51 protein-coding genes (2 of these 51 cut by a window edge) are annotated in these 55,211 nt (G+C 72.2%); 22 read left to right on the forward strand and 29 right to left on the reverse strand.

Features of this window, described 5'->3' with window-relative positions; all coding sequences use genetic code 11:
* The 6 genes in view from ACYUD3_RS08585 to ACYUD3_RS08610 are tightly spaced (at most 19 nt apart) and all read left to right on the forward strand, a layout consistent with a single transcriptional unit that may run on beyond the window.
* Positions 1-4,638 carry the 3' portion of a beta-ketoacyl synthase N-terminal-like domain-containing protein gene (locus ACYUD3_RS08585; RefSeq protein ID WP_470966211.1) on the forward strand. 3,204 nt of this gene lie to the left of the window's left edge, so 4,638 of the gene's 7,842 nt are visible here — the last part of the coding sequence; the start codon falls outside the window, past its left edge; its stop codon occupies positions 4,636-4,638.
* A gap of 19 nt (positions 4,639-4,657) precedes the next feature.
* A complete protein-coding gene (locus ACYUD3_RS08590) occupies positions 4,658-6,316 on the forward strand; it encodes a PfaD family polyunsaturated fatty acid/polyketide biosynthesis protein (RefSeq protein ID WP_470966213.1) in 1,659 nt (552 codons plus the stop codon).
* A complete protein-coding gene (locus ACYUD3_RS08595) occupies positions 6,313-7,917 on the forward strand; it encodes an acyl-CoA dehydrogenase (RefSeq protein WP_470966216.1) in 1,605 nt (534 codons plus the stop codon). Before ACYUD3_RS08590 ends, ACYUD3_RS08595 begins: the two co-directional genes overlap by 4 nt.
* Positions 7,917-9,716 carry an acyl-CoA dehydrogenase family protein gene (locus tag ACYUD3_RS08600; RefSeq protein WP_470966219.1) on the forward strand — a complete coding sequence of 600 codons (1,800 nt, stop codon included), beginning with the start codon at positions 7,917-7,919 and terminating at the stop codon, positions 9,714-9,716. Before ACYUD3_RS08595 ends, ACYUD3_RS08600 begins: the two co-directional genes overlap by 1 nt.
* The gene (locus ACYUD3_RS08605; protein ID WP_470966222.1) at positions 9,716-10,477 is read left to right on the forward strand and encodes a 4'-phosphopantetheinyl transferase family protein; all 762 of its coding nucleotides are present in this window, start codon (positions 9,716-9,718) and stop codon (positions 10,475-10,477) included. Before ACYUD3_RS08600 ends, ACYUD3_RS08605 begins: the two co-directional genes overlap by 1 nt.
* Entirely contained in the window at positions 10,456-11,760 is a 1,305-nt protein-coding gene (locus ACYUD3_RS08610) for an NAD(P)/FAD-dependent oxidoreductase (protein ID WP_470966224.1), read from the forward strand. Before ACYUD3_RS08605 ends, ACYUD3_RS08610 begins: the two co-directional genes overlap by 22 nt.
* Here ACYUD3_RS08610 and ACYUD3_RS08615 read toward each other — a convergent pair.
* The gene (locus ACYUD3_RS08615; RefSeq protein ID WP_470966227.1) at positions 11,757-12,383 is read right to left on the reverse strand and encodes a MerR family transcriptional regulator; all 627 of its coding nucleotides are present in this window, start codon (positions 12,381-12,383) and stop codon (positions 11,757-11,759) included. The two genes, ACYUD3_RS08610 and ACYUD3_RS08615, sit on opposite strands and share 4 nt — an antisense overlap.
* 129 nt (positions 12,384-12,512) lie before the next feature.
* Here ACYUD3_RS08615 and ACYUD3_RS08620 point away from each other — a divergent pair, with 129 nt between their 5' ends.
* The 3 genes from ACYUD3_RS08620 (at position 12,513) to ACYUD3_RS08630 (ending at position 15,978) form a co-directional block, all read left to right on the forward strand.
* Entirely contained in the window at positions 12,513-12,917 is a 405-nt protein-coding gene (locus ACYUD3_RS08620; RefSeq protein ID WP_470966229.1) for a DUF3291 domain-containing protein, read from the forward strand.
* Between the two features lie 37 nt (positions 12,918-12,954).
* Complete coding sequence (locus ACYUD3_RS08625; protein WP_470966231.1) at positions 12,955-14,394, forward strand: MFS transporter; 1,440 nt, start codon at positions 12,955-12,957, stop codon at positions 14,392-14,394.
* A 138-nt stretch (positions 14,395-14,532) separates the two neighbouring features.
* Positions 14,533-15,978, forward strand: a complete 1,446-nt coding sequence (locus tag ACYUD3_RS08630) for a glyceraldehyde-3-phosphate dehydrogenase (protein ID WP_470966234.1) — start codon at positions 14,533-14,535, stop codon at positions 15,976-15,978.
* A gap of 44 nt (positions 15,979-16,022) precedes the next feature.
* Here the strand turns inward: ACYUD3_RS08630 and ACYUD3_RS08635 are convergent, their stop codons facing one another.
* From ACYUD3_RS08635 to ACYUD3_RS08650, 4 genes are all read right to left on the reverse strand, one after another.
* Positions 16,023-16,532, reverse strand: coding sequence for an NUDIX hydrolase (locus tag ACYUD3_RS08635; RefSeq protein ID WP_470966237.1), 510 nt, complete (start codon positions 16,530-16,532; stop codon positions 16,023-16,025).
* A gap of 183 nt (positions 16,533-16,715) precedes the next feature.
* Entirely contained in the window at positions 16,716-17,048 is a 333-nt protein-coding gene (locus ACYUD3_RS08640) for a hypothetical protein (RefSeq protein WP_470966240.1), read from the reverse strand.
* A gap of 70 nt (positions 17,049-17,118) precedes the next feature.
* Positions 17,119-17,742 carry a TetR/AcrR family transcriptional regulator gene (locus ACYUD3_RS08645; RefSeq protein ID WP_470966243.1) on the reverse strand — a complete coding sequence of 208 codons (624 nt, stop codon included), beginning with the start codon at positions 17,740-17,742 and terminating at the stop codon, positions 17,119-17,121.
* A 51-nt stretch (positions 17,743-17,793) separates the two neighbouring features.
* On the reverse strand, positions 17,794-18,984 hold the full coding sequence (locus ACYUD3_RS08650) for a CaiB/BaiF CoA transferase family protein (protein WP_470966246.1): 1,191 nt from the start codon (positions 18,982-18,984) through the stop codon (positions 17,794-17,796).
* A gap of 313 nt (positions 18,985-19,297) precedes the next feature.
* On the opposite strand from ACYUD3_RS08650, the gene ACYUD3_RS08655 reads away from it, so the two are divergent.
* Positions 19,298-20,113 carry an SAM-dependent methyltransferase gene (locus tag ACYUD3_RS08655; protein ID WP_470966249.1) on the forward strand — a complete coding sequence of 272 codons (816 nt, stop codon included), beginning with the start codon at positions 19,298-19,300 and terminating at the stop codon, positions 20,111-20,113.
* 52 nt (positions 20,114-20,165) lie between these two features.
* On the opposite strand, the gene ACYUD3_RS08660 is transcribed toward ACYUD3_RS08655, so the two are convergent.
* From ACYUD3_RS08660 to ACYUD3_RS08675, 4 genes are read right to left on the reverse strand one after another with little or no spacing between them, the layout of a single operon-like run.
* A complete protein-coding gene (locus ACYUD3_RS08660) occupies positions 20,166-21,329 on the reverse strand; it encodes an RCC1 domain-containing protein (RefSeq protein WP_470966251.1) in 1,164 nt (387 codons plus the stop codon).
* 16 nt (positions 21,330-21,345) lie between these two features.
* Entirely contained in the window at positions 21,346-22,503 is a 1,158-nt protein-coding gene (locus tag ACYUD3_RS08665) for an RCC1 domain-containing protein (protein ID WP_470966254.1), read from the reverse strand.
* Positions 22,493-23,158, reverse strand: coding sequence for an RCC1 domain-containing protein (locus ACYUD3_RS08670; RefSeq protein WP_470967405.1), 666 nt, complete (start codon positions 23,156-23,158; stop codon positions 22,493-22,495). The genes ACYUD3_RS08665 and ACYUD3_RS08670 overlap by 11 nt, the downstream gene beginning before the upstream one ends.
* The gene (locus tag ACYUD3_RS08675) at positions 23,159-23,689 is read right to left on the reverse strand and encodes an RCC1 domain-containing protein (RefSeq protein WP_470966256.1); all 531 of its coding nucleotides are present in this window, start codon (positions 23,687-23,689) and stop codon (positions 23,159-23,161) included.
* 172 nt (positions 23,690-23,861) lie between these two features.
* On the opposite strand from ACYUD3_RS08675, the gene ACYUD3_RS08680 reads away from it, so the two are divergent.
* From ACYUD3_RS08680 to ACYUD3_RS08690, 3 genes are read left to right on the forward strand one after another with little or no spacing between them, the layout of a single operon-like run.
* On the forward strand, positions 23,862-24,365 hold the full coding sequence (locus ACYUD3_RS08680; protein WP_470966258.1) for a hypothetical protein: 504 nt from the start codon (positions 23,862-23,864) through the stop codon (positions 24,363-24,365).
* Positions 24,366-24,384: 19 nt separating this feature from the next.
* Positions 24,385-25,224 (forward strand): hypothetical protein, encoded by an 840-nt coding sequence (locus ACYUD3_RS08685; RefSeq protein WP_470966260.1) that lies wholly within the window; start codon positions 24,385-24,387, stop codon positions 25,222-25,224.
* Between the two features lie 14 nt (positions 25,225-25,238).
* A complete protein-coding gene (locus tag ACYUD3_RS08690) occupies positions 25,239-26,603 on the forward strand; it encodes a carbohydrate binding domain-containing protein (RefSeq protein WP_470966263.1) in 1,365 nt (454 codons plus the stop codon).
* 230 nt (positions 26,604-26,833) lie between these two features.
* Here ACYUD3_RS08690 and ACYUD3_RS08695 read toward each other — a convergent pair whose 3' ends face one another.
* The 6 genes from ACYUD3_RS08695 to ACYUD3_RS08720 form a co-directional block, all read right to left on the reverse strand.
* The gene (locus ACYUD3_RS08695; protein ID WP_470966265.1) at positions 26,834-28,132 is read right to left on the reverse strand and encodes an amidohydrolase family protein; all 1,299 of its coding nucleotides are present in this window, start codon (positions 28,130-28,132) and stop codon (positions 26,834-26,836) included.
* 135 nt (positions 28,133-28,267) lie between these two features.
* The gene (locus tag ACYUD3_RS08700; RefSeq protein ID WP_470966268.1) at positions 28,268-28,567 is read right to left on the reverse strand and encodes a hypothetical protein; all 300 of its coding nucleotides are present in this window, start codon (positions 28,565-28,567) and stop codon (positions 28,268-28,270) included.
* Positions 28,551-29,288 (reverse strand): hypothetical protein, encoded by a 738-nt coding sequence (locus ACYUD3_RS08705; protein ID WP_470966270.1) that lies wholly within the window; start codon positions 29,286-29,288, stop codon positions 28,551-28,553. The genes ACYUD3_RS08700 and ACYUD3_RS08705 overlap by 17 nt, the downstream gene beginning before the upstream one ends.
* Positions 29,285-29,998 carry an ABC transporter ATP-binding protein gene (locus tag ACYUD3_RS08710; protein WP_470966272.1) on the reverse strand — a complete coding sequence of 238 codons (714 nt, stop codon included), beginning with the start codon at positions 29,996-29,998 and terminating at the stop codon, positions 29,285-29,287. The genes ACYUD3_RS08705 and ACYUD3_RS08710 overlap by 4 nt, the downstream gene beginning before the upstream one ends.
* Positions 29,995-30,723: an ABC transporter ATP-binding protein gene (locus tag ACYUD3_RS08715; RefSeq protein WP_470966275.1), complete on the reverse strand. Its 729-nt coding sequence runs from the start codon at positions 30,721-30,723 to the stop codon at positions 29,995-29,997. Before ACYUD3_RS08715 ends, ACYUD3_RS08710 begins: the two co-directional genes overlap by 4 nt.
* Positions 30,710-32,794: a branched-chain amino acid ABC transporter permease gene (locus tag ACYUD3_RS08720; RefSeq protein ID WP_470966277.1), complete on the reverse strand. Its 2,085-nt coding sequence runs from the start codon at positions 32,792-32,794 to the stop codon at positions 30,710-30,712. The genes ACYUD3_RS08715 and ACYUD3_RS08720 overlap by 14 nt, the downstream gene beginning before the upstream one ends.
* Before the next feature lie 91 nt (positions 32,795-32,885).
* Between ACYUD3_RS08720 and ACYUD3_RS08725 the strand changes: the two genes are divergently transcribed.
* The 4 genes from ACYUD3_RS08725 to ACYUD3_RS08740 are packed head-to-tail and all read left to right on the forward strand — an operon-like array spanning position 32,886 to position 35,942.
* Positions 32,886-33,296 carry a nuclear transport factor 2 family protein gene (locus tag ACYUD3_RS08725; RefSeq protein ID WP_470966279.1) on the forward strand — a complete coding sequence of 137 codons (411 nt, stop codon included), beginning with the start codon at positions 32,886-32,888 and terminating at the stop codon, positions 33,294-33,296.
* Complete coding sequence (locus ACYUD3_RS08730; protein WP_470966282.1) at positions 33,293-34,384, forward strand: acyl-CoA dehydrogenase family protein; 1,092 nt, start codon at positions 33,293-33,295, stop codon at positions 34,382-34,384. The genes ACYUD3_RS08725 and ACYUD3_RS08730 overlap by 4 nt, the downstream gene beginning before the upstream one ends.
* A gap of 5 nt (positions 34,385-34,389) precedes the next feature.
* Positions 34,390-35,145 carry an acyl-CoA dehydrogenase family protein gene (locus ACYUD3_RS08735; protein ID WP_470966284.1) on the forward strand — a complete coding sequence of 252 codons (756 nt, stop codon included), beginning with the start codon at positions 34,390-34,392 and terminating at the stop codon, positions 35,143-35,145.
* An 8-nt stretch (positions 35,146-35,153) separates the two neighbouring features.
* Positions 35,154-35,942, forward strand: coding sequence for an acyl-CoA thioesterase (locus ACYUD3_RS08740; RefSeq protein WP_470966287.1), 789 nt, complete (start codon positions 35,154-35,156; stop codon positions 35,940-35,942).
* Between the two features lie 69 nt (positions 35,943-36,011).
* Here the strand turns inward: ACYUD3_RS08740 and ACYUD3_RS08745 are convergent, their stop codons facing one another.
* Positions 36,012-37,127: a thiolase family protein gene (locus tag ACYUD3_RS08745; protein WP_470966290.1), complete on the reverse strand. Its 1,116-nt coding sequence runs from the start codon at positions 37,125-37,127 to the stop codon at positions 36,012-36,014.
* Positions 37,120-38,568: a class I adenylate-forming enzyme family protein gene (locus ACYUD3_RS08750; RefSeq protein ID WP_470966292.1), complete on the reverse strand. Its 1,449-nt coding sequence runs from the start codon at positions 38,566-38,568 to the stop codon at positions 37,120-37,122. Before ACYUD3_RS08750 ends, ACYUD3_RS08745 begins: the two co-directional genes overlap by 8 nt.
* A gap of 54 nt (positions 38,569-38,622) precedes the next feature.
* Here ACYUD3_RS08750 and ACYUD3_RS08755 point away from each other — a divergent pair, with 54 nt between their 5' ends.
* The gene (locus ACYUD3_RS08755; protein ID WP_470966295.1) at positions 38,623-39,390 is read left to right on the forward strand and encodes an SDR family oxidoreductase; all 768 of its coding nucleotides are present in this window, start codon (positions 38,623-38,625) and stop codon (positions 39,388-39,390) included.
* A gap of 10 nt (positions 39,391-39,400) precedes the next feature.
* Here the strand turns inward: ACYUD3_RS08755 and ACYUD3_RS08760 are convergent, their stop codons facing one another.
* Both ACYUD3_RS08760 and ACYUD3_RS08765 read right to left on the reverse strand, forming a co-directional pair.
* Complete coding sequence (locus ACYUD3_RS08760; protein WP_470966298.1) at positions 39,401-40,435, reverse strand: phosphotransferase family protein; 1,035 nt, start codon at positions 40,433-40,435, stop codon at positions 39,401-39,403.
* Positions 40,432-41,757: an acyl-CoA dehydrogenase family protein gene (locus ACYUD3_RS08765; RefSeq protein WP_470966300.1), complete on the reverse strand. Its 1,326-nt coding sequence runs from the start codon at positions 41,755-41,757 to the stop codon at positions 40,432-40,434. The genes ACYUD3_RS08760 and ACYUD3_RS08765 overlap by 4 nt, the downstream gene beginning before the upstream one ends.
* Positions 41,758-41,849: 92 nt before the next feature.
* Between ACYUD3_RS08765 and ACYUD3_RS08770 the strand changes: the two genes are divergently transcribed.
* Entirely contained in the window at positions 41,850-42,617 is a 768-nt protein-coding gene (locus tag ACYUD3_RS08770) for an SDR family NAD(P)-dependent oxidoreductase (protein WP_470966302.1), read from the forward strand.
* 23 nt (positions 42,618-42,640) lie between these two features.
* On the opposite strand, the gene ACYUD3_RS08775 is transcribed toward ACYUD3_RS08770, so the two are convergent.
* The 7 genes from ACYUD3_RS08775 to ACYUD3_RS08805 are packed head-to-tail and all read right to left on the reverse strand — an operon-like array spanning position 42,641 to position 50,899.
* Positions 42,641-43,735: a CaiB/BaiF CoA transferase family protein gene (locus ACYUD3_RS08775; RefSeq protein WP_470966304.1), complete on the reverse strand. Its 1,095-nt coding sequence runs from the start codon at positions 43,733-43,735 to the stop codon at positions 42,641-42,643.
* On the reverse strand, positions 43,732-44,688 hold the full coding sequence (locus tag ACYUD3_RS08780) for a TIGR03564 family F420-dependent LLM class oxidoreductase (RefSeq protein ID WP_470966307.1): 957 nt from the start codon (positions 44,686-44,688) through the stop codon (positions 43,732-43,734). The genes ACYUD3_RS08775 and ACYUD3_RS08780 overlap by 4 nt, the downstream gene beginning before the upstream one ends.
* Complete coding sequence (locus tag ACYUD3_RS08785; RefSeq protein ID WP_470966310.1) at positions 44,673-45,113, reverse strand: cobalamin B12-binding domain-containing protein; 441 nt, start codon at positions 45,111-45,113, stop codon at positions 44,673-44,675. The genes ACYUD3_RS08780 and ACYUD3_RS08785 overlap by 16 nt, the downstream gene beginning before the upstream one ends.
* A gap of 14 nt (positions 45,114-45,127) precedes the next feature.
* Entirely contained in the window at positions 45,128-46,696 is a 1,569-nt protein-coding gene (locus ACYUD3_RS08790) for a methylmalonyl-CoA mutase family protein (protein ID WP_470966312.1), read from the reverse strand.
* Entirely contained in the window at positions 46,693-48,126 is a 1,434-nt protein-coding gene (locus ACYUD3_RS08795; protein ID WP_470966315.1) for a FadD3 family acyl-CoA ligase, read from the reverse strand. Before ACYUD3_RS08795 ends, ACYUD3_RS08790 begins: the two co-directional genes overlap by 4 nt.
* Entirely contained in the window at positions 48,123-49,301 is a 1,179-nt protein-coding gene (locus tag ACYUD3_RS08800) for an amidohydrolase family protein (protein ID WP_470966318.1), read from the reverse strand. The genes ACYUD3_RS08795 and ACYUD3_RS08800 overlap by 4 nt, the downstream gene beginning before the upstream one ends.
* A gap of 35 nt (positions 49,302-49,336) precedes the next feature.
* Entirely contained in the window at positions 49,337-50,899 is a 1,563-nt protein-coding gene (locus ACYUD3_RS08805) for an AMP-binding protein (RefSeq protein WP_470966320.1), read from the reverse strand.
* A gap of 58 nt (positions 50,900-50,957) precedes the next feature.
* Between ACYUD3_RS08805 and ACYUD3_RS08810 the strand changes: the two genes are divergently transcribed.
* From ACYUD3_RS08810 to ACYUD3_RS08820, 3 genes are read left to right on the forward strand one after another with little or no spacing between them, the layout of a single operon-like run.
* A complete protein-coding gene (locus ACYUD3_RS08810) occupies positions 50,958-52,019 on the forward strand; it encodes a 2Fe-2S iron-sulfur cluster-binding protein (RefSeq protein ID WP_470966323.1) in 1,062 nt (353 codons plus the stop codon).
* Between the two features lie 13 nt (positions 52,020-52,032).
* The gene (locus ACYUD3_RS08815; protein WP_470966326.1) at positions 52,033-52,776 is read left to right on the forward strand and encodes an enoyl-CoA hydratase/isomerase family protein; all 744 of its coding nucleotides are present in this window, start codon (positions 52,033-52,035) and stop codon (positions 52,774-52,776) included.
* The gene (locus ACYUD3_RS08820; protein WP_470966329.1) at positions 52,766-53,494 is read left to right on the forward strand and encodes an alpha/beta hydrolase fold domain-containing protein; all 729 of its coding nucleotides are present in this window, start codon (positions 52,766-52,768) and stop codon (positions 53,492-53,494) included. The genes ACYUD3_RS08815 and ACYUD3_RS08820 overlap by 11 nt, the downstream gene beginning before the upstream one ends.
* 97 nt (positions 53,495-53,591) lie before the next feature.
* Here ACYUD3_RS08820 and ACYUD3_RS08825 read toward each other — a convergent pair whose 3' ends face one another.
* The 3 genes in view from ACYUD3_RS08825 to ACYUD3_RS08835 are tightly spaced (at most 14 nt apart) and all read right to left on the reverse strand, a layout consistent with a single transcriptional unit that may run on beyond the window.
* The gene (locus ACYUD3_RS08825) at positions 53,592-54,863 is read right to left on the reverse strand and encodes a metal-dependent hydrolase family protein (RefSeq protein WP_470966331.1); all 1,272 of its coding nucleotides are present in this window, start codon (positions 54,861-54,863) and stop codon (positions 53,592-53,594) included.
* Positions 54,863-55,192: a hypothetical protein gene (locus tag ACYUD3_RS08830; protein WP_470966334.1), complete on the reverse strand. Its 330-nt coding sequence runs from the start codon at positions 55,190-55,192 to the stop codon at positions 54,863-54,865. Before ACYUD3_RS08830 ends, ACYUD3_RS08825 begins: the two co-directional genes overlap by 1 nt.
* A gap of 14 nt (positions 55,193-55,206) precedes the next feature.
* On the reverse strand, positions 55,207-55,211 hold the 3' portion of the coding sequence (locus tag ACYUD3_RS08835) for an aromatic ring-hydroxylating oxygenase subunit alpha (RefSeq protein WP_470966336.1). It continues 1,273 nt past the right edge of the window; only the last 5 of its 1,278 coding nucleotides appear in the window; its start codon lies off the right edge, out of view; its stop codon occupies positions 55,207-55,209.

The following is a 55,211-nucleotide window of genomic DNA, read 5'->3' on the forward strand; positions in this document are numbered from 1 at the left end:
ACCCTGCTGAAGCAGCTGGAGTTGGCGGTCCGGGATCTGCCGGGGGCGCTGGCGGAGGGCAAGGAGTGGGCGACGCCCGCCGGTTCCTTCTTCACGCCCCGGCCGATCGGGGCCGGCGGGAAGGTCGCGCTGGTCTACCCGGGCGCGTTCAACAGCTACCCGGGCCTGGGCGCCGACCTGTTCCGCGCGTTCCCCGGTCTGCTGGACCGCTTCGAGGAGCAGGCCGCCGAACCGGCGCGGCTGCTGCGCTCGGCGCTGCTGTACCCCCGCATCCGCGAGGCGCTGGACCGGCGCGCGCTGATGGAGCTGGAGGAGCGGCTGGGCGGCGACGTGCCGTTCATGCTGGCGACGGGGACGAGCTTCTCGATCCTCTACACCGCGCTCGTCAGGGACGTCCTCAAGGTCGGGGTGCACGGCGGCTTCGGCTACAGCCTCGGCGAGTCGAGCATGCTGTTCTCGACCGGCGGCTGGGACGCGTCCGGCCGCAGCGACGCGCTGATCAGCGACAGCCCCGTCTTCCAGGACCGGCTGTGCGGCCCCCGCCGTACGGTGCGCGAGGCGTGGGGGCTCGCCGAGGACACCCCGGACCAGAAGGTGTGGTCCTCCCATGTCCTGCTGTCCCCGGACGCCCCGGTCCGCGAGGCCCTGGCCCGCTACGACCGCGTCCACCTCACCCACGTCAACACGCCGCGCGAACTCGTCATCGCGGGTGATCCCGAGCAGTGCAGGGCGCTGATCGCGGAACTCGGCTGCCCGGCCGCGCGTTCACCTGTCAACGTAGTGATGCACTGCCCGGTCGTCGATCCCGAGCTGGACGGCCTGGCCCGGATGAACGACTACCCGATCGGCGACTTCGGCGACCTGGAGCTGTTCAGCGCGTACGACTACCTGCCCCTGCCCGCCGCGAAACTCCCCGAGTCGCCGCGCCGCATCGCCCACACGCTGCGCTCGGAGATCGACTTCCCGCGCCTGGTCCACGCGGCCTACGACCAGGGGTACCGCTACTTCATCGAGGTCGGTCCCGGCGCGACCTGCTCCCGCTGGATCAAGGACACCCTCGGCGACCTGCCGCACGTCGCCGCCTGCGTCGACCGCAGAGGCGTCCCGGCGGCCACTCCGCTGGCCCACCTCGCGGCCCGCCTGGTCGCCCACGGCCTCCCGGTCGACCTCACGGCCCTCCTGGGCACCGCCCCCGCCGAGTCCGCACCCCGGCGACTGCCGAAGGTACGGGTCGGCCAGGGCGAGCCGATCCCGGACCGCATCGCCCGGGAGGCGGCACCGCTGCTGACTGCGGCGGGGGCCGCGACGGGGGCGAACGGGAACGCGGCGCACGCCGTGCCGCGCGCGAGCGCCGGCGTCGTATCCGGCGGCCCGGCGCACCAGGCTCCGGCTCACCCCGACGTCACCACCTCCGCGAGCCCGACGCACGCCGGTACCGGCGTCACGACCACCGTCCCCGCGAGCCCGGCACACGCCGGTCCCGGCGTCACGACCACCGTCCCCGCAAGCCCGGCACACGCCGGTCCCACCGTCACGACCACCGTCCCCGCAAGCCCGGCACACGCCGGTCCCACCATCACCACCACCGTCCCCGCAAGCCCGGCACATCCCGGTCCCGCCATCACCGCCCCGGTGGCACGCCCCTCCGCGGAGCGCCCCACCCCCATGAGCGCGACGCCCCCCGCTCCCCTCCCCACCCCCACCCTGTCCACCTCGCCGGAGGAGCCCGCCGACATGCCCGCCGATCCGACTCTGGAGCTCTCCGAGGTGATCACCTTCGACGGTGATCCGGTCATGGCCCTGCCCTGGGTCAGCCCGCCGCCGACGAACGCCGCCCAGCCCCCGGCCGCCCTCCCCTCAGCCACCGCGTTCCCGGCCGCCGGCCTCCCGGCCGCCGTGCCCCCGCCGTCCCCCCAGCCCCGGCCCGCCCAGCAGCCGGCCTCGGCCACCACCCCAGCCACCCCGGCCACCCCCGCCACACGCACCGGCACCGGCACCGCCCCCGCCCCCCGCGCCGCCGACCTCGTCCGCGACCTCCGCCGCGAGATGCTCTCCGCCCACAGCGTGGTCATGGAGACCCACCGAGTCCTCCAGCAGGCCACCCTGGAGCGAGCGGAGTCACTGCTCGACGGCACCCGCCCCACGCCACTCGCACCCCCTGCCACCAAGACCCCCGCCATCGCACCACCCCCCACCCCCCGCCCGGCGCTCGAGCCGACCGCCGTCATCCCGGCCCCGCCGGCCCCCCGCGACAAGAACGTCATCTGGGACGAACAAGACCTCCTGGAGTTCGCCACCGGCTCCGTAGCCACCCTCTTCGGCCCCGACTTCGCCGTCATCGACAGCTACAAAACCCGCGTCCGCCTCCCCGCACCCCCCTACCACTTCGTCACCCGAGTCACCGAACTCGACGCGGAGCCCGGGGTGTTGAGGCCCTCGAAGATCACCACCGAGTACGTCGTCCCGGAGGACGCCTGGTACGCGGTGGACGGCGGGGTCCCCCCGGCGGTGACCGTCGAGTCGGGACAGTGCGACCTCCTCCTGGTCAGCTACCTGGGCATCGACTTCCGCAACAAGGGCGAGCGCGTCTACCGGCTCCTCGACAGCTCGCTCATCTTCCAGGGCGGCCTGCCGACGGTCGGCCAGACGCTGCGCTACGAGATCTCGATCGACCGTTTCGTCCACCAGGGCGACACCACGATCTTCTTCTTCAGCTACGACTGCTTCGCCGACGGCGAGCTGATCCTCCAACTCCGCGACGCCTGCGCCGGGTTCTTCAGCCAGCGGGAGCTGGAGACGCCGCTCGGCGTGGTCTTCTCCGACAAGGACCGGGCCCGCCGCGCGGCGCTGCCGAAGGGCACGTTCAAGCCGCTGGCCTACGCCCGCAAGCACGAACTCGACGCCCGCGACCTGGAGTTGCTGGCGCAGGGCAGGCCGGGCGAGGTGTTCGGGCCCGACCACGCGCAGGACGAGGGCATCAACCCGGCGCTGCGGCTGCCCGATGCGCGGCTGCGGATGATCGACGAGGTAGCGATCGACCGCAAGGGCGGCCCCTGCGAACTGGGCCTGATCACGGCGGTGAAGCGGCTCCAGCCCGACGCCTGGTACTTCACCTGCCACTTCCCGGACGACCCGGTCCTGGCCGGCTCGCTGATCGCCGAGGGCGCCGTACAGCTGCTCCAGGTCTATCTGATGCATCAGGGCATGCATCTGACGTTGCCGGACGCGCGGTTCCAGACGGTCACCGGGCGCAAGATCGACGTACAGGTGCGCGGCCAGGTCACGCCGAAGGACGCCGAGATCCGGTACGAGCTGGAGGTCACCGAGCTGACGCTGCTGCCCCGGCCGACGGTCGTCGCGGACGTCCTCGTCTACCTGGGCGACAAGCCGGTCGTACGGATGCAGAACCTGGGCCTCCAGATCGTCGAGAAGCCGGGGACGCCGTACCGGCCCGAGGTCGGCGGGGTGCCGCGGTTCCTGGGGCGGCGCAACCGTAATGGCGAGGCCGCGATGATCAATGAGCTGCATCTGGCGCACTCCGCGAAGGGGTTGCTGGACATGGCGATGGGGCCGGAGTTCGAGATCTACCGCGACAGCCGGGCGCCCTACATCCCCAACGGGGACTTCCAGTTCGTCGACCGGGTCATGTCCCTCAAGGGCACGCGCGGCGAGCTGAGCCCGGGTGCGGAGATGGTCACCGAGTACGACTCCAACGACGACGCCTGGTACTACACGCAGAACTCCTCGCCGTACATGCCGAACTGCGTGTACATGGAGTCGTCGCTCCAGGCGGCGATCTTCCTGGGGTACTACCTGGGCGCGACGCTGAAGCAGCCCGAGGAGCAGTACGCCATCCGCAACCTGGACGGGCGGGCGACGCTGGTCAAGGACGTCGACCTGCGGGGCAGGACGATCCGGCACCACTCCAAGCTGCTGATGACAAGTGTCGTGTCGGGGGCGGTACTTCAGAACTTCTCGTACGAACTCTCCGCCGACGGCGAGGTGTTCTACACCGGCGAGTCGATGTTCGGGTACTTCAGCGACAAGGCGCTGTCGAACCAGGTCGGTCTCGACAGCGGTAAGTACAAGCCCACTTGGCTCGAAGAGGCGAGGCCCGAGGGCGTCAGGCGGATCGAACTCGGCGCGGGCGCACCAGCGTTCGAGGGCGAGGGTGAACTGCGGCTGCCCGGCGGGCGGTTCGACCTCGTGGACCGGCTCGACCTGGTCGCGGACGGCGGGCGGTTCGGGAAGGGGTACCTCAACGGGTTCCGCGATCTGCGGCCCGACGAGTGGTACTTCGACTGCCACTTCCACCGCGACCCGGTGATGCCCGGCTCGCTCGGTGTGGAGGCGATCCTTCAGGCGATGCGCCTGTTCGTCATGGACCAGGGCCTCGCGAAGGACCTGCCCAGCCCCCGGTTCGCGATGGCGACCGACGTCGAGACGGCCTGGAAGTACCGGGGCCAGATCCTGCGCCACGACCGGGAGTTGTTCTTCGACGTGCATGTGAAGGAGGTCCGTCAGGAGGCGGGCCGGCTGCTGCTGATCGCCGACGCGGACCTGTGGAAGCCGGGTCTGCGCATCTACGAACTCACCGACGTCGCCATCGAAGTCCGCCCCGGCACCGCCTCCCTCTGAAGCGCAGGAGCACATCCCCATGAGCACCACACAGCCCCCGCTCTCCTGGCACGGGACCGGGTACCCGAGCACCGACCCGGCGGGCGTCCACCAGGTCCTCGCCCAGGTCGAGCAGCCCTGTTTCATCGTCACCACCCCGCAGGGCATCGGCGCGGTCGCGGGCGGAAGCGTGACCCCTGCCAATTCAAGCGTCACCCCTGACAACTCGGGCACCGCTCCCGGCCATGAAAGCCCCGGCGTCCTGGCCGCCGCCCCCGCCCTCCCCCCGCAGCGCCTCGGCTCCGCCGCCTTCCGCGCCGCGCACCGCGTCGAGTACGCCTACATGGCGGGCGCGATGGCGGGCGGCATCGCCTCCGCCGACCTCGTGATCGCGCTGGCCCGGCAGGGTTTCCTCGCCTCCTTCGGCGCGGCAGGTCTGCTCCCGGAGCACATCGAGCGGACCCTCGCCCGGTTCGCGGCGGAGATCCCCGGTCTCCCGTTCGCCGTCAATCTGATCCACAGCCCGAGCGAGGAGCGCCTGGAGCGGGAGGCGGTCGAGCTGTTCCTGCGGCACGGGGTGCGGTGCGTGGAGGCGTCCGCGTTCCTCGGTCTCACCGCGCATCTGGTGCGCTACCGGCTGGCCGGGCTGCGCCGGGACGCGGCGGGCCGGGTGGTCGCGGACAACCGGGTCATCGCGAAGGTGTCGCGGGCGGAGACCGCCGAGCGGTTCATGCGGCCGGCGCCGACCGCGCTGGTCGAGGGGCTGCTGCGGGACGGTCTGATCACGCAGGAGCAGGCGCAGTTGGCGCATCTGCTGCCGCTGGCCGACGACATCACGGTGGAGGCCGACTCGGGCGGGCACACCGACCGCCGGCCGCTGCCCGCGCTGTTCCCGGTGATCCTGCGGGTGCGCGACCAGATCCAGCGCGAGCACCGCTACGCGACCCCGGTGCGGGTCGGCGCGGCGGGCGGGCTCGGTACGCCGACGGCGGTGGCGGCGGCCTTCGCGATGGGCGCCGCCTATGTCGTCACCGGCTCGGTCAACCAGGCCTGCCTGGAGTCCGGCACCTCCGCCACGGCCCGCGCGCTGCTCGCCCAGGCCGATGTCACGGACTGTGTGATGGCCCCGGCCGCCGACATGTTCGAGATGGGCGTGGAACTCCAAGTCCTGCGCCGGGGTTCGATGTTCGCGATGCGCGCCCAGCAGCTGTACCGGCTGTACCAGGCGTACGACGGCCTGGAGGCGCTGCCGGCCGAGGAGCGGGCGCGGCTGGAGACGCAGTTGTTCCGCCGGCCGCTGGAGGAGATCTGGCAGGAGTGCGTGGCGTACTTCTCCCGCCGTGACCCCGATCAGCTGGCGCGGGCCGCCGGTAATCCGAAGCGGCGGATGGCGCTGGTGTTCCGCTGGTATCTGGGGATGGCCTCGCGCTGGGCGGTCACGGGTGAGGCGGACCGGGCGGCGGACTACCAGATCTGGTGCGGCCCGGCGATGGGCAGCTTCAACGCGTGGGTGGCGGGCAGCTACCTGAGCACCCCGGAGAACCGGACCGTCGCCGACGTCGCGCAGCACCTGATGCGCGGCGCCGCCTTCCACACCCGTGTGGCGCAGCTGACGACCGCCGGTGTGAGCCTGCCGCCGTCGGCCGCCGACTACCTCCCGGTCCCGCTGGAGCCCGCCCTGACGGGGGCCGCCCGATGACGCCCGAGGACGTCGAGAAGCTCCTCGGCGACCCCAACTCCCCTGAGAATCCGTACGGGTTCGCCGCCGCCGTCGCCCGCGACGAGGCCGACGCCCACCCCGACGAGCTGTGCGCGGCGCTCGTCGGGGCCGGGTTCCACCTCAACTACCTGCCCCCGCAGTGGGGCGGGGCGCTGGAGGCGTTCGACCGCAGCATGACCCTGGTCCGTACGGCGGCCCGGCGGGACGTGAACGTCATGCCGGGCACGATGTTCAGCATCATCGCCGCGACCTGCCTCCAGCTGCACGGCAGCGAGGAGCAGCGCAAGAAGGTCGCGGACCTCCTGACCGGGGGCGGCGCGGTCGCGTACGCCCTGACGGAAGCCGCGCACGGCAGCGACCTCCTGACCAATGAAGTCCGGGTGGAAGACGGCAAGTTGTACGGCGAGAAGTGGCTCGTCGGCAACGGTCTGCGCGCCGAGGCCGTGTACGTCCTCGCCCGCACCGGCACGCGCGGTCCGGGCGCGTTCTCCGCGTATCTCCTGGACGCGGACGCCGAGGGCCTGGTCCGCGAGCCCGCGCCGTACGGCAACGGCATGCGGGGCGTGGAGCTGGCGCGGCTGCGTTTCGACGGGGTGGCGCTGCCTGAGGAGACGCTGGTCGGGAAGGCCGGCGAGGGTCTGGAGGTGACCGTCCTCGCGCAGCAGGCCGTGCGGCTGATGAGCATGGCCGGCAGTCTGGGCTGCGCCGACACCGCGCTGCGGCTGACTCTGGACTTCGCGGCGGAGCGCCGGGTCGGCGCGCTGCCGCTGGCCGAAACCCCTTACGCGCGGCGGGACTTGGCGGTCGCGTCGGCGGCGGCGCTGGCGGCGGACGCGGTCGCGCTGGCCGCCGCGCGGGGTGTGCACGTGGTGCCGGGCGCGTTCAGCGTGTGGGCGCTCGCGGCCAAGCACGTCGTCGCGGAGGCCACCGAGGACGTCGTCCGCCGCTGCGCCGCCGTCCTGGCGACGCGGGCGGTCCTGCGCGACGGGGTGTTCCAGAAGATCCAGCGCGATGTGTCGGTGATCCGCGTGATCGACGCGAGCCCGCTGGCCAACTTGCGGGCGTACGCGGGCCAGATCCCGGCGCTTGCGGTGCGCGAGAGCGCCGGCGGCCCCGACGCGCGGATCTTCGCCCTCGACGCGGAGCTGCCGCCGTACGATCCGACGCGGCTGGACCTCGTCGTGCGCGGCGCGGACCCGGTGCTGGGGCAACTCCCGGACGTGGACGAGCCGTTGGTGCGCGAGCTGGCCGAGGCCTTCGCCGGTCTGAAGGCGGAAGCCGCCGAGGTGCGCAAGCCGACCGCCGACCCCAACGCGCTGATCGACCTCGCGGAGCGGTACGCGTGGCTGCACGCCGCCGCCGTGTGCGTCCAACTCTGGTCGGCCAACAGTGAGTTGTACGGCCACCCCGGCTGGCTGCGGGCGGCGCTCGCCTATCTGCTGGCCCGTGCCGAGGGCACCGACCCCCGGCGGCGCGGCGCCGATCTGCTGCCCGCGCTGGAGGCGGTGTCCGGGCTGCGGGCGGACGGGCTGCTGTTCACCGCCACCCCTGTCCGGCTGAGCCCTGAGGAGAGCCGCTGATGCCCAAGGCCGATCTGACCGAGCTGGCGGTGCGGCTCGAAGCGCATCTCGGAGACCCGCACGACGCGGGCGGCCGGATGTCGTACCGCCAGGTCCTTGAGTACGACGAACGGGAGGTGTACCCCTACGACTTCGTGGGCGACCTGCGGGCGTGGGGGGTGCCGGAGTACGCGCTGCCGGGTGAGCAGGGCGGGCGTTCGGGGGACGTCGAGGCGGAGTTCAACCTGCTGCGGCTGGTGGCCCGGCGCGATCCGACCACGGCGACCGCGCTGATCATCACCAACCTCGGCTTCATGCCGCTGTGGGTGGCCGGCACGGACGAGCAGAAGCGCCGGATGGTCCACGACATCCTGCACGGCTACCGGCTGTCCTGGGGGCTGTCGGAGCGGGTGTACGGCAGTGATCTGCTGGCGAACGCGATGACCGCCGAGAAGGTCGAGGGCGGTTATGTGGTGAGCGGCGAGAAGTGGCTGATCGGCAACGCGACGTGGTCGGACGGGATGACGGCGCTCGTCCGCACCGGGGAGCGGCCGGGGCCCGCGGGGTTCTCGCTGTTCGTCCTGGACAAGCGGACCGCGCCGGCCGGCACGGTCACCGAACTGCCCCGCGAACAGCTGCACGGGCTGCGCGGGATGGACATCAGCGGGCTGCGCGTGGAGAAGCTGTTCGTGCCCGAGTCGGCGCGAATAGGCGCCGAGGGACAGGGACTTGAGATCGCGCTGAAGTCGACGCAGATCGCCCGCGCGCAGATCAGCTGCATGGCCATGTCGGCGGTCGACACCGGGCTGCGGCTGACCCTGGACTTCACCGAGGGCCGTATCCTGTTCGGCCGGCCGGTCAGCGACATCCCCTACAGCCGCCGTCAACTCACCGAGTGTTTCGCGGACTTGATGGTCGCGGACGCCGTGAGCCTGGGCGCCGTACGGGCGTTGCAGGTGGCGCCGGAGCAGGTGAGCATCGGTTCGTCGGTGGTGAAGTACTTCGTGCCGACGCTCCTCGAGCGCAGCATGTCCCAGCTGTCGGTGGTCCTGGGCGCCCGTTTCTTCCTGCGCGGCCACCCGCACTACGGGATGTTCCAGAAGCTGATGCGCGACCTGCTGGTGGCGAACTTCGCCGACGGCAACACGGTCGTGAACCTGCGCAACCTGGGCCAGCAGCTGCGGTCGTTGCTGGCGACGGCGCTGGAGACCCCGGCGGACGCCCCGCTCCGGGACACGGCCCGGGAGCGGGCGGCGGTCCTGTACGGCATCACGCGGCACATGCCGGTGTACGAGCCGTGGCGGCAGGAGCTGTCCAGCCGGGGCCGTGACGACACCGTGCTGGCGGCGCCGCACGGGATCGAGGAGCTGCGGGAGCTGGCGGAGGACGCGCAGGGCGACGAACGGGGGCGGCGGCTGCGGGCGGCGGACGTCGCCGAGGAGCTGCTGGCCCACCTCGGCTCGGTGAACACGCGCTGCGAGGAGCTGAAGGCGCGGCTGGGCCGGGAGTTCGCGCAGTGCGCCGAACTGTTCGACCTGGCCAAGGAGTACTGCGTCGTGCACGCCGCCGCCGCGTCCGTGCTGACCTTCGTCCACTCCTACTACGCGCTGGAGGACCCGCTGCCCAGCGGGGCCGTCCTGCTGCTTCAACTGGAGCGGCTGCGGCGCCTGTTGAAACCGTACGAGGCGGTCACCGACCAGAGCGACATCGACGAGGTGATGCGGGTGCTGCGCGGTTTCCACCAGGGCGACCGGCTCTTCTCGTACTGGCAGTTCCCGATCGCGGCGCGCACGCTCGACGCGTCCGCCGTCCGCCACTGATGGCGCTCTCCGACGCGGGGCCGCCGGCCGTCGACCTGTGGACGCTCCCCGAGCAGCGGGTGGCCCAACTGTCGGCCCGTATGGGCGGGTTGGAGCTGCTGGCGGCCGAGGAACGGGCGCGGTACGAGCGGCTGCGGCGGCCCGATTCGCGGCGGCGGTTCCTCGGGGGGCGGCTGCTGAGCCGGCTCGCGCTGAGCAGCCTGACCCAACTGCCGCTGGACGGCTGGGAGTTCCGGCTGACGCGGTACGGGCGGCCCGAGCCGAGCCCGGACCGCGGGCTGCGGTTCAACCTCTCGCACACGGGCGGGATGATCGTGTGCGTGGCCGCCCGGGGGCACGGCTGCGGGGTGGACGTGGAGCGCGTCCCCTTCGACCCCGTCAAGTCCCGTCACATCAGCGCCTATTTCGACAAGGACGACCGCTTCACGGCGCCCGGGCTCGGCCCTGCCGAACGCTGGCTGCTGACCGAGGCCTACCTCAAGGGGCTCGGCGTCGGGCTGGCCGACGGGCCCGGCGGGCTGCGCTTCCGGCGGGGCGGCGGCGGCCGGTTCACCGTCTCCGACCGGCGCCGGCCCGGCACTTCGGCGCGGTGGCGGCTGACGCTGCTGCGCCCCTCCCCCGGCCACCTGATCGCCGTGGCCACCGACGGCGACGCGAACGTGCGCCTGCACGAACCGAGTTGGGGCCAACGCCCCGCAGGACACATCACCACACCCCCCTCCCGGAAAGAAGACCTGTCATGCCCCAGCACCCCCCGTTGAACGTCGCCGTCATCGGCGCCGGCCCCTCCGGCCTCTCCGCCGCCTACCACCTGCGCGACCACGCCCGCATCACCCTCTTCGAGCGCGAGCCGCGCCCCGGCGGCCACGCCAACACGGTCGAGGTCGAGGAGAACGGCCGCACGATCGGCCTGGACACGGCGTTCATCGTCTTCAACCGCCGTTTCTACCCGCGGTTGACCGGCTTCTTCGACGAGGTCGGCGTGGAGGCGAAGGCCCACCCCGGCGGCTTCACGTTCTTCGACCAGGACAGCGGCCTGGAGTTCGGCACCGAGGAACTGGAGTGGGACGAGGAGGCGATCGACGCCCGCTACGGCGCCGAGCACCCGGAGTTCCCGCTGGTCCGGCGGGAGGCGCGGCGCTTCCACGAGGAGAGCCGGCGGGACTTCGTGCGCGGCCGGGCCGACATGTCGATGGGTGAGTACCTCGACGCGAACGGCTACAGCCAGGAGTTCCGCCACTCCTTCCTGATCATGCTGTGCTCGGCCGTCTGGTCGGTGCCGGCGGAGCTGATCTGGGAGATGCCGGCCGCGACCGTGATCGCGTTCTTCGTCGGCCATGACGAGGGCGGTCTCGGCGGGCGCCGCGTCGACTGGCGCACGGTGGGCGGCGGTTCGATCTCCTACGTCCGCAAGGCCCTCGCGGCGGTCAGCCCCGACCTGCGGCTGTCGTCCCCGGCGACGGCGGTGCGCCAGGAGGCGGACGGCGTGTACGTCACCACCGCGGCCGGCACCGAGAGGTTCGACTACGCGGTCCTCGCGACCCACGCCGACGAGGCGTACGCCCTGCTGGAGAACCCCTCGGACGCCCAGCGCGCGGCCGTGGAGAACGTCCGCTACAGCGCGTCCAAGGTGATCCTGCACAGCGACCCGTCGCTGATGCCGGCCGCCGAGAAGGCGTGGCTGGCCTGGAACTACGGCAAGGTCCAGGTGGACGGGGGCACGCACTGCTTCGTCACGTACTACCTGAACAAGCTCCAGGACTTCGACGCCGAGCGCGACTACTTCGTCACCCTGGACCCGCCCGGCCCGGTCGACCCGGCCGCGCTCATCGCCGAGTTCGACTACACCCACCCGATCATCGACATGGGGCTGCGCGAGAGGCAGTCGGTGATCTACGACGCGAACAAGGGGGGCCGGGTGAAGCTGGCGGGCTCGTACTTCCACTCGCCGCAGCTCGGGCCCGACCAGATCGGCTCGCACGAGGCGGCGTTCTCGTCGGGCGCGGAGGCGGCGGCCCAGCTGATCCGGGAGCTGGAGGCCTAGGCCGGCGGTCCCTTGTAGCGGTGGGCGGACTCGTTCTCCTGGGCCATGCGGCGCAGCGCGAGCAGGGCCGGTTCCAGCAGGACGGTGAGCAGGAGGGCGCGTTCCGCCTGTTCCAACGGGTCCTCGATGTCGTCCAGTTGGTCGAGGTCGAGGACCGCGGTCCGTTCGGCGAGGCGGGCGTAGGGCAGCAGGCGGCGCCAGTCGACGGGGGCGCCGAGGGAGCGCAGGGAGGCGAGGGTCTCGGCGAGGGCGGTCCGGGCGGGCGCCGCCTCGTGGACCTTCCAGCCGAGCTGTCCGACGAGGGCGTCGACCTCGGCGGCCTCGGGTTCCTCGGCGGCGGGCTCGCCGGCGAAGCGGATGGCGCCCAGGGTGAGGCCGAGCAGGATGTGCAGGTCGTCGGTGCGCTCGGCGAGGGCGTCGAGGAGTTCCCGGGTGGTGCTGACCGACAGGCCGCGTACGCCGATGAGGGCCCGGATCAGCCGGAGCCTGCGCAGGTGCTGGTCGTCGTACTCGGCCTGGGTCGCGGAGGTCTGGCGGCCCGGGGGGAGGAGGCCTTCGCGCAGGTAGTACTTGATCGTCGTGACGGAGACGCCGCTGCGGCGGCTCAGCTCGGACATGCGCATCGGTTCGGCCCCGCTCTTGCCTCGACAATTGGATACCTCTACTGTCTAACATGGATAGTGAAGGTATCCAATACTGGCCCGCCCGATCCGGGCCGTCTCGTGCCGCCCTTTCGAAGAAAGCCGCCCGCCATGCCCACCCTGCGCTGGACCTCCGACACCCCGCCCGCCCCGGACGCCGAGGCCTTCGTCATGGCGTCCCGTCTGGAAGTGCGCGGACTTTCCGACGTGCCCCGCTTCTTCGCCAAGTCGCTGGCGGCGTGGAAGCAGGTCAGGAGCGCGCCGGGCGCGTACTCCGCGTCGCTGATCGCCGAGCCGTTCAAGGGCGTGTTCTGGACCCTGTCGGCCTGGGAGGACAAGGACGCGCTGTACCGGTACGCCCGCGCGGAGCCGCACAAGTCGGTGATGACGGGGCTGCGATCTTCGATGAAGCGGTCGGTCTTCACCTTCTGGCAGGCCCCGGCGGCCGGGCTCGCCCTCGACTGGGCGGACGCGAAGCGCCGGCTGGCGAAGGCCGCGCAGGACAGCCCCAGCTGACCCCCGTACACCCACCCTCACCAGGAGAAACACCGTCATGACCCTGTCCGAAGAGAGCGCGGTCGCCGAGGAGCCGGCGGCGCCGCCCGCGCCGGCCGACCAGGGCCGTCGTATCCCCCTCTGGCTCGCGATCGTCGCGGCGTCCGTGCCGATGTTCATGGTCGCGCTCGACAACCTCGTCGTCTCCACGGCGCTGCACACGCTGGCCGTGGACCTGAAGGCGGACACGCAGCAGTTGCAGTGGTTCGTGAACGCCTATGTGCTGAGCTTCGCGTGTCTGCTGATGACCGGAGCCGCGCTCGGTGACCGGTTCGGGCGGCGGCGGGTGTTCGTCGCCGGGATCGCGCTGTTCACGCTCTCCTCGATCGGCTGCGGGCTCGCCGACACCAGCGCGCAGCTGATCACGTTCCGGGTGATCCAGGGCGTCGGCGGCGCCGCGGTGATGCCGCTGTCGCTGACGCTGCTGTCGCAGGCGGTGCCGGAGCGGCTGCGCGGGATGGCGCTGGGCGTGTGGTCCGGGGTGAGCGGGCTCGCGGTCGCGATGGGCCCGGTGGTCGGCGGCGCGGTCGTCGACGGTCTGGACTGGCGGTGGATCTTCTGGATCAACGTGCCGGTGTGCGTCGTGGCGATCCCGCTGGTGCTGTTCGCGCTGAAGGAGAGCTCGCTGCCGGGGGTGCGGCTCGACCTGGCCGGCATGCTGCTCGCGGCGGGCGGGCTGTGCGCGGTGGTGTGGGGCATCGTGAACGGCGAGGCGGACGGCTGGACGTCGGCGAAGGTGCTCGGCGCGTTCGTGGCCGGGGCGGTGCTGCTGGCGGGGTTCGTTTACTGGGAGTCGCGCACCGAGCAGCCGATGCTGCCGCTGTCGTTCTACAAGGTGCGCGCGTTCACGCTGACCAACGTGGTGTCGGCGGCGATGTACTTCGGGGTGTTCGGCTCGCTGTTCCTGCTCGCGCAGTACCTCCAGATCGTGCCGCAGCGCACGCCGCTGGAGGCCGGGGTGCGCACTCTGGCGTGGACGCTGATGCCGATGTTCGTGGCGCCGGTGGCCGGCATCCTCTCCGACAAGGTCGGCGGCGGGCGGCTGATGGCGCTGGGGCTGTTCCTCCAGGGCGTCGGCCTCGGCTGGATCAACCTCTTCGCGGGCACCGACACGGAGTACTCGTCACTGGTCGGGCCGATGATCGTGGCCGGTGTCGGCATGGGCTTCGTCTTCGCGCCGACGGCGGCCGTCGTGCTCGGCTCGGTGCACAAGGAGTTCGCGGGCAAGGCGTCGGGCGCCAACAACACGGTCCGTGAGATCGGCGGCGCGCTCGGGATCGCCGTACTGAGCACGGTGTTCGTCGCTCATGGCAGCACGCGGAGTCCGCAGGAGTTCGTGGACGGGCTGCATCCGGCCGTGTGGGTCGGGGTCGCGGTCGTGTTCGCGGGGGCCGTGGCGGCGCTCGGGATCCCGAAGAAGGTGCGGCCCGGCGCGTAAGGCTTCCTCTCCCCCGACCGGCGGTCGGGACCGACACCCTTTGATCCCCCGTCAAGGGTGTCGGTCCCGGCCGTCTCGCATACTTATGCGAACGCCGGGTTAGCATATGAGCGCTGCCTAGCTCGAAAGAGAGCGCTTGTGACTGTCAACGAGGACTCGTTCACCAACTGGAAGAACCGCGAGGAGATCGCGGAGTCGATGATCCCGATCATCGGGAAGCTGCACCGTGAGCGGGACGTGACCGTCCTCGTCCACAGCCGCTCCCTGGTCAACAAGTCGGTCGTCAGCATCCTCAAAACCCACCGGTTCGCCCGGCAGATCGCGGGCGAGGAGCTGTCGGTCACCGAGACGATGCCGTTCCTGCGCGCGCTCACGACGCTCGACCTCGGCCCGGCGCAGATCGACATCGGCATGCTGGCCGCGCTCCACCGCACGGATGAACGCGGCCTGACCGTCCAGGAGTTCACGGCCGACGCGGTGGCGGGCGCGACCGGCGCCAACAAGATCGAGCGGGGCGTCGGACGCGATGTGGTCCTGTACGGCTTCGGCCGCATCGGACGGCTCGTGGCCCGGCTGCTGATCGAGAAGTCCGGTTCGGGCAACGGCCTTCGGCTGCGCGCGATCGTCGTGCGCGGCGGCGGCGACGGCGACCTGGTGAAGCGGGCCTCGCTGCTGCGCCGGGACTCCATCCACGGCCAGTTCCACGGCACGATCACCGTCGACGAGACGGGCGGCACGATCACCGCCAACGGCAACGAGATCAAGGTGATCTACGCGAACGACCCCTCCGAGGTCGACTACACCGCGTACGGGATCTCCGACGCGATCCTCATCGACAACACCGGCAAGTGGCGTGACCGCGAAGGGCTTTCGCGGCATCTGCGGCCCGGGGTCGCCAAGGTCGTGCTCACCGCGCCCGGCAAGGGCGACGTCCCCAACATCGTGCACGGCGTCAACCACCACACCATCAAGCCCGACGAGCAGGTGCTGTCCTGCGCGTCCTGCACGACCAACGCGATCGTGCCGCCGCTGAAGGCGATGGACGACGCGTTCGGGGTGCGGCGCGGGCACGTCGAGACCGTGCACTCCTTCACCAACGACCAGAACCTGCTGGACAATTACCACAAGTCGGAGCGGCGGGGCCGGTCCGCGCCGCTCAACATGGTGATCACGGAGACCGGCGCGGCCTCGGCCGTCCAGAAGGCGCTGCCCGACCTCCGGGCGCGGATCACGGGCAGCTCGATCCGCGTCCCCGTCCCGGACGTGTCGATCGCGATCCTCAACCTCCAGCTCTCCCGGGAGGCTTCGCGCGAGGAGGTGCACGACTATCTGCGCGAGGTGTCGCTGACCTCGCCGCTGAAGCGGCAGATCGACTTCACGACCGCCCCGGACGCCGTCTCCAGCGACTTCATCGGCTCGCGGCACGCCTCGATCGTGGACGCGGGGGCGCTGAAGGTGGAGGGCGACAACGCGATCCTGTACCTCTGGTACGACAACGAGTTCGGGTACTCCTGCCAGGTCGTGCGGGTCGTGCAGCACGTGTCCGGGGTGGAGTACCCGACGTATCCGGCGCCGGCCGTCTGAGTCGGCTCTCCGAGCGGGGCGCTCTCTTTGAACGGGGCCGGCTGTCAGCCGGGGACCCCGTCCCGCAGGCACACCGCCGTCCCTGACAGCGCCGCCCCGTGCAGCGCCGTCAGGGTGCGCAGGTGGGCCGGGGTGAGGAGGGCGGTGAGGTCGGCGAGGTGGTGGAAGGCGTACCGGTCGTGTTCGTGGCTGAGCCGGACCGGGGTGCCGGGGGGCAGGGTGCCGCCGTGGAAGTAGAGGTCGAGGACGGCTCCGGTGCCGCCCACGTCCGCCCGGTGGTCGACGCCGATCAGCCGGCAGGACTCCACCTCAAGGCCGGCCTCCTCGCGCAGCTCGCGCCGGGCCGCCGTCGCGGGGTCCTCGCCGTGGTCGAGCATCCCGCCGGGCAACCACCAGTCACCGGCGGCGAGTTGACTGGGCGCGTAGCGCAGGAGCAGCACCCTCCCGGCGTCGTCGAACAGCAGCACGCAGGACGCGAGCAGCGCCTGGGGCAGGGTCTTCACCCACTCCTCGCGGGGCAGCCAGGTCTCGACGGCGACAGTGCTCTGGTCCACGGCGGTTCCTTCCGGACGGTCGGGGGTCACGCACTGTCCAACGACGAACTCGCCTTGTGGGGACGGGAAACCGGTCGGCTCGCGTGCGAAGTGCGGGAGCGGGGGGCGGCGTTGGGGATGCGGGGCGTTCTGGATACGGGGGCGCGGCGTTGGGGACGCGGGGCACGGCGTACCCGGCGGGAGTCAGCCGGCCCGCCCCGCGAGCACGGCCCCGAGAACACACACCGCCGCGAGGGGCGCCCCGGCCGCCGCCCACAGCACGGCCTCCGCACTCCAGAACCCCATGACCAGCGGGGCGACGGCCCCCACCGCGACGCACAGCACCACCGCCCGCCCCGCCGCGCGCGGCACCTGCGCGTCGAACCGCGCGTCCAGCACCTCGTTCAGCCCGCCGGCGGCCCCGCGCGACAGCGCCCCGTACACCAGGAGCAGCAGCCCGAGCCCCACCGGCCGGTCCAGCCGCAGCAGTTCGAGGTACGGCCGCCACCCGGCGGGGACGCGCGAAGTGACGGTCATCCGGCCCCCCCTTGCCTGCCGGCCGCCCCAACTCAGCCCAGGAGAGGGCGAGTTGCCCGGCTTTCCGGGGTCAGGCGGGGCCCGGGAGGAGTCGGCACAGGAGGGAGTCCTCCTTCTCGGCCAGGGCCTCCTCGTCACCCCCGTGGAGATGCGTGAGCGTGCGCCAGAGGACCAACTGGCCGTGGAGCGCGGTCCACAGATGGATGCCCAGGATCTCCGCGTCGCCGCGCTGATCGGGGCGTACGGCGGCCAGGTACGCGTCGACCGCCGCCGTCCACATGCCCAGGACAGCCGCCAGGGGCCGCTCGTCGGTGGGGGGCCGCTCGGGCTCGTACTCCAGGCTGAACATCAGCCGGTAGCGGCGGGGTTTGTCGACGGCGAAGCGGCGGTAGGCCCTGACGGTCGCGCGCAGGCGTTCGCCGGGCCCCTCGCCCGACTCCCCCGCCTCCCGCATCGCGGCGGCAAGGGCGCGGTAGGCGGCGGCGAGGACCGTCGAGACGAGGTCGGTCTTGTCCTTGAAGTGGAGATAGACGCTGGGCGCGGAGATGCCGACCTCGCGGGCGACGCCGCGCAGCGACAGGGCGTCCTCGCGGCCGGTGTCCTCCAGGATGCGGGTGGCGGCGTCGAGGATCTCCTGCCGCAGCCGCTCGCCCTCACCGCGCGCGTTGGGCACCCGTCTGACCTGCGCCGTCATGTCGCCTCCCGCCCGCCACCCTACGTCAGCCGCCGAGCCGGCCCCTGACGGTCAGACGACCCCGTCGGCCCGCAGCCCCGCGATCTCGGCCGCGCCGTACCCGAGTTCGGCCAGCACGGCGTCGGTGTGCTCCCCCGCCGCCGGGACCGCGTCCATCCGGGGTGCGACGCCGGCGAGGTCGACGGGCGGGATCAGCGCCGGTATCCGTGCGCCCCCGGGGATCGGCACGTCCCGCCACCGCCCGCGCCCGGCGAGGACCGGGTGGTCGAGGAACTCCGCGACGTCGTTGACCCCGGCGTTGGCGATGCCCGCCGCATCCAGCGCCTTCATCACCTCCGTGCTCGGCGCCCGGGCGCAGCGCTCGGCGACGATCGCGTCCAACTCGGCACGGTGGACGACACGTTCGGCGCCGGTCGCGAACCGCGGGTCGCCGGTCAGCGCGGGGTCGTCCAGGAACCGCGCGCACAGCGCCGCCCACTCGCGCTCGTTCTGCACCGAGAACAGGACGTCCTTGCCGTCGGCGCAGGTGAAGGCGCCGTAGGGGGCGATCGTGGCGTGCCGGGTGCCGGCTCTGGGCGGCTGACTCCCGCTGAAGCGCGTGTAGTTGGCGGGCTGGCCCATCCATTCGGCGAGCGCCTCGAAGAGGGAGACCTCGACGGGGTGTACGGCGCCGGTGGTGGCGCGGGCGAGAAGGGCGGTGAGGATGCCCGAGTAGGCGTACATCCCGGCGGCGATGTCGGCGACGGAGACGCCGACGCGGGCGGTGGACTCGGGGGTGCCGGTGAGGGAGACCAGGCCGGTCTGGCACTGGATCAGCAGATCGTAGGCCTTGCGGTCGGACCAGGGGCCGGTGGAGCCGTAGCCGGTGACCGCGCAGGGGATCAGGTCCGGGAAGCGGGCGCGCAGGGCGTCCGCGCCGAGGCCGAGGCGGGCGGCGGCGCCGGGGGCGAGGTTCTGCACGAACACATCGGCTCCGCCGAGGAGTTGGTCCAGGATCTTCCGGCCGGGCGGGGTCTTCAGATCGAGGGTGACGGACTCCTTGGAGCGGTTCAGCCAGACGAAATAGCTGGACTCGCCGTGCACGGTCCGGTCGTACCGGCGGGCGAAGTCGCCGCCGCCCGGCCGCTCCACCTTGACGACCCTGGCGCCGAGGTCGGCGAGCTGGCGGGTGGCGTAGGGGGCGGCCACGGCCTGTTCGACGCTGACGACGGTGATGCCGGACAGGGGCAGGGGGCCGGGCATGCGGTGACCTCCGGGGACGGGGGCGGCCCGCCGGGACATCGCGGGCCGTCTCCTGAGGGGCCATACCCCGCGCGGCGGCGCGTTCCGGTCGCCCGACCGTCGATTTCCGGCCGATTCACGTGTCACGCGTGGAGAAAAGGTGAACGGTGCCGGGCTGGCCTGCCGTATACAGAGGCGGCCGGGGTGACCACCACAGCCCTGGCCAAAACCTGACGTTCCGTATGGACAGCCGGTCTCAACTGGCTTTCGCCGCTTGGGCGTTCCCCTAGGGTGGCGTCCTGATCAGCTGTCACGATCCGCAGGAGGATCCGCCGTGCCGGACACCCCATCCCCCGCCAGCCTTGCCCAGGACGCGCGTTCCCGGATCGACACCTCCACGCCCCACTCGGCGCGGTTCTGGAACTACTTCGTGGGCGGCAAGGACAACTACGAGGTGGACCGCGAGATCGGCGACCAGATCAAGGAGATCTTCCCCGGTCTCGTGGACGTCGCCGTGACCAGCCGCCACTTCCTGGGCCGCGCGGTCACGCACCTCGCGGGCGAGGTCGGCATCCGGCAGTTCCTCGACATCGGCACGGGCCTGCCGACGGCCGACAACACCCACGAGGTGGCCCAGCGCGTGGCCCCCGAGGCGAAGATCGTGTACGTCGACAACGACCCGATCGTCCTGGCCCACGCCAACGCGCTCCTGACCAGCACGCCGGAGGGGAGGACGGCGTACCTGGACGCCGACATGTACGACCCGGCGTCGATCCTCGAAGCGGCGTCCGGCACCCTGGACTTCTCGCAGCCGATCGCGCTGATGATCCTCAACACCCTTGGCCACGTGGCCGATTACGACCGGGCGCGCAAGCTGGTGAGCGATCTCGTCGCCGGGCTGCCGACCGGGAGCCACCTCGTGATCAGCGACTCGACGTCGACCAGCGAGGGCATGGTCGCCGCCTCGAACGCGTACAACGAGAGCGGGGCCGTGCCCTACTACGTGCGCGGCGTCGAGGAGATCGCCGGGTTCTTCGAGGGGCTCGAGGTGCTGGAGCCGGGCGTGGTCCAGGTGACCGAGTGGCGGCCGGCGCCGGGGGCGGAGAAGGTGTACGTGGACGCGTACGGGGCGGTCGGCCGCAAGGCGTAAGTGCCGGGCGGGGCCGGGGAGTTGGGTTCTCCCGGCCCCGCTCGCCGTCGGGTCAGTAGGCGAAGCTCGACCTGCCCTGGACCGTCGCGGTGACGTGCGTGATCCCGCTGCCCGGCGGCAGCGCCCTCGTCGTACCGGGCGGGGCGACGACCGTGCCGTCGCCGAGCTGGGCCGCCGCGTTGGCGCCCCAGCCGATGACCGAGCCGTCGTCGAGGGCGGCGAGGGAGTAGTCGAGGCCGCCGGAGATCTCCTGGACGCCCTTGAGGGTGTCGATGGGGACCGGGCTGGTGCGGTTGGCGGTGGTGCCGTCGAGGAGCTGGCGGGTGTCGTTCTTGCCCCAGGCCTGGACGCTGCCGTCGTCGAGGACCGCGAACGAGGAGCCGTTGGTGGCGAAGATCTTCGCGACCGTGTCGAGGTAGGTGACGTCGACCGGCTTGTTGCTGTCGGCCTTCTTGTCGTCGCCCAACTGCCCCTCGCCGCCCTTGCCCCAGGCCTTGACGACGCCGTCGGCGGTGAGCGCGAGGACGTGGTCGCAGCCGACGGCGACGGCGTCGACGTCTGTGAGGTCCGGGACCTGCATCGGGGTCTCGCGGTCGGTGCTCGCGCCCGTGCCGAGACGGCCGTTGGCGCCCGCGCCCCAGGTCCAGACGGTGCCGTCCTGCCGCAGCGCCACGCTGAACCCGCAGCCCGCGCCGACGTTCTTCACCTTGTCCAGGCTCTGCACGGGCATCGGGGTCTTGTAGGGGTTGGTGGTGTCCTGGCCGGTGCCGAGCTGCTTGGTCTTGTTGCTGCCCCAGGCGAGGATCCGGCCGCCCTTGACGGCGAGCACGTGGTCCGCGCCCGCCGAGAGGTCGCTGACGCCGGTCAGTCCGGCGACGGTCGCCGGGAACGACTGGGCCACGATCGTGCCGTTGCCGAGCTGGCCGGAGGTGTTGGCGCCCCAGCTCTTGACCGTGCCGTCGTTGAGGAGGGCGACCGCGAAGGCGTCCTTGTTGGCGGTGCCGCCTCCGCCGGAGACCCTGCGGACGTCGTCCCGGCCGATGCCGACGACGGCCGCCGGGGTCTGCTGCGCGAGGAGGCTGCCGTTGCCGAGCTGGCCGTAGGCGTTGTCGCCCCAGGAGCGGACCCAGGGGTCGGCGGGTCCTGCGGTGGCTTGGGCGGGGGTGGTGAGGGTGAGGGTGGTGGCGGCTAGGGCCGTGAGGAGGAGTGGTCGCAAGGTGGTGCCTTTCGGTTCAGTAGGCGTAGCTGGTGTCCGTGAGGGAGGCCGAGACCTCGGTCGCGCCGCTGTCCGGGGGGAGGACGGTGACCGGGGTCAGGGACGAGGTCGTGGTGCCGTCGCCGAGCTGGCCCCTCGCGTTCTCGCCCCACGCGACGACCGAGCCGTCGTCGCGGGCCGCGAGGCTGTAGCGCCAGCTGGCGGCCACGGAGACCGCGCCGGTCAGACCGGCCACCGGCACGGGGCTGCGGCGGTTGGTGGTCGTGCCGTCGCCGAGCTGCCCTTGGCTGTTGAGGCCCCAGGCGCGGACGGTGCCGTCCTTGAGGACGGCGAGGGTGTGATAGGTGCCGGCGTGGAGCGCGGTCACGTCCGACAGGAGCGGGACGTCCACCGGAGTGCTGCTGTTCTTGGTACTGCCGTCGCCGAGCTGGCCGTGCGCGTTGGCGCCCCAGGCCTTGACCCGGCCGTCGGCCATGACGGCGAGGCTGTAGGAGCAGCCGGCGGCGATCGAGACGGCGCCCGTCAGCTCCGGCACCCGGCCCGGGGTGTCGCGGTCGCCCGTGTTGCCGTCACCGAGCTGGCCCGTGTCGTTGCGGCCCCAGGCCCACACCGTGCCGTCCTCCCGGAGGGCGAGCGCGTGACTGCACCCGGCCTTGACGTCCTTGACCCGGTTCAGGCTCTGCACCGGCGCGGGCAGCGGGTTCGAGCCGCCGGTCGAGCCGTTGCCGAGCTGGCCGTTGCCGTTGGATCCCCAGGCCAGCATCCGGCCGCCGCGGACGGCGACGCCGAAGCTGAGCCCGGCGGCGACCCGCGACGCCTGGTCGACTCCGGTCACGGCCGCCGGATACGGCCGCTGTGTCGTCGTACCGTCGCCGAGCTGGCCGGACGCGCCCGCGCCCCAGGCCCGGACCGTGCCGTCGTTCAGCAGCGCGAGCGCGAAGCCGTTGGCGCTGCCGCCGCCCCCGCTCAGCTGCCGTACGTCGGCGCGGCGCAGGCCGGTGACGACCGAGGGGGTCAGCTGGTCGAGGGTGTCCCCGGTGCCGAGCTGCCCGGTGCTGTTCAGCCCCCAGCCGCGCACCCACGGATCGCTCGGATCGGCCGGACCCCGGGCCCGCGCCGGTCCGGCCGCCCCCAGCAGCACCACCGCCGCCAGCGCGACCGCCCTAGTACGCATACGTCGTGTTGCCCCCGAGCGAGGCGGCCACGTTCTTGATCGCCGACCCCTCCTTGAGGATCCTCACGGAGTCGTAGCGCGACACGGTCGTCCCGTTGCCCAGCTGGCCCTCGCTGTTGTTGCCCCAGGTGAAGACGTCGTCGGCGGTGACGGCGACGCCGTGCCGGGCGCCGGCGGCGAGGTGCTGGACGCCCTCCAGGCGGGGGATCTCGACGGGCGCGGTGCGGTTGGTGCGGGAGATGTTGTCGCCGTCGGCCTGGTCGCCCTCGAGGAGCTGGCCGTACTGGTTGTTGCCCCAGCCGTAGACGTGGCTGTCGCTGGTCGTCGCGTAGTTGTGGAAGGCGCCGGTGGTGATGTCGGAGACGTTCTCCAGCCAGTCGACGTCGACGGGTTCGGTCGCGGACTTGGTGGAGGAGTTGCCGAGCTGGCCGTAGAGGTTGTAGCCCCAGGCCTTGACGGTGTCGTCGGCGGTGATCGCGAGGGCGTGGTAGCAGCCGGCGGCGACCTTGACAACGTTTTCCAGGCCCTTGACCTGGCGGGGTACGGAGCTGGTGGCGCGGTTGCCGGTGCCGAGCTGGCCGTGGATGCCGCGGCCCCAGGCGTAGACCTTGCCGTTCTCCAGCAGCGCGAGGCTGAAGTCGCAGCCGGCGGAGATCTACTTGACCTTGGGCATGCCCTGGACCCGGTCGGGGGCGGTACGGCTGTCCCCGGTGCGGTTGTTGCCGAGCTGGCCGTAGGAGTTGTCGCCCCAGGCGTAGACCTGGCCCGAGGTGTTGAGGGCGAGGGCGTGCCGGCCGCCGGCGGCGATGTCCTTGATGTTGTCGAGGCCGGGGACGGTGATGGGCACGGCCTGGTTGGTGTTGCCGCCGTTGCCGAGCTGGCCGGAGGAGTTGTGGCCCCAGGCCTTGACGGTCTTGTCGGTGCGGGCGAGGGCGAAGGAGTCGGCGGAGGAGGTGCCGCCGGCCGACATCTGGTCGACGTCGCCGCGGAAGAGGCTGGTCACCGAGGCGGGCGAGAGGCTGTCGGAGAGAGTGCCGTTGCCGAGCTGGCCGGTGCGTCCGGCGCCCCAGCTCAGGACGGTCGGGTTGCCCTCGTTGGCGCCGGCCGCGGGGGCGAGCGCGAGGGTGGCGGCGACCGCGGCGGCGATCACGGCCGCCCGGCGGGCGGTGGATGTGCGCAGGGACATGGCTCTCCTTGTCTTCGGGCCGGGTCCGGGCATGCCGGTGCCCTTGGCCGTGGATTCGGTGGGGACGTCCTTGAGCAGCCTCGCCGTAAATGATCAACGGCGCGAGCCGAGTTGGCCGAAGCACCTGATTGACCGCCGCCCGTTCGAGTTCCTTGATCGACTTCTGTGTGTCTTGTTGATTTGGGGGCGTTTCATACGCCGTCTGCTGTCCGTCTGCGCCCTCGCGCTCGCCCTGTCCTCGGGGACGCTCGCCGGCTGTTCCGGTGCGTACGCCGTCCCCGCCGTCGCTCCTGTCGAGGAGTGCAAGCCCGACGACCAGGCCTGCAAGGACAACGAGGCCAACGCGGAGGAGGCGCAGAAGATCGAGGAGCAGCAGAAGAAGACCGAGGCCGACGCGGCGAACGCGCAGAAGACGATCGACGGCGTCGGCAAGCAGCTCAAGGAGTGCGAGCCGGGGTCGTCGTCCTGCATGGAGAAGCTCGCCGGGTCGGGGGCCTCGGAGAAGGACGGGATCACCGACATGACCTCGACGATCTCCGGGTTCAAGACGGAGCCCGGCGCCAACGCCTCGGCGGCCTCGGACGGCGTCTGCTCCGGCTTCGCCGGGACCCTGCCGGCCGGCGCCGGTGAGACGCCCGTCCCCGTCGGCCAGATGTGCTCGCTGCTCGGTTCCTGAAGCCCGCTAGGAGATCCCCATGCGCCGTCCGCTCACCGTGCTCGTCCCCGTCCTGGCCTCCCTCGCGCTCGCCGCGCCCGTCTGCGCCGCCCCGCCGCCGCCCGGGGCGGGCGACCCCGGCCCGATGCCGGCCGCGCGGGCGGTGGGACCCGACGGGAGGCCCGCGAAGATCGCCGACGTCCTGAAGCGCTGCGAGACGAAGCAGTCCGCGTGCTCCTTCCACATCAACCGGCTGCTGGACCGCGAGTTCGCCACCGCCGTACGGTCGCTCGGCAACTCGGTGTACAACTGCACCCAGAACGACATGAACGTCGACCGCACGGTCACGCTGCGCACCAGCAGCACCGACAACATCGGCGGCGAGATCTCCGGGAAGGTCGGCGTCGAGGGCCAGGTCAGCGCGTCGGGCGAGGTCACCACCAACCTCAGCAACGACATCACCAGCAACCACAAGACCCCGAACCTCAAGGAGGGGCCGACCTCCGAGAACGGTACGAAGACGTCCGTGGCGGGCGGGGCGAAGCTCGCCGGCTCGATGAGCGCGAAGCTCGCGTTCGAGGCCGCGTTCAAGGCGACGTACTCCAAGTCCTGGACGGTCGACAACACCGAGGCGACGACGTACAAGACGGTCGTCAAACCGCACGACATGCTGGTGTTCGGGGCGAGCGCGGCGATGCGGCGGGTCACCGGGAACCTCATCACCGACATCGGCAGCAAGATCCTCGGGATCTCCGTGGACAGCCCGTCGATGGTCAACACCAGCTCGTTCGTCGCGCAGACCTACGCGGCCCCGGCGAACGTGTGCCAGGGGACGCGGCCCACCGGCAACTCGGCGCCCGACGGCGACAACACCCCTTGATTCGGAGCCACTTGATGCGCAGAACTCTGCTGATCGTCCCTGCCCTGGCCTCGCTCGCGCTGGCCGCGCCTTCTGTCGCCGTCTCTCTTTCGGCGCCCCCGGCTCCTGGTGAACAGCCCGTCGGTGTCCTCAACGGCGATTTCGCCGACCCCGCGATGAAGGGCGACGGGCCGACGACCGTCGGCATCGACAACTGGACCGGCGCGAACCAGCGTTACTCCCCCGCCGCGTCCGGCCGGACCGACGGCTCCCACGGCGTCGCCCTCCAGAAGGACGGCAACACCCTCTCCCAGCGGCTGCGCGGGGTGCGGACCGGGGCGCGGGTGACGGTGAGCTACGAGGACAGCCCGGCCGTGTCCAAGGAGTGCCTGCCGGCCGAGGTCGCGGACGGGCAGCCGTACACGGTCGAGGCGGGCGGGGGCGCCGTCCAGGCGGTCACCACCGCCGGTGACCCCGGGCGGGTCAAGGGCACGGCGGGCAAGGGGGTGTGGACTCAGCGGTCGTACAGCTTCACCGCCGGGGAGAACGAGCCGCTGCTCACCTTCACGTCCAAGGTGGCCAACTCCAAGACGCACATCACGTGTTCGCCGATGGTGGCGCGGGTGCGGGCCGTCGAGGTGCCGCCGGCCGTCGACCAGACCGTCGACCGGATGTCACTGGGGACCTCGGAGGCCTTCAAGGGCAACGAGAAGGAGAAGTGGCTGCACAACGCGCTGGCCGCGTGCAACGGGGAGAACGCGTGCGCGTTCCAGCCCGACCGGCGGACCTCTTTCCGTTACTACGGCCAATCCCGGGTCGTGGGCGAGGCGTTCATCAACTGCACCCGCAACACCCTTGAGCACACCCGGGTGTTGAGCTTCGCCGAGCGCAGTCACGACAGCGTCGCGCAGACCTACGCCGACGCCGGCCAGTCCCTGGAGGAGGTCGCCCGGCTGCCCACCTCCGGCGACCGCGCGGAGGACGAGAAGCGGGTCAAGTCCCGTCCGATGGCGGCCCAGTTCGCCGCCGCGTACGAGAAGGCCTGGCAGCGGCCGTGGCAGTGGTTCAGCAGCGACCAGCGGACCGTCGTCGAGCGCATCCAGCCCGGCGAGGTGAGCTGGGTCGAGCTCCAGCCGACGCGGGAGCGGGTGGAGGGGTGGTTCGTCAGCAAGAAGGACGACTACCGCGTGCACGCCGTCGTCGACGGCCCCTCACGCGCGGTGCCTGACCGGCTGTTGCAGCGGACGGGGCCCATGTCGGCGGCGGAGAAGCAGCGGTGCACGGCGGAACGGCCGATGACGACGACTCCGGTGGGGGCGGGGGCGCCGGCGGGGTCGGCGGACAAGGGGGTGGCGGGGGTTACGGCGCCTACGATGCCGGGGGTGCGGCGGTTGGGCTGACAAGTCTGTTGGGGCGGGCGGGAGTTGGGGTGGGCGGCGTGCCGGCGGAGGGGTTGGGCGGCGTGCCGGCGTTGAGCTGGCCGGCGTGCCGGCGTTGAGCTGAGCGACGTGCCACCGTTGAGCTGGCCGGCGCGCCGGCGTTGGGCTGAGCGGCGTGCCGGCGTTGAGCTGGCCGGCGTGCCGGCGTTGAGCTGGTCGGTGTGCCGCCCACCCCCTCCCCCGTCGCCCCCTCACTCCCCCCGTGCCGCCAGCGCCGCCTCCGCCTTCTTTCGGTAGACCGCCAACTTCTCGGCGGGCTCGATGACTTGGCGGCTGCGGGGCTTGATCGAGACGTCGTGTCCGGCCGCCGCGCTGCGCAGGGCGCCCACCGTCGCCCGGTCCCGGGGGACATGGGCGAAGGGGTCGAAGGAGTACCAGCGCATGGCGTTCAAGTGCGTTATCTTGGCGGCCTCTTCGTCCGTGACCGCGTTCGCCGTCAGGACCTCGTGGAGCTCTTCCGGGGCGTTCGGCCACATCGAGTCGCTGTGCGGGTAGTCCGCCTCCCAGCAGATGTTGTCGATGCCGATCTCATGGCGCAGCTTCACGCCGACGGGATCGGAGATGAAGCAGGTCAGGAAGTGCTCGCGGAAGATCTCGGAGGGCAGCTTGCCGCCGAAGTCCTGGAGCGTCCAGGTGGCGTGCATCGCGTAGGTGCGGTCGAGCCGTTCGAGGAAGTACGGGATCCAGCCGGTGCCGCCTTCGGAGAGGGCGATCTTCAGCGTGGGGTACTCCTTGAGCACCCGCGACCACATCAAGTCGGCCGCCGCCTGTACCAAGTTGATGGGCTGGAGGGTGATCATCACGTCGGGCGGGGCGTCGGCGGAGGTGACGGCGAGCCGGCCGGAGGAGCCGATGTGGAGGTTCATGACCGTGCCGCAGTCGGTCAGCGCCCGCCAGACCGGGTCCCAGTACCCGGAGTGGAAGCTGGGGTAGCCGAGCGGGACGGGGTTCTCGGGGAAGGTCAGGGAGTGGCAGCCCTTGTCGGCGACGCGGCGGATCTCCTGCGCGCACAGTTCCGCGTCCCAGATGGCGGGCAGCGCCATGGGGATGAAGCGGCCGGGGTGGGCGGCGCACCACTCGTCGATGTGCCAGTCGTTGTAGGCGCGGACGAGGGCCAGCGAGAGACCGGTGTCCTCGGTGGCGAAGAGCCGGGCCGAAAACCCGGGAAACGAGGGGAAGTTCATCTGGGCGAGGACGCCGCCCGCGTTCATGTCGGCGATCCGCTCGTCGACGTCGTAGCAGCCGGGCCTGATCTCGTCGAGGCCCTGCGGCTCCATGCCGTACTCCTCTTTGGGCCGGCCCACGACCGCGTTGAGGGCGGAGTTGCCGACGCGGTTGTCGCGGAACTGCCAGATGTCGCTGCCGTCTTCGCTGTGGACGAGGCGCGGGGCCTCCTTCTTGTAGCGCTCGGGGAGGTGGGCCGCGAAGAGGTCGGGGGGCTCGATGATGTGGTCGTCGACGCTGATCAGGATCATGTCGTCGCGGTTCATGAACACGCTCCTAGGGGTGCGGCTCGGCGGAGGTGGGGGTGAGGCTCGGCGGAGGTGGGGGTGAGGCTCGGCCAAGGGTGCGGCTCGGTCGGGGGCCGGGCTCAGTCGGAGGCCGGGCTCAGTCGGAGGCCGGGCTCAGTCGGAGGCCGGCAGTGCTCTGGCGGCCTTGATGGTCAACGGCTGGCCGCCGTAGGTGAGTTCGCCGGGCCCGGAGGCGGTGCAGAGCAGTTCGAGGGTGTCGCCGGGGTCGACGTACCGCTTGCCGATGAGGGTCGCGGGCGGGGCGCTGTCGGGGGGCGGGGCCGGGGTCGAGGCGGCCGGGGCCATCGGGGTGCCGCCGCAGCGGATCGGACCGTCGAGGTCGTGCGGGGCGCGGATGACGATGACGCGGGTGGTGCTGGTGGGGCAGGCGAGCTGGTCACCGGGGCGCGGCATGGTTCGGCTCTCCTTTGGGGGCGGCGGGGGCGGGGAAGTCGGGGGCTTCGGCTGCTCCGGCGGCTTCGGCTAATTCGGCGGCTCCAGCGGCTCCAGCGGTATCGGCAGCTCCAGCGGCTCCGGCGGCTCCAGCTGCTCCGGCGGTTTCGGCTGCTCCGGCAGCTCCGGCAGCTTCGGCAGCTCCAACTGCACCGGCTGCACCGGCTGCTCCAGCTGCTCCGGCTGCCCGCAAGGGGAGTCCCGCGGCTTCCGGCATCGGGAGCGCGGCTTCGGGCGTGGGCTGCGCGGCGGCTTCCGGCGGCGGCAGCGTGTCGACTCCTGGCGGCGGCAGCGTGTCCGCTCCCGGCGGCGGTGCCTCAGCCGGCGGCGGTTCCTCCGCGCGCGGTCGTACCGTCAGCCGGTCCCCCAGCCTCTCCAGCTCGTACGACTGCCTGGCCAGCCAGAACCGCAGGAACCCGGTGAGCGAGTAGCGCAGGAAGAGGGCCGCGCCGGTGACGGTCGCGGTGGTGCCGCCTAGGCCGAGCGCGAGGGCGTCGCCCTGGCCGAGGGCGGAGTCGGTGGCGTGGGCGAGGGGGAAGGCGAGGGCGCCGGCGGCGAGGCCCGCGGCCATGAGCAGGGCGCCGAGGCGCAGCCAGAGGGCGGTGCGGGCGCCGGCGGGGTCGGGGATCTTGAGGGCGGCGAGGTCGCGGACGAAGCGTTCGGCTCGGGCGTCCGGCGTCATGGGGCGCTCCCCAGGTAGTGGGCGGAGAGGTCGGCGTGCAGGCGGGCGTCGGGCCGGCCCTGCCACCGGACGCGGCCGTGGGTGAGGACGGCGGCGTGGTCGGCGATCCTCAGGACGGCGGCGGCGAACTGCTCGACGACGAGCACCGCGACGCCCTGCGCGGCGATCTCGGCGACCCGTTCGTAGAGTTCGGCGACGACCAACGGGGCGAGTCCCAGGGAGAGTTCGTCGAGGAGGAGGACGGCCGGGTCGGTGGTGAGGGCGCGGGCGAGGGCCAGCATCTGCTGCTCGCCGCCGGAGAGGGTGCCCGCAGCTTGACCGCGCCGGCTGCCGAGGGCGGGGTAACGGGCGTACGCGGCCTCCTCGATGTCCTCGCGGCGCCGGCCCGTGAACGTCATCATGCGGAGGTTGTCGCCGACGCTGAGGTTGGGGAACACCCCGCGCCCCTCCGGGATCAGGCACACCCCGGCCCGCGCGAGATCGCCCGCCCGCACCCCGGTCACGTCCCGCCCACCGAGCAGCAACCGCCCGGCGCTGGGCGGGTGTACGCCGGCGGCGACCTTCAACAGGGTTGATTTCCCGGCCCCGTTGGGCCCGAGCAGGGCGACGGTCCGGCCGGGGGCGACGGCGAGGGCGACGCCGTGCAGCACGGAGATTCCGTCGTACTCGGCGTGTATGGCGTCGAGTTGGAGGAGCGGGGCCCGGCTCATGTCAGCTCTCCCCCCAGATACGCCGCGAGAACGGCCTCGTCCCGCCGGATCTCGGCCGGCGCCCCACAGGCCACGACCCGCCCCAGATCGAGGACGTACACCAGATCGCAGACGCCCATGACGAGGCTCATGTCGTGCTCGACGAGGAGTACGGCCGTCCCGTCCCCGGCGAGTTCGCGCAGCAGTGCCGCGAAGCGTCCGGTCTCCTCCGGGTCCTGTCCGGCCGCCGGTTCGTCGAGCAGCAGCACTTTCGGGCGCAGCACCAACGCCCGTCCCACTTCGACGAGTCGGGCCGTTCCGGTGGGCAGGGCGGCGGCGGGTTCGGCGGCGAGGGCGGTGAGGCCGAGCCGCGTGAGGACTTGGTCGGCGGTGCGGCCCGCGTGGCGGCGGCCGGGGCCGAGTTCGGCGGCGACGAGGAGGTTGTCACGGACGGTGAGCCGTCCGAACAGCTCCAGATGCTGGAAGGTCCGGGACATCCCCCGCCGTGCCCTGCGCGCGGGTCCTTCCCGGGTGACGTCGTGCCCGCCGAGCCGCACCCGCCCCGCCTGCGGCCGGCACAGCCCGGACACCACGTCGAACAGGGTTGACTTTCCAGCCCCGTTCGGGCCGATGAGCCCGGTGACCCGCCCGGGTACGACGCCCAGCGAGACCTGGTCGAGCGCGCGCCGCCCGCCGAAGGAGACGGTGACGTCCTCGGCCACGAGCACCGGTTCAGCGCGTCGCACGGGCCAGCACCTCCCCGTCCTGTGCCCGCCAGGGCCGCCGCACACCCCACCACTCGACGGGGACGTCGACGGCGGGCCCAACTGCCGTGCGGGACCTGAGTGTTACGGCGATGGCGACGGCGAGCGCCAGTGCGGCCCAGGTGGGGAGGGTGTGCGTCGCGGCCAGGAGCCAGCAGGCGGCGAGGGTGACGTACAGGGCACGGCTGCGGGCCAGCGGGGCCCATTCGGCGCGCATCCCCTTCAGGACGCCACCGGGGTTGTGGGCGAGGCCCATTCCGGCGAGGGCGATGAGGAGCGGGGCGAGGTCGTGGGCCCAACTCCCCAGCCCGTCGAGGAGTTGGGCGGGCAGGACGAAGGACAGGCCCGTGAACAGGCCGGTGCCCACGGCGCCGAGGCCGCCGATGACGGCGATCAGGAAGATCGGGAGCCCGGCGACGAGGTTGAACTGATCGGCGGTGACGGTCTGTTGCTGCATTCCGTAGAGGGCGCCGCCGAGGCCCGCGATGCCCGCCGAGAGGGCGAACACGGCGACCCGCGCGCCCAGGAGCCGGCCGCCGAGGGTGGCGTACGCGGCCTCGCTGTCGCGCAGGGCGATCAGTCGGCGCCCGAAGCGGCTGCGGCGCAGCGCGGCCACCGCCACGGAGACGAAGGCCAGCAACACAGCGGCGAAGACGAGGAGTTGGGCCGGGGTCGTCAGACGCCGGCCGAGGAGGTCAGGTCCCGTGACCGACACCGAGCCCTGGTCGAACAGCGCGATACGGACGCCGAGGACGTCGAACGCGGGCAGCGTGAAGATCCAGCGGTCGAGGATCGCGGCGAACGCCGTTGTCCCCAGGGCGAGATAGATCCCGGACAGCCGCAGCGCGGGCAGCGCGATGAGCGCGCCGACGGCGGCGCAGACGAGGACGGCGACCGGCAGCGCCCACAACTCCCCGCGCGCGCCCAGGTGTCCCCAGACGACGGCCCCGATCCCGGCGATCGACAGCTGGCACAGGGAGATCTGTCCGGCGTACCCGGCGAGCGGGACGTAGGAGAGGGCGACGACGCCGAGGGAGAAGACGGCGCCGTAGGAGACGGCCTTGTCGTCGGAGAGGACACTGACCATGGCCAGCGCGAGGACCACGACGGCCGCGCCGAACACCAGCGCGCCGCGCGCCGAGGGCAGCGGCACGCTCACCAACCGCCTTTCTCTTCCCTTGAGTTGGCGGTGCGGGAAGGCCAGCAGGGCGAGCAGGAGGAGCAGCGCGGGGGCGGCGAGCCGCAGGCCGGGGAGGTAGTCGTTGCGCGGGAGGTAGCCGGCGAGATAGGCCTCCATGAGGCCGACGGCGAGCGCGCCCGCGAAGGTCAGCGGGAGGCTGCGCAGCCTGCCGAACACGGCGGCGGTGTAGGCGGAGACGATGAGCAGGGAGAGCTGCTGGGCGTCGAGGGCGACCGTCGGGGCGATCAAGATGCCGCCCACCGCGGCGAGTTGGCTGCCGAGGACCCAGGCGAGGCGGCCGGCGCGCAGCGGGTCGGCGCCGGTGAGGGCGGCCAGCGCGCGGTCGTCGACGCAGGCGCGCATCTCGGTGCCGGCGCGGGTGCGGTGCAGCAGGAACCAGAGGGCGGCGGCGATCGCGAGCGCGGCGAGGAGGGTGACGGCCTGGTGCCAGGTGACGGCGGCCGGGCCGAGGCGCAGCGCGGGGCGGCCGGCGAGGAAGGGGCTGAGCGGGCGCGGGGTGTCGGGGTCCCAGACGAAGCGGGCGAGCGCGATGGAGCCGGTGAGCAGGGCGACCGTCATGACCAGCCGCTCCGCCTCGCCGAGGGCGCGCACGGGCCGCATCAGGACGCGTTCGACGAGGAGCCCGAAGGCGGGCGCGAGGACGAGGAGGACGGCGGCGAGGGCGGCCGGGACGGGCCAGCCCCAGCCGACGGCGAGCTGCCAGTAGGCGAAGGCGGCGAGCATCCCGGTGGCGCCGTGGGCGAAGTTGAAGACTCCGGCCGTGGTGTGGGTGAGCACCAGGCCGCTGCCGATCACGGCGTAGACGGCCGCCGTGGTCAGACCCACCACCGTGAAGGCGAGGAACTGATCCATGCTGTGGAAACTAGCTTCTCCTTATTGGAGAATCAACATTCGTGCACGATACTCATCGGCGAGAATCCCGTTCTCATCAGGAGGATCACCGTTGAGTCCCACCGACGACCTCGTCCAGCTCGAACAGCTCCTCGCCCGCTACGCCGTCGCGATGACCCGTGGTGACATCGACCAGGTCCTCAAGGTCTTCACTCCGGACGGCAGTTACCGCGCCTTCGGCGAGAGCTACTCCCTCGACGACTTCCCCGCCCTGGCCGCCGCCGCCCCCAAGGGCCTTTTCCTGGTGGGCACTGCGGCGATCGAGCTGACCGGGGACACCGCGACGGGCGTCCAGCCCCTGTGTTTCGTCGAGCATTCGGAGCACGCCCTGCGCATCGGCTACTACACCGACGCCTACGTCCGCACCCCGGACGGCTGGCGGCTGCGCACCCGCGCGATGACCTTCATCCGCCGCGGCGGGGCCCACGACTCGGGCCGCCCGCACGCCTTCACCCGCTCATGAACGTCACGGACTTCCGTACCGGGCTGGCGAGTTGGCTGGACGCGCACGATCTGTCCGCCCCACGCGGCGACTTGGACGCCCAGGTCGCCCAACTCTCCCGCGTCCGCAGCGCGTTGTGGGACGCCGGCTGGATGCGGTACGGCTGGCCCGCCGAGGTCGGGGGACTCGGCGGGCCCGCGCTGCTGCGGGCGGTGCTCGGCGAGGAGGTGGCCCGGCGGGAGCTGGCCGAGCCGGGGATCTGGTCGCTGGTCGAGGTCCTCGTACCGACTCTCCTCGACCATGCCCCGCCCGCGCTGGCCGCCGCCTGCGTCCCCCGGCTGCTGAGCGGCGCCGAGCAGTGGTGCCAGGGCTTCTCGGAGCCCGGCTCGGGCAGCGACCTGGCGTCGCTGTCGACGCGGGCCGTGCGTGGGAGCGACGGGGACTGGACGGTCTCGGGCCAGAAGGTGTGGACGAGTCTCGCCCAATACGCCGCCCGCTGCGTCCTGTTGGCCCGCACCGGCGGCCCGGGCCACGCCGGGATCAGCGCGTTCCTCGTCGACATGGACTCCCCCGGCGTCACCGTCCGCCCGCTGCGCACGATGCACGGCGTCGACGAGTTCGCGGAGGTCTTCCTCGACGGCGTCCGCGTCCCGGCCAAGCGTTTGCTCGGGGCCGAGGGCGACGGCTGGCGCATCGCCACGGACCTGCTCCCCCACGAGCGCTCCACCTGCTTCTGGCACCGCGTCGCCCACCTCCACACCCGCCTCGACCGCCTCCTCACCGACGGCCCCGCGCCCGACCCGGACCGGCTCGGCGAGGTCTGGCTGGGCCTCCACACGGCCCGCTGCCGCTCGGCCGCCACCCAGCGCTCCCTCGCGGCGGGCGCCCGGCTCGGCCCCGGCACGTCGGTCGACAAGATCCTCCTCGCGACCGCCGAACAAGTGCTCTACGACGCCGTACGGGACCTTCTCCCAGGGCGAGTTGAGCTTTCCGACGACGGGTGGCGCACGGAGTATCTGTACGCGCGGGCCGCGACGATCTACGGCGGCACCGCCGAGATCCAGCGCAACATCGTCGCCCGCCGGCTGCTGGACCTCGGGAAGGAGTGAGCCGTATGGACGCCGCCGAACGGGCACTGCTGGAGGACACCCTCCGCAAGGCCCTCACCTCGGGCACGGACCTCGCCGCCCTGGGCTGGCCCGACCTGCTCGCGGAGGAGGGGGCCGTCCCGCTGCTGTTCCGGCTCCTGGGCGAGACCGGCACGCACGCCCCCGTCCTCAACGACGTGCTCCTGCACGCCGCCGGACTGCCCCTCGGGTCCGCTCCCCCGCTGCCGTTCACGGGCGGCACCCGGGTGGTCTGGCTCGAATCCCCCAACGACGCTCTCCTGGACCCCGAGTTGCCCTTGCACCCGACCGACGCGCCTGCGGATCTGCCCCTCGCCGCAGGCCGCCGCGCGCTCGGCTGGTGGCTGCTCGGCACCGGGCACGCGATGCTCGCACTGGCCCGCCAACACGTCCTGGACCGCCACCAGTTCGGCCGCCCGCTGGCCTCCTTCCAAGCGCTGCGGCACCGCCTCGCGGAGACGTACGTCGCCCTGGAGGGCGCCGAAGCCGTGCTCACCGAGGCCCACGGCGACCTCGGCGCGCTGCTCGCGAAAGCCGCCGCAGGACGGGCCGCGCTCATCGCCGCCCGGCACTGCCAACAGGCGCTGGGCGGGATCGGGTTCACGGCCGAACACGCGCTGCACCGGCATGTGAAGCGGGCGCTGGTGCTGGACGGGCTGCTGGGGTCGGCACGCGAACTGACCCGGGAGGCCGGGGAGTTGCTGCTGCGGGAGGGACGGGCGCCTCGGCTCGTCGAACTGTAGGGAGAGTCATGGACCTTTGGGACGATCTGCTGGGCTGCCTCGGCCTGACCGCCGTCGAACCGGGTGTCTGGGAGGCGCGTTCGCAACAGCTGGAGTACCGGCGGCTGTTCGGCGGGCAGCTGCTCGCCCAGTTCTGCCGCGCGGCGGTCCTCGCCGCCCCGGGCAAGCAACTCAAGTCCCTGCACACGCAGTTCACCCGCGAGGGCCGGTCCGGGGAGCCGGTGCGCCACTTCGCCGAGGTCGTGCGGTCGGGGCGGACCTTCGCGGGCGTACGGCTCACCGCGCGGCAGGGGCACGGGGTCGTCGCCGTCGCCGACGCGAGTCTGCACGTGTGGGAGGAGGGGGCCGACCGGCAGAGTGTCGAGCCGGTGCCGGAGCTGCCGGGGGCGGAGCGGGCCGTCCGACTCGGGCTGCTGCCCTGGGAGTCGAGGGCGGTGAGCGACTTGGACACGACGGGGTCCGCGCCGCCCGGCTACGAGCTGTGGACACGTATCCCTTCGGCGGCAGGCGAGTTGGCGCCCGCGCTGCTCTCGTACGCCACCGATCTCACCCTCATCGGCACGGCGTTGCGGCCGTTGGCGGGGGTGACGCAGGAGGACGCGGGGCGGGTGTTCAGCAGTGCGGTCACCTCGCACACGGTGTGGTTCCACCGGCCGTTCTGGACCGGGCGGTGGCTGCTGCTGCGGCAGCACAGCCCGGTCGCCGCGCACGGAAGGTGTTTCGGGCGGGGGGATGTGCTGACCGAGGAGGGGGCGCTTGTCGCGTCGTACGCGCAGGAGGGGCTGTTGCGGTTCTGAGGGGACGCGCTTCGGGCATCTCCGAGATGGCCCGAAGCGCGTCCCCTGAGCTGCCGGGCGCCCTCCCCGCTAAGGCGCCGCCACCTCGATCACCACCGCCGACCCCATCCCCCCGCCCGCGCACATCGCCGCGACCCCCAATCCCCCGCCCCTGCGCCGCAGTTCATGGACCAGCGTGACCAGCATCCGGGCCCCGGTCGCCGCCACCGGATGCCCCAGTGAGCAGCCGCTGCCGTTCACGTTCACCCGCTCGGGATCGAGCCCGAGCCGGCGCACCGCCGCGATCGGCACCGCCGCGAACGCCTCGTTGATCTCGAAGAGTTCGACGTCCGACGCCGCGAGACCGGCGCGGCCCAGCGCCTTCGGGATGGCGAGGACCGGGGTGAGCCCGGTCTCCGCCGGGTCCACGGCGACGGACGCCCAGGCGCGTACGGTCGCCAGCGCGGGCAGCCCCAGTTCGGCGGCGGCCACCGTCAGGATCGCCGAACCGTCGTTCGCGCCACAGGCGTTGCCCGCCGTGATGGAGAAGCCGTCGATCTCGGGGTGCAGGGGCTTGAGCGCGGCGAGGCGTTCGGCGCTGGTGTCGCGGCGGGGGTGTTCGTCGGCGGTGAAGTCACCGACGGCCACCGTCTCCTCCTTGAACCGCCCCTCGTCCAGGGCCCGTACGGCGTACCGGTGCGAGCGCAGGGCCCAACTGTCCATCTCCGTACGGCTGATGCCGACCCGGACGGCGGTGTTCCAGCCGACGGTGAGCGACATGTCGAGGTTGGGCGCGTCGGGGCGGTCGGGGTGCGTCGGCGGTGTCCAGGGTTCGCCTCCGTACAGCGACTTCGGTGCGGTGGACGCCGAGTTGACGCCTCCGGCGAGGATCAGCCGGTCCATGCCGGCCCGGATCGACGCGGCGGCGGTCTGTACGGCCGCGAGTCCGCCCGCGCAGTGCCGGTTCAGGGCGAGCCCGGGGACCAGGGGGAGTCCGGCGGTGAGCGCGGCGTGGCGGGCGACGACTCCGCCGCCGTGGTGGGACTCGGCGAGGACGATGTCGTCGACAAGGCCGGGGTCCAGGTCCCGTACCGCCGATCGCAGCACAACTTCGGCCAGTTCATGGGCGGTTGTCTGCCGCAGGCTCCCCTTGAAGGCGGTGCCGATCGGGGTGCGCAGGGCGTTGACGATCACGGCGTCAGGCATCGGCGGGCTCCTCCTCGGAGGCGGCGAGTTCGGCGGCGGCGAGTTCGGCGGCCAGCGTGCGGCGCAGGAGCTTTCCCGTTGCCGTGCGCGGCAGTTCGGGGCGGAAGACGACCGTGTCGGGTGTCTTCGAGGACCGCAGCCGCGCGCGGGCGAACGCGCGGATCTCCTCCGGGTCCCCGGCCCCGACGAGCACGGCGACCAGCCGCTGCCCCCACTCCGCGTCGGGCACCCCCAGCACGGCGGCCTCGCGCACGCCGGGGTGGCGCAGCAGCACGTCCTCGATCTCGGCGGGGGCGATGTTCTCGCCGCCCCGGATGATGGTGTCGTCGGCGCGCCCCTCGATGTACAGGTAGCCGTCGGCGTCCAGCCGCCCCCGGTCGCGCGTGGCGAACCAGCCGTCGGCGGGTCCGTCCGCGCCCTCGTACTCGCCGGAGACCTGCTCACCGCGCACGAAGACCAGCCCGCTCTCGCCGGCGGCGCACGCGGCGCCGTCCTCTGTGAGAACGGCGATCTCCACTCCGGGCAACGGCCGTCCCACCGACCCCAGCCGGTCCCGCACGGCGGGGTCGCTCGCGGCCAGCGCGCGCCGGTGGTCCTCGGGGCCGAGCACGCACAGCGAGGACGACGTCTCGGTCAGCCCGTACGCCCCGACGAACCCGGTGTGCGGGAAGCGCCGCAGCGCGCGTTCGACGACCGGGCGCGGACAGCGCGCGCCGCCGTAGCCGAGGCTGCGCAGGGTCGGTACGTCGGCGGGGGCATCGGTGCTGGTCAGCCGGGCGAGCATGGTCGGCACGACCATCGCGTGGGTGACCTTCTCGCGGCGTACGGCCGCCAGCCAGTCCTCGGGGTCGAAGTGGGGCAGGTAGACGACGCGGCGGCCGGCGTAGAGGCTGGTCAGCAGGTTCATCAGGCCGGCGACGTGGTAGGGCGGCAGGGCGACGAGGCTCGCGTCGGCCGGGTCCGCCGCGCCGAAGTCCTGGGTGTTGAAGACGTAGGCGAGCAGGTGGCGGTGGCGCAGGAGGGCGGCTTTGGGGGCGGCCGTCGTGCCGCTCGTGTAGAGGGTCACGGCGGTGGCGTCCCGCTCGTCGGGGGCGGGGTCGGCCGCCGGCTCTCCGGTGGGTTCGAGGAGGGGGTCGAGGTCGGCGGGGAGCAGGAGTTCGGCGCCCGGGTGGCGGTGCACGAGGGACGTCAACTGTTCTTCGCCGAGGCGGTAGTTGAGGGGGACGAAGGGGACCCCGGCGAGGGCCGCGCCGAAGAGGGCGACCGGGTGGGCGAGGTGGCCGGGGCCGGCGTACAGGACGGCGCTGCGGTCGCGGAAGCGGGCCGCCGCGTGCCGCGCGAGGCGCAGGAGGGCGGCCGTCGAGAGCGTGCGTCCGCCTTCGGTCACCGCCGGCCGGTCCCCCGCCGAGGCGGCCATTTCCAGGATCACGGCTATATTCATGAGAACGTCATTCTCCTACACTCAGATCCTCACTCGCAAGAGAGGGGAACTACTGTGCTCATCGAGGGTGCTACGGCTCTGGTGGTCGGCGGCGCGGGCGGTCTGGGCGAGGCGACGGTGCGGCGCCTGCACGCGGCCGGCGCCCGGGTCACGGTCGCCGACCTGGCCGACGACAGAGGCAAGGCGCTGGAGGCCGAGTTGGGCGTGCGGTACGTCCGCACCGACGCCACGGACACCGGCTCGGTCGCGGCGGCCGTCGAATCGGCTTGTGCCGACGGCGAGTTGAGGATCGCCGTGGACTGCCACGGCGGTCCCGCGAGCGGTGGCCGGCTGGTCGCCAAGGACGGTTCGCCGATGGCGCTCGACGGCTTCCGCACGACCGTCGACGTCTATCTGACCGGCGTCTTCAACGTCCTGCGGCTGGCCGCCGCCGCGATCGCCCGCAGCGCTCCGCACGACGCGGACGGCGGCCGGGGCGCCGTCGTGCTGACCTCGTCGATCGCCGCGTACGAGGGGCAGGTGGGCCAACTCCCGTACGCGGCGGCCAAAGGCGGGGTCAGCGCGATGACGCTGGTGGCGGCGCGGGACCTCGCGCCGCTCGGCGTCCGGGTGGTGTCGATCGCGCCGGGGACCGTATTGACACCCGCGTACGGGAAGTCGGCCGAGCAGCTGGAGGCGTACTGGGGGCCTCAGGTGCCCCATCCGCGGCGGATGGGGCGGCCCGAGGAGTACGCGGGACTGGTCGCGCACGTGTGTGAGAACGAGTACCTCAACGGTGAAGTGGTGCGGCTGGACGGGGGGTTGAGGTTTCCGCCGAAGTGATCCCCGGGTTTCAGTCCGCCGTCATCTCCTGGCGGGCCTTCGCCCACAGCCACCCCGCGTACGTGTGCAGTCCCTCGCCGAGGGCCCGGTTCTGCTTCCCGGCGAGGGCGCGCGCGAAGCTCCCTTCGAGGAGAGCGGCGAGCCGGAAGCAGGCGAGGACCTGGTACCAGCGGAACGCGGAGACGTCCCGGCCGGTCAAGTCGCCGTAGTACGCGACGAGTTCGGCCCGGCCCGGGATGCCGTCCCAGGGCTGGAACTGCGGATCGCTCCCCGGCGGGTCGCCCTTCTCCCGCCAGGCGGTGAGGATCCAGGCGAGGTCGAGCAGCGGATCGCCGAGGGAGGCCATCTCCCAGTCGACGATGGCGGCGAGGCGCGGGGCGTCGTAGGCGAACATCACGTTGGCGAACTGGAGATCGCCGTGGACGATGCCCGTCGTGCCGCTCTTCGGGGTGTGGGCGGCGAGCCAGTCGGCGACGGGGCCGACCTGCGGGGACTCCGCCTCGCGGTAGCCGGGGGTGGCGCGGTAACCGTGCAGCAGCTTCAGGTACTTGGGGGTCTGGCGGGCCAACCAGCCTTCGGGGCGGCCCAGTTCACCGAGGCCATGCGCGTAGGGGTCGACCGCCGCGAGTTTCGCCGCGCCTTCGACCAGGGCGAAGGCGACCGTGCGGCGCCAGTCGGCGTCCTCGCCGTATCTGCCCGGGAGTTGGTCCCTCGGCATGAAGCCGTCGATCTTCTCCAGCACCGAGAACGGGCCGCCGAGGACGGTGTCGTCGCGGACGCTGGCGTGCAGGCGGGGGTGGGGTACGTCGGTGGCGGCGAGGGCGGCCAGGACGGTTCCCTCGCGGCGGAAGGCGTCGCCGGCGCCTGCTGTGAGGTGGCGGCCGGGGCGGCGCAGGACGAGTGCGGTGCCGTCGGCCCGGGTGAGGGTGTGGAGCTGGTTCTGGGCGCCGCCGGTGAGCGGGATGAGGGCGGTGACGGGTCCGTCGCCGGGGAGTTCGGCGAGGCCGGGCCAGGCGTTGAGGCGGGCGAGGTCCTCCGAGGTCACCAGTTCACCGCCGTCCGGGGGAGCCGGTCGGCGTACTGGGCGCGGGCCGCGGCGAGCCTCGCCGGGAGGTGGGCCGAGCCGAAGTACAGGTCGTCGGCCGGCGCCGCCTCTTTGAGCAACAGCCGTGCCACGACGTCCTGGTGGGCCTCGGTCGGTCCGTCGGCGACGCCGAGGGTCGGCCCGGACTGCCACATCCGCATCAGCGGCAGTTCGTTGGAGACGCCGAGGGCGCCGTGCAGATGCAGCGCCCGATAGGCCACGTCCACAAGGACTTTGGGGGTGGCGACCTTCACCGCCGACACGTGCAGCCGGGCCCGGCGGGCGTCGGCGCGGTCGCCGGTCCGCTGGGCGCGGTCCATCTGCCAGGCGGCGTGCAGGACTTGGAGCCGGAACTGCTCGATCTGCACCCAGGTGTCGGCGAGTTGGTGCCGCACGGCCTGCTGATCGGACAGTGCCCCGCCGCGCGTGCGCCGGGAGGCGATCCGCTCGGTCATCATCTCCAGCGCCCGCCTGCACTGCCCCACGGACCGCATCGCGTGGTGCAACCGGCCGCCGCCCAGGCGGGTTTGGGCGATCAGGAAGCCGGAGCCCGGCTCGCCGAGCAGGTTCTCGGCGGGGACCCGGCACCCGGTGAACCGCAGATACGCGTGCACCCCCTGCCCCAGCGGCTCGCCGCCCATGCCGGTGCCGCGCACCATCTCCATGCCGGGGGTGCCGGCCGGGATCAGGATCATCGAGGCGCCCTGGTGGACGGGGACGTCGGGGTCGGTGACGACCATCGCGATGACGAACGCGGCCAGCGGGTAGTTGGAGGCGAACCACTTCTCGCCGTCGATGACCCACTCACCGCCGTCGCGCACGGCCCGGCAGGTGAAGCCGCCCGGGTCGGCGCCGCCGGTCGGCTCGGTCATCGCGAACGTCGAGACGATCCGCCCGTCGAGCAGCGGCTCCAGGTACTCCTTGCGCTGCTCCTCGGTCGCGTAGTGCGCGAGGATCTCGGCGTTGCCGGAGTCCGGGGCCTGCGTGCCGAACGCCATCGGGGCCCAACTCGACCGGCCCAGAATCTCGTTGAGCAGTCCGAGGGGCACCTGACCCATGCCCATGCCGCCCAGCGAGGGCGGCAGGTGGGCGGCCCACAGCCCCCGGTCGCGCACCCGCCGCTGGAGCGGGCGGACGACCTCCCGGAACACCTCGCTCTGCCGGTCATACGGCTCGGCGTTGCCCGGGAACAGCACGTCCAGCGGCTCGATCTCCTCGCGGACGAGCGCCGCGGCCCAGTCGAGCTTCTCCTGGAAGGCGTCGTCGGTGCTGAAGTCCCACATGCCACGCACCTCGATTCAAGAGTCCAGAATGTTATTCTGACTGAGCGAGAATCCTACTCTCATCCATGAGAAGCCTCCAAGGAGCCTGCGGCATGGGATACGCGGACCAGCTCTTCGATCTCACCGGCCGGACCGTCCTGATCACCGGCGCCAGCAGGGGCCTCGGCCGCGCGATGGCCCTGGGCGCGGCCCGCTGCGGCGCCAACTTAGTTATTGCCAGCCGCCGTTACGAGGCCTGCGCGAAGGTCTGCGCGGAACTCACCGCCGAGACGGGCCGCGAGGCCCTGCCGTACGCCGTCCACGTGGGCCGCTGGGACCAGCTCCCGGGCCTGGTCGACGCCGCGTACGAGCGCTTCGGCCGGCTGGACGCGCTGGTCAACAACGCGGGGATGTCCCCGGTGTACGACGACCTCGGGGCCGTGACCGAGGAGATGTTCGACGCCGTCCTGAACCTCAACCTCAAGGGCCCGTTCCGGCTCTCGGCGCTGGCCGGTGCGCGGATGGCGGCGGCCGGGGGCGGCGCGATCGTCAACGTCAGCTCGACGGGCTCGGTCCGGCCCCGGCCGGCGATCCTCCCGTACGCGGCGGCGAAGGCGGGCCTCAACTCCCTTACGGAGGGCCTCGCGCACGCCTTCGGCCCCGGGGTCCGCGTCAACACCCTGATGTGCGGCCCCTTCGCGACCTGGGCGACCCGCGCCTGGCAGGACGACCCCGGTCGACTCGCCGAGGGCGTAAGGCCGCACGCGCTGCGGCGGATCGGGGCGCCGGAGGAGGTGGTCGGGGCGGCGCTCTATCTGCTGTCGGACGCGTCGTCGTACACGAGTGGGGCGACGTTGCGGGTGGACGGGGGGATGCCGTAAGGGAGTTGGAGTGGGCCCGACTCTCAGACGAAGTCCCCATGTTCACCGAGGCGGGGCGCCGCCCGGTACTCCGGCTCCCATCCATCGACCCGGAACGGACTCCCCACCATTCCCGTCCCTCCCGCGTCCACCACCATCTCCGGCGCCCGCGCGAGCGCTTCGGGCAGGGTGCGTACGGCCGCCGCCGGCACCCGGAGCGGACGCAGCCGCGCCTCCCACCTCTCGGCGGTGTCGGCGGCCAGCGCCTTCGTCACCGCGCCGATCAACTCCTCGCGCCGGGACGCCCGTTCGGCCATCGTGGCGTACCCCTCGATGCCTGCCTCCGCCGCGAAGGCGTGCCAGAAGCCGTCGTGGGTGATGAACAGCGCCAAGTGACCGTCCGCCGTGGGGAAGAGCTGGGCCGGGACGTAATAGGAGTGGGCGCCGCCGAGTCTGCGGGGCGCGGTGCCGTCGGCGAGCCAGGCCGCCGCGTGGTAGTTCAGCTGAGAGAGCATCACATCTCTTAAGGAGACCTCGATTTGACCTCCTCTGCCCGAGACGACCTGGGCCAGCAGTCCCAACGCGGCTGCCAGGCCTGCCGAGTTGTCGGCCGAGGAGTAGCCGGGCAGCAGGGGCGGCCCGTCCGGTGCGCCGGTGAGCGCGGCGATGCCGGTGGCCGCCTGGACGACGTAGTCGAAGGCCGGGGTGTCCCCGGCGGCCATCCCCCAGCCGGTGAGCAGCACGCACACCAGCCGCTCGTTGTACGGCTTCAGCGCCTCGTACGTCAGGCCGTAGCGGCGTACGGCCGAGGGTTTGAGGTTGACCAGCAACGCGTCGCTTTCGCCCACGAGTTGGTGGAGCCGGTCCTGTCCTGCGGGGGTCGTCAGGTCGAGGCGGACCGAGCGTTTGCCCCGGTTGAGGGCGGCGAAGTAGGCGCCGGAGACCTGGCGGGAGAGGTCGCCGCCGGGGGGTTCGACCTTGGTGACGCGGGCGCCGAGGTCGGCGAGGAGCATGGTGGCGTAGGGGCCGGCGAGGATGTGGCCCACTTCCAGGATGCGGAGGGCTGCGAGCGGGCCGTCGCCGGTCAGTGAACTCCCGCCGCTCAGCTGGGCGTTCGCGCTCTGTGGGCCGTCGCTCATCGCAGGTCCGCCGCGATCGCCGCGACCGCGTCCCGGGTCCGCAGCTTGGACGCGACGAGTTCGTCCCGTCCGCCGCCGATCGGCAGCAGCCGTACGGACAGGTCGGTCGCGCCGGCGTCGGCGAAGCTCCGGAAGCGTGCCGCGATGGCCTCCTCGTCGCCGGCCGCGCACAGGTCACCGACGTCACGCGCGTCGCCGTGTGCCAGCAGCCGCTGGTAGTTGGGCGACACCTCGGCCTCCCCGAGGATGCGGTTGGCGCGCTCCCGGGCGGCGTCCACCTCGCTCTTCGCGCACAGGCAGACGGGGATGCCCGCGACGACTCGCGGCGCCGAACGCCCGGCCGCCTCCGCCGACTTGGTGATGAGGGGGACGACATGTTCGGCGACCGCTCGTTCGTCCGCCATCCACAGGATCGTCCCGTCGGTCAGCTCCCCGGCGATCCGCAGCATCACGGGGCCGAGCGCGGCCAGCAGGACGGGCAGCGGGGTGTCGGGGGCGAGGGTGAGGGGGTTGTGGACGTGGAAGAAGTCGTTGTCGACGTCCACCGAACCCGCCCCGCCCAGCGCCGAGTTGAGGACGTCGAGATAGGCGCGGGTGTACGCGGCGGGCCGCTCGTACGGCAGGCCGAGCATGTCGCGCACGATCCAGTGGTGGGAGGCGCCGACGCCCAGGGCGAGCCGGCCGCCCGTCACCGCGTGCGCCGAAATGGCCTGTCTGGCGAGGGAGATGGGGTGCTGGGCGTGGACCGGGACGACGGCCGAGCCCAGTTCGATGCGTGAAGTGGCCTGTCCCATCAGGGAGATGGCGGTGAGGGCGTCGAAGTCGGTGGGGACCTGCGGCACCCACACCGTGTCGAAGCCCGCCGCCTCCGCCCAGCGGGCGTCCTCGGCCATCCGCGCCGCCTTGTGCCCGGCGCCGCCCCGCTCGGGTCCGCTCATCACTCCGACTCGCATGGCTGTCCTCCCGTGAGCGCGCGGATGTCCGCGACGATGTCGTCCAACGAGGTCCCCGTCGGATACACGCCCGCCGCCCCGGCGGCGCGCAGCTTCGTGACGTCCCCGGCGGGGATGGTCCCGCCGACCACGACCGGGATGTCCGCGCCCCCGGCTTCCCGCAGCGCCGCCAACGTCCTTTGCGTCAGGGTCAGATGGGCCCCGGAGAGGATGGAGAGGCCGACGAGCGCGACGTCCTCCTGTACGGCGGTGGCGGCGATGTCGGCGACGCGGTGGCGGATGCCGGTGAAGACGACCTCGAAGCCGGCGTCGCGCAGGCCGCGGGCGACGAGTTTGGCGCCCCGGTCGTGGCCGTCGAGTCCGGGTTTGGCGACGAGAACCCTTACTGGCAAGCCTTCCTGACGTTCCGTCTGCTGGCGTCCCATGTACTGATGATCCATCAGAACACCACCGGCTGCCGGAACTCGCCCCACACCTCGCGCAGCGCCCCCGCCATCTCCCCCACCGTGCAGTAGGCGTTGGCGCAGTCAACGAGCGGCCCCATGAGGTTGCCGTCCCCTTCGGCCGTCCGCCGCAACTCCGCGAGCTGGGCCCGTACTTGGCCGCCGTCCCGCTCCGCCTTCACCCGCGCGAGCCGCTTCAGCTGCCGTTCGCGGCCGTCGGCGTCGAGTTCGTAGGTGGCGAGGTCGGGCGGCGGTTCGTCGACGACGTGCCGGTTGACGCCGACGACGGGCCGCTGCCCGGACGCGACCGCCTGGTGCAGCCGCCACGACTCCTCGGCGATGAGCCGCTGGACATGGCCGTCCTCGATGCAGCGCACCATCCCGCCGCGCGCCTCCAGATCGGCCATGACGTGCTCGACGCGTTCTTCGGTGGCGTCGGTGAGCGCTTCCACGAAGTACGAACCGCCCAGCGGATCCGCCACTTTGGCCGCGCCGGTCTCCTCGGCGAGGATCTGCTGGGTGCGCAGGGCGAGCGTCGCCGACTCCTCGCTGGGCAGGGCGAACGGCTCGTCCCAGGCGGCGGTGAACATCGACTGCGTGCCGCCGAGCACGGAGGCCAGCGCCTCGTAGGCGACCCGTACGGTGTTGTTGCGGGCCTGCGGCGCGTACAGCGAGGCTCCGCCCGCGACGCAGCCGAAGCGGAACATGCAGGCTTTGTCGGTGCGCGCCCCGAACCGCTCCCGCACGATGGTCGCCCAACGCCTGCGCCCGGCCCGGTACTTGGCGATCTCCTCGAAGAACTCGCCGTGGGTGTAGAAGAAGAAGGAGATCTGCGGCGCGAACTGATCGATCGTCATGCGTCCGCGTTCCAGGACGGTTTCGCAGTAGGTCACGCCGTCGGCGAGGGTGAACGCCATCTCCTGCACGGCGGTGGCGCCCGCGTCGCGGAAGTGGGCGCCGGCGACGGAGATCGCGTTGAACCGGGGGACCTCGGCGGCGCAGAACTCGACGGTGTCGGCGATGAGCCGCAGCGACGGTCCGGGCGGCCAGATCCAAGTGCCCCTGGACGCGTACTCCTTGAGGATGTCGTTCTGGATGGTCCCGGTGAGCCGCGCGCGCGGGATGCCGCGTTTCTCGGCGGCGGCGACGTAGAGCGCGAGCAGGATCGCGGCGGTGCCGTTGATGGTGAAGCTGGTGCTGATCCGGTCCAACGGGATGGCGTCGAAGAGGAGTTCGGCGTCGGCGAGGGTGTCGACGGCGACGCCGACGCGGCCGGTCTCGTCGGTGTACTCGGGGTCGTCGGAGTCGTAGCCGCACTGGGTGGGCAGGTCGAGGGCGACGGACAGGCCGGTGCCGCCCTGGCCGAGGAGGTAGCGGTAGCGGCGGTTGGACTCCTCGGGGGTGCCGAAGCCGGAGTACTGGCGCAGGGTCCAGGTGCGGCCCCGGTAGCCGGTGGGGTAATTGCCGCGTGTGAAGGGGAAGTTGCCGGGGTCGGGCGGTTCGGCGGCGCGGTCGCCGGGGCCGTAGACCGCTCGGAGCGGGATGCCGGACGGGGTCTCGGTCATGTGAGCCGGTCCTTCAGCACCTTGCCGGTGGCGGTGAGCGGCAGTTCGGTGCGGAACTCGACGTACCGGGGGACTTTGAAGCCGGCCATGCGCTCGCGCGCCCACGCGATCAGCGCGGCCTCGGTGACGTCGGCGCGCGGGACGACGTACGCCTTGCCGACCTCGCCCAGGCGCGGGTCGGGGACGCCGACGACGGCGACCTGGGCGACGGCCGGGTGTCTGAGGAGGAAGCCCTCGATCTCGGCGGGGTAGGCGTTGAAGCCGCCGACGACGAACATGTCCTTCTTGCGGCCGACGATCCGCAGCCGCCCGTCCGCGTCCAGCGTGCCCAAGTCGCCGGTGTGCAGCCAGCCTTGGGGGTCGATGGTGTCGGCGGTGGCCTGGGGGTCGTCGAGGTAGCCGAGCATCACGGGGTAGCCGCGGACGAGGACCTCGCCGTCGGGGGCGACGCGTACGTCGACGCCGGCGCAGGGGCGGCCGACGGTGGTGGCGATCGCGTCGTAGGGGTCGCCGGGGCGGGAGGCGGTGACGGTGCCGGCCTCGGTGAGGCCGTAGCCGGTCATCAGGTGGGTGAAGGGGAGTTCGGTGGTGATGCGGCGGACCAGTTCGACGGGGATGTCGGCGGAGCCGGTGACCGCGACCCGCAGCGAGCTCAAGTCCCTTGTGCCGCGCACCTCCAGGAGGGAGTGGTAGAGGGTCGGCGGGCCGGGCAGAACGGTGACGCGTTCGCGTTCGATCAGCTCCATGACCCGGTCCGGGTCGAAGACGGCGACGGGGAGCATGGTCGCGCCCCGGACGAGGGCGGCGACGATACCGGCCTTGAGCCCGAAGATGTGGAAGAACGGGTTGACCATCAAGTAGCGGTCACCCGGCCGGAGTTGGGCGAGGTCGCACCACTCGGTGTAGAGGCGGACGGTCTGGGCGTGGGTCGTCATGACGCCCTTGGGCCGGCCGGTCGTGCCGGAGGTGAAGATGATGTCGGCCAAGTCGTCGCCGTCGACGGCTCGTTCGAGCGGCGGCCCGGACCCGAGGAAGCCGCTCTTCTTCACATCGACGACCGGGACACCGGGCGGTCCCGTGAACTCCCTTTCCAGGAAGCCGTCTTGGACGAGCAGCAGCTTGGCGCGGCTGCGGACGACGATGTCGTGGGCCTCCTCTGCGCGCAGGCGGGTGCTGACCGGGACGAGGACGCCGCCGGCGGTGAGGAGGCCGAGGGCGGCGGCGATCCACTCGGCGGAGTTGGGCGCCCACAGCGCGACCCGGTCACCGGGGCCGATCCCCGCCGCCGCGAACGCCCCTGCGGTGCACCGGACTTGACCGGCGAGGTCGGTGAAGGTCAGCCGCGTGGCACCGTCGACGACGGCTTCCATGGGGCCGTGCTGTTCGGCGGCGCGGCGCAGGAGTGCGGGGATGCTGCGGGCGCCGGTCATGTGGCGATCAGGCGGGCGAGGTTGCCGCCCATGACCTTGGCCTTGTCGTCCTCGGTGAGTTTGACGAGGTGGTCGACGTAGGTGATGGGGTCCGAAAGTCCTTCCGGATGGGGGTAGTCGGAGCCGAAGAGGACGCGTTCGATGCCGATGAGGTCGCCGAGGGCGGCCATGTCCTCCTCCCAGAAGGGGCTGATGTGGATGGCGCGTTTGAAGACCTCGACCGGGTCCTCCTGGAACTCGTGCGGCATCTTCTTGTGCACGTCGGCGAGGCGGCCGAGGAGCGGTTCGACCCAGGAGGCGCCGTTCTCGATGACGGCGACCTTGAGTCCGGGGAAGCGGGAGAGCGCGCCGTGGCAGATCAGCGAGCTGACCGCGTCCTCGATCGGCCGCCACTCGTTGACCTGCCGGAACGCGTTCGGCTTGAACGGCAGGAACTCCCGTCGGCTACCCTCCCAGTCGCCCGCGTAGTGCGCGTAGCCGCTGTCGGAGGAGTGGAAGGCGACGAGGACGCCGGTCTCGACGACGCGTTTCCAGAAGGGGTCGAACTCGGGCAGCGCGAAGGAGCGGGTGCCGCCGAAGCCGGGGACGGGCGCGGGCCGGATCAGGATCACGCGGGCGCCGCGCTCGACGGCCCAATTCAGCTCCGCTATCGCCTTGTTGACGATGGGCAGGGTGATGACGGGGACGGTGAAGATGCGGTCCTTGTAGGCGAAGCCCCAGGTCTCGTGGAGCCATTGGTTGAGGGCGTGGATGACCGCGTGGATCAACTCCGGGTCGTCCTTCATGCGTTCCTCGATGAGGCTCGCCAACGTGGGGAACATCAGGCTGCGTTGGATGCCGAGGTCGTCCATCAGGGCCAGGCGCGGGGCGGGTTCGCGGAAGGCGGGGATCGCGCGCATGGGCTCGCCGAAGATCTCCCGGCGGGTCTTGCCGCTCGGGTTGCCGACCTTGAAGTACTCCTCCATGGCGCCGGGGCGGGCGACGACGTCGAAGGTGGGGTTGGGGATGTACTCGCTGATCTGCCCCCGGATCGCGATCTTCGTACGGCCGCGGACGGTGACGTACTCGATGGCGCCGTCGTACTCCTTCGGGAGGTGGCGGGTGAGCGCGTCCCGTGTCTCGTAGAGGTGGTTGTCCGCGTCGAAGAGCGGATAGGCGAGTGCACGTGAGGGCATGAGATTCTCCTTCACCGATTGAGAGAATCGTATTCTCACAGAGTGCCTGCCGCAATCTGCTCGCGGAGGACGAACTTCTGCACCTTGCCGCTCGGGGTGCGCGGGAGCTCGGCGACGGCATGGACCGTCTCGGGCCACTTCTGCCGTGCCAGGCCCGCGCGTTCGCAGTGCAGCCGCAGCGCGGCGAGGGACGGCGCGGGCCGGCCGGGGCGCATCCGCAGCACGGCCGCCGCGCGTTCGCCGTACCGCGCGTCGGGCGCCCCGACCACCGCCGCCTCGGCCACGCCGGGCAGCCCCAGCAGGACCTCCTCGACCTCCAGGGCGCCGATGTTCTCGCCGGCCCGGATGATGACGTCCGCCTTGCGGCCGGTGACGGTCAGATATCCGGCGGCGTCGAGCGCGCCGAGGTCTCCGGTGCGGTACCAGCCGTCGGCGTCGAAGGCGGTCCGGGTCAGCTCCGGGTCGGTGTAGCCGAGGCACAGGTCGGGGCCCCGGGTGAGGATCTCGCCGTCGGTGGCGAGCCTCAACTCGACGCCGGGCAGGGGGAGTCCGTCGGTGTGCAGCCGCTTGGCGGCCGGGCCGTCGTACGGGGTGCAGGTCACGGAAGGGTGCTCGGTCGAGCCGTAGGCGCGAAACACCCTTATGCCTAAGGCCTCCAGACGGGTCGTCACGGCGGACGGCACCGAAGCGCCGCCCAGGCCCGCGTACTTGAGGCGTTCGATGTGCTCCGGTGTGCAGTCAGGGTGGTCGAGCAGGCTGGTCATGTAGTACGTCGCCCCGCCGCCGACCGCCAGCCCCTCGTCCCGGATCAGCGCGAGCGCCTGGGCCGGGTTCCAGGTGTCGCCGAGGTGGACGGGGGTGGCGTCGAGGACGGGGATGAGGAAGGCGTTGACCATGCCGATGAAGTGCCCGACCGGCGCGACGGTGAACTGCCGCCCCCGGTCCGGCGGATAGCTCGCCGCGAGCTGCCGCGTCTCATGGCCGAGGGTGCGGTGGCTGTGGATCACGCCCTTGGGGTCGCGGGTCGTACCGGAGGTGAAGGCGATCAGCGCGGGAGCACCCGGGTCGACGGGGAGCGGCGCCGGCAGCGGATCAGCGGCGAGGAGACCGTCGAAGTCCCTTCCTACGACGCCCACTACGGGCACATCAGCGCTCAACTCCGGGTCGAACTCCAGGCGTCCGAAGCGATCCGGGGCGAAGAAGGCTTTGGGGCGGGTGACTTGGAGGATGTAGCGGACCTCTTTGGGGCCGTAGAAGTGCACGATCGGTACGACGACCGCGCCGAGCAGCGCCGAGGCCCAGAAGACGGCCGCCGCCTCCATCCAGTTGGGCAGCTGCATGGCGATCACGTCGCCGGGGCCGACCCCCCGCTGCCGCAGCCCGGCGGCCAGGCGGCGCGCGGTGCGCTCGACGTCGGCGAACGTGCCTCGCCAGGGCCGGACTTGGGAGTGGACGCGGAACTCGACGGGACCGGCTTTGGCGAGGCCCGCGGTGAGCAGGTCGCCCAGGGTCTCGCCGGTCCACCAGCAGGCGGACTCGTAGCGGGCGGTGAGTCCGGGCGGGAGGGGGCGCGGGGTGTGCCGGGGAATCATCGTCATGACGGCTCCTGATGTAGGAGAATTGCACTCTCCCATGAGGAGAAGGTAAGTTCCATACATGGCACGCGACCACGGCTTCCACCCCGTGCGGATCACCCGGATCGCCGACGAGACATCGGACGTGCGCACCTTCACCCTCGACGCCGAATTCCCCTACCGCGCGGGCCAGTTCCTCACCTTCCAGGCCTGCGGCACCCTGCGCAGCTACTCCATGTCCAGCTCCCCCGACACCGACGCCGAGCTGTCCGTGACCGTGAAGCGGGTGCCGGGCGGGCTGGTGTCGGGGTGGATGCACAGCGAGCTGAGACCCGGGGACACACTCCACGCCACCCGCCCGGCGGGAGCGTTCTGCCTCCAAGAGGACGGCTCCGGACGGCCGTTGATCGCGTTCGCGGGCGGCAGCGGGATCACCCCGGTGTTCTCCCTGGTGAAGAGCGCGCTGGCGGCAACTCCCCGACGGGTCAGGTTATTGACGGCTCATCAGACCAAGCAGGCGGCCATCTTCGAGGACGCCCTGACGGAACTGGCCGTACGGCACCCTCAACGGCTGGACGTACAGCGGCACTTCGACGAGCGGGACGGGCTGGTCACCGAGGGCGAGGTGCGGGAGCTGGCGGATGCGGGGGCGGACTGCTACGTCTGCGGACCCGAGCCGTTCATGGAGCTGGTGGAGCGGACGCTTCTCGCGTGGGGGGTGCCGGGTGAGCGGATCCTCGTCGAACGGTTCGCCTCGACGCCCACACCCGAACTTACGGCGCCCGGCCCGACTCCCGACCCTATGGCACCCGGCCCGACGCCCAACCTTGTGGCGCCCGCCCCGTCGCCGAACACCGCTCCCCCACCCGGCGGATCCGTCACCGTCGACCTGCGCGGCACCCGCCGCACCGTCCCCCGCCGCCCCGGCGAAACCCTCCTCCAGAGTGCCCGCCGCGCCGGTTTCACACCCCCTTTCTCCTGCGAGTCCGGCGACTGCGCGACCTGCATGGCGCGGCTGACGGCAGGCGAGGCGACGATGCGGGTGAACAACGCGCTGGACGCCGACGAGATGGCCGAGGGTTGGGTGCTGACCTGCCAGGCCGAACCCGCCACCCCCGATGTGACCGTGCTGTACGAGGACTGAACTGGAGCCGCGCATGGTCGAGTTGGAGCTGGAAGACGGACTCGCCGTCCTCACGATCGACCGCCCGCACGCCCGCAACGCCCTCGATCCCGCGACCATGGGCGAGTTGGAGAAGGCCCTGGACGCGGCCGAGGGCGCGCGGGCTCTGGCGCTGACCGGGGCGGGCGACCGGGCGTTCGTGTCGGGCGGCGACCTCAAGGAGCTGGCCCGGCTGCGGACCGTGCCGGAGGCGTCCCAAATGGCCCTGCGGATGCGGGCGTTGTGCGACCGGATCGCCGGGTTCCCGGGTCCGGTGCTGGCCGCGCTGAACGGGGCCGCACTGGGCGGCGGCGCCGAGGTCGCCGTGGCCGCCGACATCAGGGTCGCCGCCGACGACGTACGCATCGGCTTCACGCAGACGGCGCTGGCGATCGTGCCGGCCTGGGGTGGTGCCGAAAGGTTGGCGCAACTCGTCGGGGCGGGGCGGGCGTTGCTGCTCGCGGGGACGGGGCGGGTGGTGAGTGCCGGGGAGGCCAGTGGGATGGGTCTGGTGGACGTGGTGCTGCCGCGTGCGGAATTCGCCCACGGGTGGCGGGAGTTGGGGCGGGCGCTGGCCACTCCTCAAGCCGGTGAGGTCAAACGGCTTGTGCGGGAAGGGCGTTCGGCTCAGGAGGCCGCCGCCGCGTTCGCCCGGCTGTGGGTGGCGGAGGAACACTGGGAAGCGGTGGAGCGGACGCGGTCCGGATCGGCATCGACGAGGAGGTCCGATGGTGAGTGAAGTCCGGGTCCTGGAAGGGCCGTTCGGGCCGGAGGTGCACACGGAGGGTGGTCCTTCCGGTCGTACGCTGCTGTATCTGCACGGTGACCAGCGGCTCGGCGGCACCCCGCAGGACGCGCTGCCGACGGCGCGTGAACTGGCGCGGCGGACCGGGCAGTCGGTGGTGTGCGCCCGCTATCGGCCCCGGTATCCGCGCGCGTCGGACGATGTCCGCGCGGCGTGGGAGCACTGTCACGCGCGGGGTCCGGTGGCCGTCGTGGGGAAGCGGCTCGGCGGGACGCTGGCCGCCGCGCTGCTGCTGCGGCTGCGGGACGAGGACGCGCCGCCGCCCGCCTGCGCCGTACTGACCTCGCCGCTCCTCGACTTCACGCTGGACGCGCCGAGTCTGCTGTTCAACGCGGCGGCGGACCGTACGGTCGACCCCGATACCCTGCGCATCCGCGCCGCCGCCTACGTCGGCCTCGCCGCGCCGGACGACCCCGCGCTCAGCCCCCTGCACGCCAACCTCCACGGCCTGCCGCCGCTCCAACTCCACTCCTCCGGAACGGAGTTGCTGCTCGACGACACCCTGTCGTTCGCGACCCGCGCCGCGCACTCCGGGGTCGCGGTGGACGTGCGGATCTACGAGGACGCGTCCGCGCAGGGGCTGCGCCAGCTGACGGCGACGGTGGATTTCCTGCGGCTGTGGTGCGGGCGGTTCAGTCCGGCGGGAGGGTGAACGCACCGGGCTGATCGACGCCGACTCCAACGCCGGATGCCGGCGCCCTTGTCACCGGGGGCGCCGACATCCTCGTATCCCTCAAGTCCCCCTGTTCTCAAGCCCCGTCGTCCCGGTACACCCGCCCGCCCTTCATCACGAACCCGACCTTCCTGATCACCGAGATGTCCGCGAGCGGATCGCCAGGCACGGCGATGAGGTCCGCGAGGAGGCCGGGAGCGAGGCGCCCCCGGTCGTCGGCGTCGATCAGTTCGGCCGCGACGGTCGTCGCGGCGCGCAGCGCGTCCAGGGGCCGCATCCCCTTCTCGACCAGGGCGGACAGCTCCAGATAGCCGCGCCCGTGCGGGATCGCGGGAGCGTCCGTGCCGAGGGCGACGCGTACGCCCCGGCGGATCGCGCGGGCGGTGGACTCGCGGGCGCGGGGGAAGACCTCGGCGGCCTTGGCACGCAGCGCGGGGTCGGCGTGGGCGGTGTCCATCTGCTCGGTGAGAGAGGTGGTCGCGACGAGGAACGTGCCGCGTTCCACCATGAGTTGGAGGGTTTCGTCGCTCGCGAGGAAGCCGTGCTCGATGCAGTCGACGCCCGCTTCGACGGCGGCGCGGATCGCACGGTCGCCCATGCAGTGGGCGGCGACCTTGACGCCCGCGCGGTGCGCCTCGTCGCAGGCGGCGCGCAACTCCTCGTCGGAGTACTGCTGCGCGCCCGCCGGACCGGTGTGCGACATCACGCCGTTGGAGGCGCAGAGCTTGATCACCCTTGCCCCGTACTTGAGTTGGTACCGCACGGCCTTGCGGACCTCGGCGACGCCGTTCGCGATGCCCTCCTCCACGCTGAGCGGCAGCACACCGGGCGCGAGGGCCTGGAACATCGTCGGGTCGAGGTGCCCGCCGGTCGGCGCGATCGCGTGCCCGGCAGGGACGATCCGGGGCCCGTCGACCCACCCGAGGTCGACGGCCTTCTTCAGCGCGACGTCGAGCAGCACCCCGCCGGTCTGCACGAAGAGGCCCAGGTTGCGTACGGTCGTGTAGCCCCGGTGCAGGGTGCGGCGGGCGTTGGCGACCGCGCGCAGGGTGCGCACCGCCGGGTCCTCCTGGACCGGGATGAGCGGGCTGCGGTGGTCGGGGCCGCCGAGGAAGAGGTTGACCTCCATGTCCATCAGGCCGGGCAGGAGGGTGACGTCTCCGAGGTCGCGGATGACGGTGTGTTCGGGGAGGCGGGCGGGTTCGCCGACCTCGGTGATGCGCTCGCCGGTCACCAACAGGGCGGCGGGGCCGGTGAGTTCGCCTTTGTCGAGGTCGAGGAGGCGGGCGGCGCGCAGCAGGACCGGCGGGGTCTCGGAGGTCGCGGAGTTCTTTCCGACGCCCGGCATCAGACGGCCGGTTCGACGACGGCGTCGATCGCGGAGGGCCCGCTGTCCGGCACCCTCGGCTGCCCCCACGCCTCGACCGGGAAAGCGACGGTGATCAGTGAACAGAACGTCCACAGAAGGTGTTTGTCCTCGTCGCCGATGCCGTCGAGGGACACCTGTTCCAGATAGGCGGTGCCTTGTTCGAGGAGCGGGAACGCCACGTCGTAGAAGGCCTGGAGTTCTTCCATGGTGCTGGCGATCCGTTTGGCGTAGCGGGCTTTCTCGCCCGGCAGCGCCCAGCCGGCGAAGGGTTCCAGCGCGGCGAAGTCGGCGGGGAACACTCGGCTCATCTGTAGGCCTCCTCTCAGG

Source organism: Streptomyces sp. AMJ-169, from assembly GCF_055597585.1.

Excerpts from the sequence above, each read along its gene's own strand:
- ACYUD3_RS08705 (WP_470966270.1), bottom strand. The coding sequence starts at position 29,288 with ATGACGCCGGACGCCCGAGCCGAACGCTTCGTCCGCGACCTCGCCGCC.
- ACYUD3_RS08795 (WP_470966315.1), bottom strand. The coding sequence starts at position 48,126 with ATGACCGGCGCCCGCAGCATCCCCGCACTCCTGCGCCGCGCCGCCGAA.
- ACYUD3_RS08730 (WP_470966282.1), top strand. The coding sequence starts at position 33,293 with ATGAACGTCACGGACTTCCGTACCGGGCTGGCGAGTTGGCTGGACGCG.
- ACYUD3_RS08615 (WP_470966227.1), bottom strand. The coding sequence starts at position 12,383 with ATGCGCATGTCCGAGCTGAGCCGCCGCAGCGGCGTCTCCGTCACGACG.
- ACYUD3_RS08690 (WP_470966263.1), top strand. The coding sequence starts at position 25,239 with ATGCGCAGAACTCTGCTGATCGTCCCTGCCCTGGCCTCGCTCGCGCTG.
- ACYUD3_RS08785 (WP_470966310.1), bottom strand. The coding sequence starts at position 45,113 with ATGGGACGCCAGCAGACGGAACGTCAGGAAGGCTTGCCAGTAAGGGTT.
- ACYUD3_RS08685 (WP_470966260.1), top strand. The coding sequence starts at position 24,385 with ATGCGCCGTCCGCTCACCGTGCTCGTCCCCGTCCTGGCCTCCCTCGCG.
- ACYUD3_RS08590 (WP_470966213.1), top strand. The coding sequence starts at position 4,658 with ATGAGCACCACACAGCCCCCGCTCTCCTGGCACGGGACCGGGTACCCG.
- ACYUD3_RS08815 (WP_470966326.1), top strand. The coding sequence starts at position 52,033 with ATGGTCGAGTTGGAGCTGGAAGACGGACTCGCCGTCCTCACGATCGAC.
- ACYUD3_RS08720 (WP_470966277.1), bottom strand. The coding sequence starts at position 32,794 with ATGGATCAGTTCCTCGCCTTCACGGTGGTGGGTCTGACCACGGCGGCC.
- ACYUD3_RS08745 (WP_470966290.1), bottom strand. The coding sequence starts at position 37,127 with ATGCCTGACGCCGTGATCGTCAACGCCCTGCGCACCCCGATCGGCACC.
- ACYUD3_RS08775 (WP_470966304.1), bottom strand. The coding sequence starts at position 43,735 with ATGAGCGACGGCCCACAGAGCGCGAACGCCCAGCTGAGCGGCGGGAGT.
- ACYUD3_RS08780 (WP_470966307.1), bottom strand. The coding sequence starts at position 44,688 with ATGCGAGTCGGAGTGATGAGCGGACCCGAGCGGGGCGGCGCCGGGCAC.
- ACYUD3_RS08675 (WP_470966256.1), bottom strand. The coding sequence starts at position 23,689 with ATGTCCCTGCGCACATCCACCGCCCGCCGGGCGGCCGTGATCGCCGCC.
- ACYUD3_RS08610 (WP_470966224.1), top strand. The coding sequence starts at position 10,456 with ATGCCCCAGCACCCCCCGTTGAACGTCGCCGTCATCGGCGCCGGCCCC.
- ACYUD3_RS08640 (WP_470966240.1), bottom strand. The coding sequence starts at position 17,048 with ATGACCGTCACTTCGCGCGTCCCCGCCGGGTGGCGGCCGTACCTCGAA.
- ACYUD3_RS08700 (WP_470966268.1), bottom strand. The coding sequence starts at position 28,567 with ATGCCGCGCCCCGGTGACCAGCTCGCCTGCCCCACCAGCACCACCCGC.
- ACYUD3_RS08600 (WP_470966219.1), top strand. The coding sequence starts at position 7,917 with ATGCCCAAGGCCGATCTGACCGAGCTGGCGGTGCGGCTCGAAGCGCAT.
- ACYUD3_RS08825 (WP_470966331.1), bottom strand. The coding sequence starts at position 54,863 with ATGCCGGGCGTCGGAAAGAACTCCGCGACCTCCGAGACCCCGCCGGTC.
- ACYUD3_RS08735 (WP_470966284.1), top strand. The coding sequence starts at position 34,390 with ATGGACGCCGCCGAACGGGCACTGCTGGAGGACACCCTCCGCAAGGCC.
- ACYUD3_RS08770 (WP_470966302.1), top strand. The coding sequence starts at position 41,850 with ATGGGATACGCGGACCAGCTCTTCGATCTCACCGGCCGGACCGTCCTG.
- ACYUD3_RS08790 (WP_470966312.1), bottom strand. The coding sequence starts at position 46,696 with ATGACCGAGACCCCGTCCGGCATCCCGCTCCGAGCGGTCTACGGCCCC.
- ACYUD3_RS08710 (WP_470966272.1), bottom strand. The coding sequence starts at position 29,998 with ATGAGCCGGGCCCCGCTCCTCCAACTCGACGCCATACACGCCGAGTAC.
- ACYUD3_RS08810 (WP_470966323.1), top strand. The coding sequence starts at position 50,958 with ATGGCACGCGACCACGGCTTCCACCCCGTGCGGATCACCCGGATCGCC.
- ACYUD3_RS08740 (WP_470966287.1), top strand. The coding sequence starts at position 35,154 with ATGGACCTTTGGGACGATCTGCTGGGCTGCCTCGGCCTGACCGCCGTC.
- ACYUD3_RS08595 (WP_470966216.1), top strand. The coding sequence starts at position 6,313 with ATGACGCCCGAGGACGTCGAGAAGCTCCTCGGCGACCCCAACTCCCCT.
- ACYUD3_RS08750 (WP_470966292.1), bottom strand. The coding sequence starts at position 38,568 with ATGAATATAGCCGTGATCCTGGAAATGGCCGCCTCGGCGGGGGACCGG.
- ACYUD3_RS08645 (WP_470966243.1), bottom strand. The coding sequence starts at position 17,742 with ATGACGGCGCAGGTCAGACGGGTGCCCAACGCGCGCGGTGAGGGCGAG.
- ACYUD3_RS08625 (WP_470966231.1), top strand. The coding sequence starts at position 12,955 with ATGACCCTGTCCGAAGAGAGCGCGGTCGCCGAGGAGCCGGCGGCGCCG.
- ACYUD3_RS08695 (WP_470966265.1), bottom strand. The coding sequence starts at position 28,132 with ATGAACCGCGACGACATGATCCTGATCAGCGTCGACGACCACATCATC.
- ACYUD3_RS08830 (WP_470966334.1), bottom strand. The coding sequence starts at position 55,192 with ATGAGCCGAGTGTTCCCCGCCGACTTCGCCGCGCTGGAACCCTTCGCC.
- ACYUD3_RS08765 (WP_470966300.1), bottom strand. The coding sequence starts at position 41,757 with ATGTGGGACTTCAGCACCGACGACGCCTTCCAGGAGAAGCTCGACTGG.
- ACYUD3_RS08820 (WP_470966329.1), top strand. The coding sequence starts at position 52,766 with ATGGTGAGTGAAGTCCGGGTCCTGGAAGGGCCGTTCGGGCCGGAGGTG.
- ACYUD3_RS08605 (WP_470966222.1), top strand. The coding sequence starts at position 9,716 with ATGGCGCTCTCCGACGCGGGGCCGCCGGCCGTCGACCTGTGGACGCTC.
- ACYUD3_RS08620 (WP_470966229.1), top strand. The coding sequence starts at position 12,513 with ATGCCCACCCTGCGCTGGACCTCCGACACCCCGCCCGCCCCGGACGCC.
- ACYUD3_RS08650 (WP_470966246.1), bottom strand. The coding sequence starts at position 18,984 with ATGCCCGGCCCCCTGCCCCTGTCCGGCATCACCGTCGTCAGCGTCGAA.
- ACYUD3_RS08665 (WP_470966254.1), bottom strand. The coding sequence starts at position 22,503 with ATGCGTACTAGGGCGGTCGCGCTGGCGGCGGTGGTGCTGCTGGGGGCG.
- ACYUD3_RS08800 (WP_470966318.1), bottom strand. The coding sequence starts at position 49,301 with ATGCCCTCACGTGCACTCGCCTATCCGCTCTTCGACGCGGACAACCAC.
- ACYUD3_RS08805 (WP_470966320.1), bottom strand. The coding sequence starts at position 50,899 with ATGACGATGATTCCCCGGCACACCCCGCGCCCCCTCCCGCCCGGACTC.